Annotated in this window: 50 protein-coding genes and 3 pseudogenes (1 of these 53 only partly in view); 28 read left to right on the top strand and 25 right to left on the bottom strand. The window is 71.4% G+C overall.

The features are described from left to right. The 3 genes from ACWD5Q_RS18820 to ACWD5Q_RS18810 all read left to right on the top strand — a co-directional run. Positions 1-622, top strand: partial view of an alpha/beta fold hydrolase gene (locus ACWD5Q_RS18820; protein WP_451428126.1) — the 3' portion only. The gene continues 101 nt to the left of window position 1, outside the view; only the last 622 of its 723 coding nucleotides appear in the window; the start codon falls outside the window, past its left edge; the stop codon is at positions 620-622. Positions 623-1,070: 448 nt separating this feature from the next. Further along, the gene (locus ACWD5Q_RS18815) at positions 1,071-1,913 is read left to right on the top strand and encodes an alpha/beta fold hydrolase (protein ID WP_451428125.1); all 843 of its coding nucleotides are present in this window, start codon (positions 1,071-1,073) and stop codon (positions 1,911-1,913) included. A 164-nt stretch (positions 1,914-2,077) separates the two neighbouring features. Further along, on the top strand, positions 2,078-2,770 hold the full coding sequence (locus tag ACWD5Q_RS18810) for a TetR/AcrR family transcriptional regulator (RefSeq protein ID WP_451428124.1): 693 nt from the start codon (positions 2,078-2,080) through the stop codon (positions 2,768-2,770). Between the two features lie 379 nt (positions 2,771-3,149). Here the strand turns inward: ACWD5Q_RS18810 and ACWD5Q_RS18805 are convergent, their stop codons facing one another. Then, positions 3,150-3,515 carry a hypothetical protein gene (locus ACWD5Q_RS18805; RefSeq protein ID WP_451428123.1) on the bottom strand — a complete coding sequence of 122 codons (366 nt, stop codon included), beginning with the start codon at positions 3,513-3,515 and terminating at the stop codon, positions 3,150-3,152. A 75-nt stretch (positions 3,516-3,590) separates the two neighbouring features. Between ACWD5Q_RS18805 and ACWD5Q_RS18800 the strand changes: the two are divergent. The 4 genes and pseudogenes from ACWD5Q_RS18800 to ACWD5Q_RS18785 form a co-directional block, all read left to right on the top strand. Next, positions 3,591-3,728, top strand: a pseudogene (locus ACWD5Q_RS18800) (epoxide hydrolase); the annotation flags it as partial. Positions 3,729-4,092: 364 nt separating this feature from the next. Then, entirely contained in the window at positions 4,093-4,887 is a 795-nt protein-coding gene (locus tag ACWD5Q_RS18795; protein ID WP_451428122.1) for a nucleotidyltransferase domain-containing protein, read from the top strand. Positions 4,888-5,163: 276 nt separating this feature from the next. Continuing rightward, positions 5,164-6,390, top strand: coding sequence for a sensor histidine kinase (locus ACWD5Q_RS18790; protein WP_451428162.1), 1,227 nt, complete (start codon positions 5,164-5,166; stop codon positions 6,388-6,390). Further along, complete coding sequence (locus ACWD5Q_RS18785; protein WP_451428121.1) at positions 6,387-7,052, top strand: response regulator; 666 nt, start codon at positions 6,387-6,389, stop codon at positions 7,050-7,052. The genes ACWD5Q_RS18790 and ACWD5Q_RS18785 overlap by 4 nt, the downstream gene beginning before the upstream one ends. Here the strand turns inward: ACWD5Q_RS18785 and ACWD5Q_RS18780 are convergent. Further along, complete coding sequence (locus ACWD5Q_RS18780) at positions 7,013-7,120, bottom strand: DUF6332 family protein (protein WP_451428120.1); 108 nt, start codon at positions 7,118-7,120, stop codon at positions 7,013-7,015. The genes ACWD5Q_RS18785 and ACWD5Q_RS18780 overlap by 40 nt on opposite strands. 59 nt (positions 7,121-7,179) lie before the next feature. After that, positions 7,180-8,661: an MFS transporter gene (locus ACWD5Q_RS18775; RefSeq protein ID WP_451428119.1), complete on the bottom strand. Its 1,482-nt coding sequence runs from the start codon at positions 8,659-8,661 to the stop codon at positions 7,180-7,182. An 86-nt stretch (positions 8,662-8,747) separates the two neighbouring features. Here ACWD5Q_RS18775 and ACWD5Q_RS18770 point away from each other — a divergent pair, with 86 nt between their 5' ends. Then, positions 8,748-9,143 (top strand): MarR family winged helix-turn-helix transcriptional regulator, encoded by a 396-nt coding sequence (locus ACWD5Q_RS18770; protein WP_451428118.1) that lies wholly within the window; start codon positions 8,748-8,750, stop codon positions 9,141-9,143. Positions 9,144-9,210: 67 nt separating this feature from the next. On the opposite strand, the gene ACWD5Q_RS18765 is transcribed toward ACWD5Q_RS18770, so the two are convergent. The 3 genes from ACWD5Q_RS18765 to ACWD5Q_RS18755 all read right to left on the bottom strand — a co-directional run bounded on the left by ACWD5Q_RS18765 (position 9,211) and on the right by ACWD5Q_RS18755 (position 12,901). Next, complete coding sequence (locus tag ACWD5Q_RS18765) at positions 9,211-9,960, bottom strand: maleylpyruvate isomerase family mycothiol-dependent enzyme (RefSeq protein WP_451428117.1); 750 nt, start codon at positions 9,958-9,960, stop codon at positions 9,211-9,213. An 87-nt stretch (positions 9,961-10,047) separates the two neighbouring features. Then, complete coding sequence (locus ACWD5Q_RS18760; RefSeq protein ID WP_451428116.1) at positions 10,048-11,883, bottom strand: glycoside hydrolase family 15 protein; 1,836 nt, start codon at positions 11,881-11,883, stop codon at positions 10,048-10,050. A 238-nt stretch (positions 11,884-12,121) separates the two neighbouring features. Next, positions 12,122-12,901 carry a DeoR/GlpR family DNA-binding transcription regulator gene (locus ACWD5Q_RS18755; RefSeq protein WP_451428115.1) on the bottom strand — a complete coding sequence of 260 codons (780 nt, stop codon included), beginning with the start codon at positions 12,899-12,901 and terminating at the stop codon, positions 12,122-12,124. Between the two features lie 139 nt (positions 12,902-13,040). Between ACWD5Q_RS18755 and ACWD5Q_RS18750 the strand changes: the two genes are divergently transcribed. The 5 genes from ACWD5Q_RS18750 (at position 13,041) to ACWD5Q_RS18730 (ending at position 18,393) form a co-directional block, all read left to right on the top strand. Continuing rightward, positions 13,041-14,039 (top strand): SIS domain-containing protein, encoded by a 999-nt coding sequence (locus tag ACWD5Q_RS18750; protein WP_451428114.1) that lies wholly within the window; start codon positions 13,041-13,043, stop codon positions 14,037-14,039. A 12-nt stretch (positions 14,040-14,051) separates the two neighbouring features. Continuing rightward, positions 14,052-14,933: a class II fructose-bisphosphate aldolase gene (locus tag ACWD5Q_RS18745; RefSeq protein WP_451428113.1), complete on the top strand. Its 882-nt coding sequence runs from the start codon at positions 14,052-14,054 to the stop codon at positions 14,931-14,933. Positions 14,934-15,001: 68 nt separating this feature from the next. Continuing rightward, positions 15,002-15,487 carry a site-specific integrase gene (locus ACWD5Q_RS18740; RefSeq protein WP_451428112.1) on the top strand — a complete coding sequence of 162 codons (486 nt, stop codon included), beginning with the start codon at positions 15,002-15,004 and terminating at the stop codon, positions 15,485-15,487. Positions 15,488-15,898: 411 nt separating this feature from the next. Next, positions 15,899-16,984 (top strand): hypothetical protein, encoded by a 1,086-nt coding sequence (locus tag ACWD5Q_RS18735; RefSeq protein ID WP_451428111.1) that lies wholly within the window; start codon positions 15,899-15,901, stop codon positions 16,982-16,984. Further along, positions 16,981-18,393, top strand: coding sequence for a hypothetical protein (locus ACWD5Q_RS18730; protein WP_451428110.1), 1,413 nt, complete (start codon positions 16,981-16,983; stop codon positions 18,391-18,393). The genes ACWD5Q_RS18735 and ACWD5Q_RS18730 overlap by 4 nt, the downstream gene beginning before the upstream one ends. Before the next feature lie 949 nt (positions 18,394-19,342). On the opposite strand, the gene ACWD5Q_RS18725 is transcribed toward ACWD5Q_RS18730, so the two are convergent. The 3 genes from ACWD5Q_RS18725 to ACWD5Q_RS18715 all read right to left on the bottom strand — a co-directional run bounded on the left by ACWD5Q_RS18725 (position 19,343) and on the right by ACWD5Q_RS18715 (position 22,978). Next, positions 19,343-19,579 carry a hypothetical protein gene (locus tag ACWD5Q_RS18725; RefSeq protein WP_451428109.1) on the bottom strand — a complete coding sequence of 79 codons (237 nt, stop codon included), beginning with the start codon at positions 19,577-19,579 and terminating at the stop codon, positions 19,343-19,345. Positions 19,580-19,790: 211 nt separating this feature from the next. After that, a complete protein-coding gene (locus tag ACWD5Q_RS18720) occupies positions 19,791-22,247 on the bottom strand; it encodes an FtsX-like permease family protein (protein WP_451428108.1) in 2,457 nt (818 codons plus the stop codon). Further along, positions 22,241-22,978, bottom strand: coding sequence for an ABC transporter ATP-binding protein (locus ACWD5Q_RS18715; RefSeq protein ID WP_451428161.1), 738 nt, complete (start codon positions 22,976-22,978; stop codon positions 22,241-22,243). The genes ACWD5Q_RS18720 and ACWD5Q_RS18715 overlap by 7 nt, the downstream gene beginning before the upstream one ends. Positions 22,979-23,177: 199 nt before the next feature. Here ACWD5Q_RS18715 and ACWD5Q_RS18710 point away from each other — a divergent pair, with 199 nt between their 5' ends. Then, on the top strand, positions 23,178-24,449 hold the full coding sequence (locus ACWD5Q_RS18710) for a sensor histidine kinase (protein WP_451428160.1): 1,272 nt from the start codon (positions 23,178-23,180) through the stop codon (positions 24,447-24,449). Then, positions 24,449-25,081 carry a response regulator transcription factor gene (locus ACWD5Q_RS18705; RefSeq protein WP_345203355.1) on the top strand — a complete coding sequence of 211 codons (633 nt, stop codon included), beginning with the start codon at positions 24,449-24,451 and terminating at the stop codon, positions 25,079-25,081. Before ACWD5Q_RS18710 ends, ACWD5Q_RS18705 begins: the two co-directional genes overlap by 1 nt. A gap of 301 nt (positions 25,082-25,382) precedes the next feature. On the opposite strand, the gene ACWD5Q_RS18700 is transcribed toward ACWD5Q_RS18705, so the two are convergent. Then, positions 25,383-26,531 (bottom strand): methyltransferase, encoded by a 1,149-nt coding sequence (locus ACWD5Q_RS18700; RefSeq protein WP_451428107.1) that lies wholly within the window; start codon positions 26,529-26,531, stop codon positions 25,383-25,385. A gap of 130 nt (positions 26,532-26,661) precedes the next feature. Between ACWD5Q_RS18700 and ACWD5Q_RS18695 the strand changes: the two genes are divergently transcribed. After that, positions 26,662-27,357, top strand: coding sequence for an alpha-ketoglutarate-dependent dioxygenase AlkB (locus ACWD5Q_RS18695; RefSeq protein ID WP_451428106.1), 696 nt, complete (start codon positions 26,662-26,664; stop codon positions 27,355-27,357). Continuing rightward, a complete protein-coding gene (locus ACWD5Q_RS18690; RefSeq protein ID WP_451428105.1) occupies positions 27,354-28,598 on the top strand; it encodes an ROK family protein in 1,245 nt (414 codons plus the stop codon). Before ACWD5Q_RS18695 ends, ACWD5Q_RS18690 begins: the two co-directional genes overlap by 4 nt. A gap of 221 nt (positions 28,599-28,819) precedes the next feature. Here the strand turns inward: ACWD5Q_RS18690 and ACWD5Q_RS18685 are convergent, their stop codons facing one another. After that, the gene (locus ACWD5Q_RS18685; RefSeq protein ID WP_451428104.1) at positions 28,820-29,320 is read right to left on the bottom strand and encodes a YfbM family protein; all 501 of its coding nucleotides are present in this window, start codon (positions 29,318-29,320) and stop codon (positions 28,820-28,822) included. Positions 29,321-29,797: 477 nt separating this feature from the next. Here ACWD5Q_RS18685 and ACWD5Q_RS18680 point away from each other — a divergent pair, with 477 nt between their 5' ends. Further along, positions 29,798-30,085, top strand: coding sequence for an SHOCT domain-containing protein (locus ACWD5Q_RS18680; protein WP_451428159.1), 288 nt, complete (start codon positions 29,798-29,800; stop codon positions 30,083-30,085). A gap of 60 nt (positions 30,086-30,145) precedes the next feature. Here ACWD5Q_RS18680 and ACWD5Q_RS18675 read toward each other — a convergent pair whose 3' ends face one another. Together ACWD5Q_RS18675 and ACWD5Q_RS18670 are read right to left on the bottom strand one after the other, a co-directional pair. Beyond that, a complete protein-coding gene (locus ACWD5Q_RS18675) occupies positions 30,146-30,670 on the bottom strand; it encodes an ATP-binding protein (RefSeq protein WP_451428103.1) in 525 nt (174 codons plus the stop codon). A 240-nt stretch (positions 30,671-30,910) separates the two neighbouring features. Next, on the bottom strand, positions 30,911-31,234 hold the full coding sequence (locus ACWD5Q_RS18670) for a hypothetical protein (RefSeq protein WP_451428102.1): 324 nt from the start codon (positions 31,232-31,234) through the stop codon (positions 30,911-30,913). A gap of 404 nt (positions 31,235-31,638) precedes the next feature. Here ACWD5Q_RS18670 and ACWD5Q_RS18665 point away from each other — a divergent pair, with 404 nt between their 5' ends. Then, positions 31,639-32,763, top strand: a complete 1,125-nt coding sequence (locus ACWD5Q_RS18665) for a PLP-dependent cysteine synthase family protein (protein WP_451428101.1) — start codon at positions 31,639-31,641, stop codon at positions 32,761-32,763. On the opposite strand, the gene ACWD5Q_RS18660 is transcribed toward ACWD5Q_RS18665, so the two are convergent. Both ACWD5Q_RS18660 and ACWD5Q_RS18655 read right to left on the bottom strand, forming a co-directional pair. Next, positions 32,731-33,249 (bottom strand): SRPBCC family protein, encoded by a 519-nt coding sequence (locus ACWD5Q_RS18660; RefSeq protein ID WP_451428100.1) that lies wholly within the window; start codon positions 33,247-33,249, stop codon positions 32,731-32,733. The two genes, ACWD5Q_RS18665 and ACWD5Q_RS18660, sit on opposite strands and share 33 nt — an antisense overlap. 80 nt (positions 33,250-33,329) lie before the next feature. Next, positions 33,330-34,157, bottom strand: a complete 828-nt coding sequence (locus ACWD5Q_RS18655; RefSeq protein WP_451428099.1) for a DeoR/GlpR family DNA-binding transcription regulator — start codon at positions 34,155-34,157, stop codon at positions 33,330-33,332. A gap of 284 nt (positions 34,158-34,441) precedes the next feature. Here ACWD5Q_RS18655 and ACWD5Q_RS18650 point away from each other — a divergent pair, with 284 nt between their 5' ends. Continuing rightward, complete coding sequence (locus tag ACWD5Q_RS18650) at positions 34,442-36,934, top strand: hypothetical protein (RefSeq protein WP_451428098.1); 2,493 nt, start codon at positions 34,442-34,444, stop codon at positions 36,932-36,934. Here ACWD5Q_RS18650 and ACWD5Q_RS18645 read toward each other — a convergent pair. The 4 genes from ACWD5Q_RS18645 to ACWD5Q_RS18630 all read right to left on the bottom strand — a co-directional run bounded on the left by ACWD5Q_RS18645 (position 36,904) and on the right by ACWD5Q_RS18630 (position 41,790). Next, entirely contained in the window at positions 36,904-39,345 is a 2,442-nt protein-coding gene (locus tag ACWD5Q_RS18645; RefSeq protein ID WP_451428097.1) for a right-handed parallel beta-helix repeat-containing protein, read from the bottom strand. The genes ACWD5Q_RS18650 and ACWD5Q_RS18645 overlap by 31 nt on opposite strands. Positions 39,346-39,467: 122 nt before the next feature. Beyond that, positions 39,468-40,073 carry an Rv1733c family protein gene (locus ACWD5Q_RS18640; protein ID WP_451428096.1) on the bottom strand — a complete coding sequence of 202 codons (606 nt, stop codon included), beginning with the start codon at positions 40,071-40,073 and terminating at the stop codon, positions 39,468-39,470. 400 nt (positions 40,074-40,473) lie between these two features. Continuing rightward, positions 40,474-41,298 (bottom strand): MOSC domain-containing protein, encoded by an 825-nt coding sequence (locus tag ACWD5Q_RS18635; RefSeq protein WP_451428095.1) that lies wholly within the window; start codon positions 41,296-41,298, stop codon positions 40,474-40,476. A gap of 48 nt (positions 41,299-41,346) precedes the next feature. Beyond that, entirely contained in the window at positions 41,347-41,790 is a 444-nt protein-coding gene (locus tag ACWD5Q_RS18630) for a DUF6643 family protein (RefSeq protein WP_451428094.1), read from the bottom strand. 296 nt (positions 41,791-42,086) lie between these two features. Here ACWD5Q_RS18630 and ACWD5Q_RS18625 point away from each other — a divergent pair, with 296 nt between their 5' ends. Then, positions 42,087-43,397, top strand: a complete 1,311-nt coding sequence (locus ACWD5Q_RS18625; protein WP_451428158.1) for a TerD family protein — start codon at positions 42,087-42,089, stop codon at positions 43,395-43,397. Positions 43,398-43,427: 30 nt separating this feature from the next. Here the strand turns inward: ACWD5Q_RS18625 and ACWD5Q_RS18620 are convergent, their stop codons facing one another. Next, positions 43,428-44,603, bottom strand: a complete 1,176-nt coding sequence (locus tag ACWD5Q_RS18620) for a glycosyltransferase (RefSeq protein WP_451428093.1) — start codon at positions 44,601-44,603, stop codon at positions 43,428-43,430. Between the two features lie 57 nt (positions 44,604-44,660). On the opposite strand from ACWD5Q_RS18620, the gene ACWD5Q_RS18615 reads away from it, so the two are divergent. Beyond that, complete coding sequence (locus ACWD5Q_RS18615; RefSeq protein WP_451428092.1) at positions 44,661-45,446, top strand: glutamate racemase; 786 nt, start codon at positions 44,661-44,663, stop codon at positions 45,444-45,446. A gap of 88 nt (positions 45,447-45,534) precedes the next feature. Further along, entirely contained in the window at positions 45,535-46,080 is a 546-nt protein-coding gene (locus tag ACWD5Q_RS18610) for a hypothetical protein (RefSeq protein WP_451428091.1), read from the top strand. 110 nt (positions 46,081-46,190) lie between these two features. Here ACWD5Q_RS18610 and ACWD5Q_RS18605 read toward each other — a convergent pair whose 3' ends face one another. Next, positions 46,191-47,195, bottom strand: a complete 1,005-nt coding sequence (locus tag ACWD5Q_RS18605; protein ID WP_451428090.1) for an O-antigen ligase family protein — start codon at positions 47,193-47,195, stop codon at positions 46,191-46,193. A gap of 297 nt (positions 47,196-47,492) precedes the next feature. Here ACWD5Q_RS18605 and lnt point away from each other — a divergent pair, with 297 nt between their 5' ends. The 4 genes from lnt to ACWD5Q_RS18585 all read left to right on the top strand — a co-directional run bounded on the left by lnt (position 47,493) and on the right by ACWD5Q_RS18585 (position 52,492). Next, the gene (gene lnt, locus ACWD5Q_RS18600) at positions 47,493-49,154 is read left to right on the top strand and encodes an apolipoprotein N-acyltransferase (protein ID WP_451428089.1); all 1,662 of its coding nucleotides are present in this window, start codon (positions 47,493-47,495) and stop codon (positions 49,152-49,154) included. A gap of 9 nt (positions 49,155-49,163) precedes the next feature. Beyond that, complete coding sequence (locus ACWD5Q_RS18595; RefSeq protein ID WP_451428088.1) at positions 49,164-49,643, top strand: NUDIX hydrolase; 480 nt, start codon at positions 49,164-49,166, stop codon at positions 49,641-49,643. Between the two features lie 54 nt (positions 49,644-49,697). After that, complete coding sequence (locus tag ACWD5Q_RS18590; RefSeq protein WP_451428087.1) at positions 49,698-50,498, top strand: 3-hydroxybutyrate dehydrogenase; 801 nt, start codon at positions 49,698-49,700, stop codon at positions 50,496-50,498. A 68-nt stretch (positions 50,499-50,566) separates the two neighbouring features. Further along, positions 50,567-52,492 (top strand): helix-turn-helix domain-containing protein, encoded by a 1,926-nt coding sequence (locus ACWD5Q_RS18585; RefSeq protein ID WP_451428086.1) that lies wholly within the window; start codon positions 50,567-50,569, stop codon positions 52,490-52,492. A 143-nt stretch (positions 52,493-52,635) separates the two neighbouring features. On the opposite strand, the gene ACWD5Q_RS18580 is transcribed toward ACWD5Q_RS18585, so the two are convergent. From ACWD5Q_RS18580 to ACWD5Q_RS18565, 4 genes and pseudogenes are all read right to left on the bottom strand, one after another. After that, positions 52,636-54,021: an MFS transporter gene (locus ACWD5Q_RS18580; RefSeq protein ID WP_451428085.1), complete on the bottom strand. Its 1,386-nt coding sequence runs from the start codon at positions 54,019-54,021 to the stop codon at positions 52,636-52,638. Between the two features lie 533 nt (positions 54,022-54,554). After that, on the bottom strand, positions 54,555-54,968 hold the full coding sequence (locus ACWD5Q_RS18575) for a hypothetical protein (RefSeq protein WP_451428084.1): 414 nt from the start codon (positions 54,966-54,968) through the stop codon (positions 54,555-54,557). A gap of 19 nt (positions 54,969-54,987) precedes the next feature. Then, the gene (locus ACWD5Q_RS18570) at positions 54,988-55,233 is read right to left on the bottom strand and encodes a hypothetical protein (RefSeq protein ID WP_451428083.1); all 246 of its coding nucleotides are present in this window, start codon (positions 55,231-55,233) and stop codon (positions 54,988-54,990) included. 164 nt (positions 55,234-55,397) lie between these two features. Next, a pseudogene (locus ACWD5Q_RS18565) lies at positions 55,398-55,697 on the bottom strand (TROVE domain-containing protein); the annotation flags it as partial. Positions 55,698-55,702: 5 nt separating this feature from the next. On the opposite strand from ACWD5Q_RS18565, the pseudogene ACWD5Q_RS18560 reads away from it, so the two are divergent. Beyond that, positions 55,703-55,807 (top strand): annotated as a pseudogene (locus ACWD5Q_RS18560) (transposase); the annotation flags it as partial. Positions 55,808-56,133: the final 326 nt, after the last annotated feature.

Here is a 56,133-nt window from a genome sequence, read left to right as displayed (position 1 = left end):
GGTGCTCGCTCCGGCCGTACCCAATCGCAGTCTGACCGGCGACGCCGCCTACATCGCCTCGGTCGTCCGGCAGATCCCGGGTCCGGTCATCCTGGTGGGCCACTCCTACGGTGGTGCCGTCATCACGGTCGCGGGCGCCGAGGAGAACGTGCAGGCCCTCGTGTACCTGGCCGGCTACGCCCTGGAGGAAGGCGAGAGCCTGGGTGAACTGCAGGGCCGGTTCCCCGACTCCGACCTGGCTTCCGCCCTGGTGTACACGCCGTTCCCGATCGAGGGTTCGGCCGAGCCCGGCACCGACGTGACCGTCGAGATCGACAAGTTCCCGGCCATCTTCGCCCACGATGTGGACCCGGATCTCGCCAAGGTGCTGGCCGTCTCCCAGCGGCCTCTGGCCGGCGCCGCCTTCGCCGAGGCGGCCCCGGTCGCGGCATGGAAGAACAAGCCCTCCTGGGGTCTGGTGTCGTCCTCGGACCACACCATCAACCCCGACGTGGAGCGCTTCGGCTACGAGCGTGCCGGCATGACCACCATCGAGGTGGACTCGTCCCACCTGGTCATGCTCGCGCACCCGAAGAAGGCCGCGGACCTGATCCGCGAGGCCGTCCGCAACACCACCAACTGATCGGCCGTTCCCCAGAGCCCCGGCTGTCGGCGTGAGCCGTCGGCGGCCGGGAGGCACGGGGGACCGCAGCGCCCTGGCAGCTCAACGGCGCGGCACCCGCACACAAGCCGCTCCGCGGTCGACTCGTGTGCCGCCTGCCGCAGTCGTACGTCACCTCAGACCTCGCCGGGGCCAGGCGCCGGAGATGAGCGCCCGGATCCGCCTCCATGTGCACTCAGCCGAGAACCCGGTCGGTGCCCGCTCGTCCGTGAAGGCACCGCGGCACTCGCGCATGCCTCACTCACCCCCTTTCTCTGCTGTCACTCCGCACGCCGGACCGTGAAGTGCGCGGTACCGGACGGACTCGCAGCAGATGCGCGCGCATTCCCGCGCACTGTGCAGAACCCTCATTGTCATAAGGAGATGCACCATGAAGAGAATCCCTCTTCCGAGAACGAAAAGGACGCGCGTGCTTGCCGCGTCCTGTGTCCTGGCCGCTGCCGCCACCGTGTTCGCCTCGACCACGCAGGTGACCGCAGCGCCGTCGGCTGCGGCCGCCGAGACGAGCAGCGCCGAGAAGCCGACGATCGTGCTGGTCCACGGGGCGTGGGCCGACGCGTCGAGCTGGAACGCGGTCATGGGCCGCCTCCAGCGCGCCGGCTACACCGTCTACGCTCCGCCGAACCCGCTGCGCGGTGTCTCCTACGACGCCCAGACCCTGGCCTCGTTCGTGTCGACCATCCCCGGCCCGGTGGTCCTGGTGGGCCACTCCTACGGCGGCATGGTCATCACCAACGCGGCGGCGAAGAGCCCCAACGTGAAGGCTCTCGTGTACGACGACGCCTACATCCCCGATGAGGGCGAGACGGTCTTCCAGATCAACGGGGCGAAGCCGGGCTCCTGCGTCACGGCGGAACCGACGTCGTTCCTGAACCTGGTTCCGTACCCGGGAGCGCCCTCCGGCGATGTCGACGCGTACCTCAAGTGGGCTCCCAACGGCACCTACAAGGGCTTCCGCGACTGCTTCGCCAACGGTGTGCCCGCTGCCCAGGCGCGGCTCATCGCTGCGGGTCAGCGGCCCTTCGCAGTGAGCGCGGGCTCGGAGCCCTCCGGCGCTCCCGCGTGGAAGTCCCTCCCGTCGTGGGCCGTCGTCGGCACGGCCGACCACGTCATCCCCCCGGCCGAGCAGCTGTCCATGGCCGAGCGGGCGAACGCCCACGTCACCGAGGTGAACGCCGGCCACCTGTCGCTGGTCACGCACCCTGAGGTCGTCACCCGCGTGATCACCTCTGCTGCCAACTCGGTCGGCTGATCGGGTTCCCAGCCCAGCGCGTCGGGCGGGCCCGGCAGCACTCCGTGCTGCCGGGCCCGCCCTTCCGGTTTAGGTGCGCCGCTCTCGCTCCAGTGCGGTGCTCTTGATTGGGTGCGCCGCTCTCGGTTGTGTGCAGTGCTCCGGAAACGTGACAGACTGCGCACATGAGCACCCCTCAAGGAGCCCGCGCCCGCGCCCGGATCGAGGTCACCGCAGCCATCAAGGACGAGGCCCGCAGGCAGCTCGCCGCGGAAGGTGCGGCCAGGCTCTCCCTGCGCGCCGTCGCCCGGGAGCTGGGCATGGTCTCCTCCGCGCTCTACCGCTACTTCCCCAGCCGGGACGATCTGCTCACCGCGCTCATCATCGACGCCTACGACGCCCTGGGGGAGTCGGCCGAGGCCGCGGCCGCGCGGGCCGGCGACGTCGCCCCCGCGCGGCGTTGGGTCGCCGTGTGCGAGGCCGTGCGCGGATGGGCGCTCGCGCACCCGCACGAGTACGCACTGATCTACGGCACACCGGTGCCCGGTTACACCGCGCCCGAGACGACCATCCCGGCCGCCGCCCGTGTGGGACTCCTGCTGATCGGCATCGTGCGCGACGCCTACCGGGAGCGCGGCGTGGCCCGTACTCCGGTGCCCGCCGAACTCGAGCCGGAGGCCCGCCGTATGGCCGCCGACCTGGCGCCCGATCTGCCGCCCGAAGTGGTCACGGCCCTGGTCGCCTCCTGGGCGCAACTGTACGGGCTGGTCGGATTCGAGCTGTTCGGGCAGTTCAACAAGGTCGTGGAGGACCGCGAGGCGTTCTTCCGGCACGCGGCGGCCCAACTGGCGCACGGCGTGGGTCTGGTCTTCCCGTAGCCCGGAACATCCGCTGCCCCCCGGCAAGGCCATCGAGAACAGCGGCATGGAAGACACCGGACCCACCGTCGCCCACGGCGATGCCGCCGCCCCGGGCGACGAGGACGACGACACCACCATCCAAGAAGAGCGTGGCGCGGCGGGGGCGACGGTGATCTCGCTGCACACCCGACGCCTGCCGCCCGATCTCCGCACCGCGTTGCCAGAGATGAGCAAGTACTCCTGTCGCTCATGCCGTCTTCGCGACCGGGTGGGGTGCCGTCTTGGCAGAGCGCCCGGATGTCGCCAAGGGGCGGTCCACCCCGGTGATGCACAAGGAGCTGGGGCGCGGGCCCGCCTGGCTACTGCTTCTGCTCGACATCGCCGCGGATGGCGCGCATCACCGGGCCGACGTCGGCGGCGGTGAGACGCCGGGGTGCGGCCCAGCGCCTCGTGCACCTGACCGACCGTGGTAGCAGGCCACCGCCAGCGTCAGCCAGCGCTCAAGCTCCCGCGGAGTCAGTACAGCCTTGTTGTCGCTGTCGTAGGTACCGCGCTCGGCGGTGCTGGAGAACGTGGTGCCCGGCAGCCCGTGCACCATCTGCATCATCGTGCTGATCAGCCGCTCGACGATCCCGCCGAAGTACGGTAGGCCCGACGGCCGGTAGCGCAGACGGATGCCGTGCCGGCAACAGCCTCGGCGTAGGGCCTCGCTCTTGGACTCCGCACCGTTGTCCACATACGGCTCGCCCGGCTTGCCGCTCATCGGCCAGGCCGCCTCCACCCCCAGCCGCTCCAGCCAGGGCCGCTTGTCACTGGCCGCATGCGCCAGGCAGAGCCCGACCGAGGTCGCCGACGGCGCCTCCAGACCGCCGACGTCCGCGCCCGCATCATCGAGCTGGACCACCGCTCGGCGTCCCACCTCGCCGTGCACATGCTCGACGGCGCCACCCTGGCCCACGGGCTGAGCGACCCACCGTGCCCTTCTCAGCAAGTGGCCCGATCACCTCGGCCTGCCGCACCGCGGCATCCCACACCTCGTCCTGCGTGGTCAGCACCCCACGCTCGACCACCGCTGCATCGCCCATCCGGTAGCCCTCCGTCGCGCACACGACCATGGCCAAATCGACCGTAGTGCAGGCGACTTCGGGGTGTCCGAAGAGTCCGGACTTCCCTGCACTCGGCGATGAGCGCCCAGCTCGTCCGTGCACGCGAGTACGGACATCCACAACTGTCGAGTGATCTTGCTCGGGCAAAGGACCGTTGGTGAGAAATTCGGGTTGCGATTCCCGCCCGGCTGAGTGTTACGTTGATCTGCTTTGCTCCGATCGGAAGGAAAGCAGATGGACATCCCCTCCTTGCACAGCCGGTTCCTCAGCGACGTGCTACCCCGGATCCGGCAGGATGCGCGCGTGGTCGGCGTGGCGATCACGGGGTCGTTCGTGGGAGGCCGCCCCGATGTCTACTCGGACGTGGACCTGATCCTGGTCATCGATGACGGGGCCTACGACGCGGTCATGCGGGAGCGGCTCGTGCTGATCGGCTCCTGGGCCTCCCTGGTGGCCGGATTCACCGGGGAGCATGTCGGCGAGCCGCGCGTGATCATCACGCTCGTCGGGCCGCCCCTCCTGCACGTCGACTTCAAGTTCGTCCGGGCCTCCGACTTCGCCGAGCGGGGCGAGGACCCGGAGATCCTGTGGGACCGGGACGGCCTCCTGGCCGGCGCCCTCGCCCAGCGGCCGCCGGTCACTCCGGCGTTCGACCTCCAGTGGATCGAGGACCGGTTCTGGATCTGGGTGCACTACGGCGCGGCGAAGCTCGGCCGCGGGGAACTGTTCGAGACCATCGGCTTCCTCACCTACCTGCGCGAGACCGTGCTCGGGCCCCTGGCCGCCCGCCGGGCGGGCGCGATCCCCCGCGGTGTACGCCACCTGGAGACCATCGCGCCCGACGAGGCGCGCGCCCTTCAGGCAACGCTGTGCGGCTACGACCGCCACGAAGCCGGGCGGGCGCTCCTCGCCACTGTCGATCTCTACCGCCGATGGTCCGATGCCGGTGGAGCGACCGTTGAACGGCGCCACAACGCCGAGAAGCTCGCCGTGCAGTACCTCCACGACGTCATCGATCAAGGCTGCTGACTGAAGCGGGCCTGCACACAGCCGACTGGAGTACCTCGCCGCCCTTGTCGGCTCAGGTTCTCCATCCCGTCCCGGTACGCGCGGCGGACGGCACGGCCGGTGGGAGTTCATGTCACTTCGCGGCGGCTTTCCAGTACAGGGCCTACTCTGACGTACTCCCCGGGGAGTACCCGCGATCACCTCGCCCGGTTGACGCCGCCCCCGCTGGCTGCGTCTAGCGTGAACGTCATGGAGGAGCAGAGCGCGGCGGGGCATCGGCGGTGGTCCGCACCGCCGATGCCGCAGGGACGGCGGTGGCGGCCGGGACCGCCGTGGTGGAGCCGATGGGACGAGGAGCCTCGCGGCTCTCGCCTGCCCTGGCGCTCCACGCTCCTGCTCACCGCTCTGGTGGTCGTCGGCACGCAGTTCGCGGCCCGCGGCCAGCAGGACAGCCGCGCGCACCTGGACGTCTTCGCCTTGGTGCTGCTGCTGGTGGCCGCGGGCGCACTGCTGTGGCGCCGGCGGCATCCCGTGCCCGTCGTGTTCGTGACGTCCGCGGCCGCGACCGTGTATCTGGGCGCCGGGTACCCGTACGGCCCGGTGTTCCTCACCGTCGCCGTCGGCTGTTTCGGCGCGCTCGTCGCCGGGCATCGCAAGGCGGCGTGGACGGCCGTCGGGGTGTTCTGGGCCGGGCATGTCCTCGTGGCGCACTGGCTGTACCGGTGGCTGCCGCCGCCCGGGGACTCGGCCGCCTCCTGGGGACAGGAACTGATCATCGCCACCTGGGTGGTCGCGTTGGTGGCGGTCGCGGAGCTGGTGCGCGTCCGGCGCGAGCAGTGGGCGCGCGAGCGGGCCGAACGGGCACAGGCCGCGCGGCGCCGCGCCGACGAGGAGCGGCTGCGTATCGCCCGGGAACTCCACGACGTCCTCGCCCACAGCATCTCCGTGATCAACGTCCAGGCAGGCGTCGGCCTCGCGCTGCTGGACTTTGACCCGGAGCAGGCGCGTACGGCACTCACCACGATCAAGGCCGCCAGCAAGGAGGCGCTCGGAGAGGTGCGCCAGGTGCTCGACACCCTGCGGGCGCCCGGTGACGCGCCCCGCGCGCCCGCGCCCGGGCTCGGCCGGCTGCCGGAGCTGGTCGAGCAGGCCGCGAGCGCCGGTCTGGCGGTCACCGTCGAGGGCACGGTGCCCGGGCTCGCCCCCGGCACCGATCTCGCCGCCTTCCGCATCGTCCAGGAGGCGCTCACCAATGTCGTACGGCACTCGGGATCGCGCCGCGCGCGGGTGCGTGTCGACACCGGGGCGGGGGCGCTCCGCCTCCGTATCGACGACGACGGGCCCGCGACCGGCACCGACGCGGGCGGTAGCGGCAACGGGCTCGCCGGGATGCGGGAGCGGGCCGCCGCGCTCGGCGGCACGGTCGAGGCGGGCGCGCGGGCCGACGGTGGCTTCCGGGTGCGCGCCGTGCTGCCGCTGAGGGCGTCGTCCGAGGAGTCCGTCGAGCGCCGGGAGGACCGATGATCCGGGTACTGCTCGCCGACGACCAGTCGTTGGTCAGGGCCGGGTTCAAGGCGCTGCTGGACGCCCAGCCGGACATCGAGGTGGCGGGGGAGGCGGCCGACGGCGAGGAGGCGCTGCGCGGGGTGCGCGAACTGCGGCCCGACGTCGTGCTGATGGACATCCGTATGCCGCGGGTCGACGGGCTCGCGGCGACCCGCGGGATCACCGGGGACCCGGAGCTGCGGGCGGTGAAGGTGGTCATGCTCACCACCTTCGAACTCGACGAGTACGTCTTCGAGGCGATCCGCTCCGGAGCCTCCGGCTTCCTGGTCAAGGACACCGAGCCCGCGGAACTGCTCCGCGCCGTACGGGCGGTGGTCGAGGGCAACGCTCTGCTCTCACCGGGTGTGACACGGCGGCTGATCTCCGAGTTCGCCGCCCGTTCCAAACAGCCCGCGGCCGTCGCCTCGCTCGCCGCGCTCACCGAGCGGGAGCGGGAGGTGATGGCGTTGGTCGGGATCGGCCTGTCCAACGACGAGATCGCCCGCCGACTGGTCGTCAGCCCGCTCACGGCGAAGACCCACGTCAGCCGCACCATGGTGAAGCTGGGCGCCCGTGACCGGGCTCAACTGGTGGTCCTGGCCTACGAGTCGGGGCTGGTCCGGCCTGGTTGGCTGGGCTGACCCCCGGCGCCGCGCCCGAAGCGCACCAGCACGCTCACAAGCCGGGCGGCGAAGATGTGCCGAGTCAAACAGGCGTGCGCCCGGCGGAGCAAGGAAGCCCGCCGGGCGCACGCGCGGAGGTGATCCCCTAGTCGCGGACCGCCACGCGTTCCGCGTCCACCTCCTGGGGAAGGGCCCCGGCGACCACCAGTGACCGCTGCGGCCGGCGGGCGAGCAGTCCCGTGAGGGTGATGAGCAGGCCCACGAGGGCGATGCCGGTGACCACGATGAGACCGGGCCGGTAGCTGTCGAGCACGGCCTGCGGCGAGGGGTGCGCGGGCGTGTGGGCCGTCACCACCGCCGTCACCACGGCCAGGAAGATGGCGCCGCCCACCTGGACCGAGGTGTTGAGCAGACCGGAGACCATGCCCTGCTCGTGGTCCTCGACGCCGCTCGTGGCCTGGATGTTGAGCGACGGGAAGACCAGGGCACAGGCCGCGCCGATCAGCAGCATGCTCGGCAGGACGGCAGCCGCGTACACGGGGTCGAGGCCGACCCGCAGGAACAGCGCATAGCCGACGACCATGAGCGCGAAGCCCACCGCGATCAGCCGCTGGGTACCGAAGCGGTCGACGATCGCGCCCACCTTCGTCGACGAGAGGGCCACCAGGGCCCCCGCGGGCAGGAAGGCGAGCGCCGTGTGCAGCGCCGACCAGCCGAGCAGCGACTGCATGTACAGCGTGACCAGGAACTGGAAGCCGACGTACGACCCGAAGAAGGCCATCGCCCCGAGCTGTGCGCGGATCTGGGTGCCGGAGCGCAGCACGCCCAGCCGGATGAGCGGGCCGGCCGAGCGCCGCTCGACGGCGACGAACACGGTCAGGAGGACGGCGACGGCCAGGAAGGACAGCAGCGTCCGGGCGGATGTCCAGCCGGCCTGCGGGGCCTGGACGACGGTGAAGACGAGCAGCAGCATCGACGCGGTGCCGATGACGGCGCCGGGGACGTCGTAGCCGTTGTGGTCCTTCTCACGTTCGCTGCCGGGGAGCAGCTTGAGGCCCGCGAGCAGGGCGATCAGTGCGATCGGCGCCGGCAGCAGCATGGTCAGGCGCCAGCTCGCCTCGGTGAGCAGACCGGAGAGCACCAGGCCCATGGAGAAGCCGGTGGCCGCGCAGGTGGTGTAGATCGACAGAGCGCGGTTGCGCAGCGGGCCCTCGGCGAAGGTCGTGGTGATGATGGACAGTCCGGCGGGCGCCGTGAACGCGGCGCTCAGGCCCTTGATGAAGCGGCTGGCGATCAGCAGCGGACCCGAGTCGACGAGCCCGCCCAGCAGCGAGGCCACCGCGAAGATGCCCAGGGCCACCAGGAACACCTGGCGCCTGCCGAGCAGGTCCGCGGTGCGTCCGCCGAGGAGGAGCAGGCCGCCGTAGCCGAGGATGTAGCCGCTGACGACCCATTGCAGGGTCGACGTCGACAGATGGAGATCGGAACCGATGGACGGCAGGGCGACGCCGACCATCGACACGTCCAGGGCGTCCAGGAACATCGCGGCGCAGAGCACCAGCAGGGTGCCCCACAGCCGGGGGGTCCAGCGTCCCTCGGACGCGAAGGTCGGGAGCGGAGAGGTCATGCCACAGAGGCTTTCATGCGCATGCATTGAATGCAAGTACATTTAATTCGAGTGCAACAATGCGGGTTCTTTGCTACGGTCCGGTCATGGCGGCTGTGAGCGGGGCTGAGCGGGCACTCGTGCACCAGTGGCGCGGCATCCTGGCGCTGCACGCGCGCACCCAGTGCGAACTCGACCGCGCTCTGCACCCGCACGGCCTGTGCGCCAGCGACTTCGAGGTGCTCGACCTGTTGTCCGAGCACAACGCTCCGGACGGCCCGTGTGCCTACCGTGTCCAGGAGATCTCCGAGCGGGTCCATCTCAGCCAGAGCGCGCTGTCGCGGCTTGTCGCCCGCCTGGAGAAGGACGGGCTGGTCGAGCGGGCCATGTGCCCGGAGGACCGGCGCGGCGTGCGTGTCGCCCTCACGGTCAAGGGGAGCGACCTGCACCGCGAGGTGCGGCCGATCCACCGCGCGGTGCTGGCGCGGATGCTGGGACGCTGAGGCCTCGGCCCCCGCGATCCCCCGGCACTCGTCCCGCCTCGGATCGGCTTTAGGTGGCGCCCCGCGCTCAGCCCCAGGTGACGGCGGACCGCTCGCGCCACAGGGCGGCGACGGAGGCGTCACCGGTCACGTACGGGAACGGCAGCCGGTTCCACAACGACAGGTACAACTGCCCGGCGGGACCGGCCACTTCGCAGTCCGTGCCACCCGCGCCACCCGCCTCCTCCCGCTCGGCCACGGGCGGCTCCTCCGACAGCCGTACGCTCCACACGGCGTCGTCGGCGTCCGTCGCCCGGACCCGCAGCACCCGGGGCCGCTCGCTGCGGACCCTGCTCTTCGCGCGGGCGTGGAGGCCGCGCAGCAGCTCGTCGATGCCGTCGAGCGCGAAGTCCGTGCCGACCGCGGTGGGCGTCCCGCCGCGCGCCGACTCCGCGTCGAACCGGTGCACGGCCGTCTCGTGCGCCTGCCGCCGGGCCCAGAAGGCGAGCGGCGAGGGGGCCGGCAGGAAGTGCCAGCACCGCACGTCGGGCGCGGCGTGGGACAGGGTGTCGACGAGGTGCCGGTGCCCCTCGCGGAACCAGGTCAGGAGCGCCGCGCCCGCCAGATCCGGCAGCCCGCCGTCGGGGCGGTACGCGGTGTGCCCCTCGGCGACGAAGGCCGCCGCCCAGCGGTGCACCATGCCGGTGTGCCGCAGCAGATCCCGTACCAGCCACTCCGGGCAGGTCGGAACCTTCGCGCCGGTACCCGCCTCCTCCGCCGCGGCGGCCAGCAACCGCCCCTCCCGGTCCAGGACCTCAACGAACTCGGCAATCTCCATGGGGTCGAGTGTGCCGCACGGGTCCGGTCGAGGGATACGCCTGCCGCGATCGGTGCGTGAGCGAGGACATGGGCAGGGGCGGCAGGGTCAGCCCAGTGCCCGGTCCAGATTGAACGCCGCGCTGATCAGCGCGAAATGCGTGAACGCCTGTGGGAAGTTGCCCTGTTGCTCACCGGTGCGGCTGATCTCCTCGGCGTACAGGCCCAGATGGTTGGCGTAGGTCAGCATCTTCTCGAAGGCCAGCCGTGCCTCGTCGAGGCGGCCTGCTCGCACCAGCGCCTCGACGTACCAGAACGAGCAGATGGAGAACGTGCCCTCGTCGCCGCGCAGGCCGTCCGGGGTCGCCTGCGGGTCGTAGCGGTAGACCAGCGAGTCGGACACCAGGTCCTGGGTGAGGGCGTCCAGCGTCGACAGCCACTTGGGATCGGTGGGCGCGATGAACTTGGTCAGCGGCATCATCAGCAGCGCCGCGTCGAGTACGTCGCCGTCCTCGTACTGGACGAAGGCCCCGCGCTCGGCGGACCAGCCGTGTTGCATGATCCGCCGGTAGATCGCGTCCCGGCACCGCCGCCAGCGGAGCAGGTCGGCGGGCAGGCCGCGGCGGTTGGCGAGCCGGATGGCCCGCTCGATCGCCACCCAGCACATCAGCCGCGAGTACAGGAAGTTCTTGCGCCCGCCACGGGTCTCCCAGATGCCCTCGTCGGGCTGGTCCCAGTGGTCGTGGACCCAGTCCACCAGGGCGCAGACCTGGTCCCACTGGTCGCTGGAGATGGGCTGCGCCCACTTGTCGTAGAGATAGATGGAGTCGATGAGGGCCCCGTAGATGTCGAGCTGGAGCTGGGCGGCCGCGGCGTTGCCGATGCGTACGGGCGCGGATCCCCGGTGGCCCTCCAGATGGTCCAGTTCACGCTCGGGCAGGTCGGTGCGGCCGTCGATCCCGTACATGATCTGCAGCGGGCCGGACGGCCCGCCGTCACCGGGGATGACGTGCCGGGTCACGAAGCTCATGAACGCCTCGGCCTCACCGCTGAAGCCCAGCCGCAGCAGCGCGTAGACGCAGAAGGCCGCGTCCCGCACCCAGACATAGCGGTAGTCCCAGTTGCGTTCGCCGCCAAGCCGCTCGGGCAGGCTGGTGGTCGGGGCGGCGACGATCGCGCCGGTCGGAGCGTAGGTGAGCAGCTTCAGGGTGAGGGCGGAGCGGTGCACCATCTCCCGCCACCGGCCGCGGTAGCGCGAGGCGGACAGCCAGTGCCGCCAGTACGCCACCGTGGTGGCGAACTGGCGTTCCGCCTCCATACGGGCGCACATGCGCGGAGGGAGCGAGTCGCCGAGCTGGTCCAGCGCGAACACCGCCGACTCTCCCTCGGCGAGCTTGAAGTCCGCCCACACGTCCGAGTCGTCGCCCTCCAAGGGCATGGTGGCGGTCAGGGCCAGCGTCAGGTCGGTGGACTCGAAGACCGCCACGTCGCCGAGCAGGCGGAGGGTGTGCGACTGGGCCCCGTACCCGAAGCGCGGGGCCACCCGGGCCCGGAACGGGATGGAACCGCGCACACACAGCACCCGCCGGATCAGCCGGTGGCGGTCGGCCTCGACGCACCCCTCGCCGATGGGCATGAAGTCCTGGACCTCGCCGACCCCGTCCTCGGTGAAGAAGCGTGTGATCAGTACGTTGGTGTCGGGGAAGTAGAACTGCTTGGTGCGGGCCGGCACGGTCGCCGTCAGCTCGAAGGAACCGCCTCCGTCCGCGTCCAGGATCGACGCGAACACACTCGGGCGGTCGAAGGCCGGGCAGCAGTACCAGTCGATTGTGCCGTTGGTGCCCACCAGGGCGACGGTGCGGAGATCACCGATGAGTCCGTGGTCGGCGATCGGCAGGTACCGGGAACCTCCGGGTACATATGCATCGCACGGCGTCTCGGCCATCGCAGCCTCCCTGAGCACCCGGCACGCCCCACCGCAGGTCCCAGCTTAGGCGCGGGTGAAGGCGGGGGCACGGCGAGCGGAGCGGACGGGGTACGGGGAGCGGAGGCAAGGAGGGGTACGGGGAGCGGAGGCGAGGAGGGGTACGGGGACAAGGCGGGCGGGGGCGCGGGTCTGACCGTGTCGGGGTCGCGTTGACGGCCTGTTCAGGGCCGGGCGTCCGAACCGTTGGGGCCGTGCGTCAGACCGCGATCACCCGCACCCCCGCCTCCTCGAACCGTCGTACCGCGTCCGCCCCGGCCGCCGTGTCCGTGACCAACGTGTCCACCGACTCCACCCCGCAGATCCACGCGAACGCGCGCTGCCCCAGCTTGCTGGAGTCCGCCGCGACGACCACACGCTCGGCACGCTCGCACAGCAGACGGTTGATCGCCGCCTCCGCCTCGTCGTGCGCCGCCGCGCCATGGGTGACATCGAGGGCCACCACCCCGAGCACGGCCACGTCCAGGGTGACCCGGCCGAGCACCCCGTCCGCGAGCGGGCCGATCAGCTCGTACGACTGCGGGCGTGCGACCCCGCCCGTCACCACGATCTTGAACTGGGGGCGCACGGCGAGTTCGTTGGCGATGTTCAGCGCGTTGGTGACCACGGTCAGCGCGGGGGAGCCCGACGCCAGATCGCCGCTCACTGCCAGGGCGCGAGCCACCTCCGTCGTCGTCGTGCCGCCGGTGAGGCCCACCGCCTCACCGGGTGCGATCAGATCCGCCACCGCCTTGGCGATGCGCTGCTTCTCGGAGGCGCGACGGGCCGTCTTGTAGCGCAGCGGCAGCTCGTAGGAGACACCGTGCACCACGGCACCGCCCCGCGTGCGCACCAGCATCTGCTGCTCCGCGAGCTGGTCGAAGTCGCGCCGGATGGTCGCGGCCGACACTCGCAGTTCGGCCGCGGCCTCCTCGACATCGAGGCGGCCCCGCTCGACGAGCAGTTCCAGCAGCACCTTCCAGCGGGCGTCGCGCGACATCCGCATGTCTCCGTTCCCCGGCCTGCGTTCCTCGGCCGCTGCGGCGACCCTAGCGCACCCCACTCTCTCCCTCATGCTTGATTCTGCTTGAAAACTGCCTATATCTTGCAGGAAATCGCACGACTGGGAGGGGTGGGGCATGACCCATGTCGAGGATGAGCTGAGCAGCCAGCCCGAGTGCTGGAGCCGCGCCGCCACGGAGGCGACCGCGCACAAGAGGGCCCTTCCGCCGGCGGGGGAGCGGGTCGCGATCGTCGGATGCGGGACCTCGTGGTTCATGGCGCAGTCCGCCGCCGCGTTGCGGGAGCGGTCTGGGCAGGGTGAGACGGACGCCTTCGCCGCCTCCGAGTTCCCCCATGGACGCTCCTACGACCGGGTCGTCGCCCTCACCCGGTCCGGCACCACCACCGAGGTCCTCGACCTCCTCGGCCGGCTGCGGGGGCGGACCCGGACCACCGCGATCACCGCCGACCCGCGCACCCCTGTGGCGGAGAGCGCCGACGACCTGGTCGTGCTCGGCTTCGCCGACGAGCGGTCCGTCGTCCAGACCCGCTTCGCCACCACCGCGCTCACCCTGCTGCGGGCCCACCTCGGCCTGCACACGGACGCCGTGGTCGCCGACGGCCGTACCGCGCTGGAGACCCCGCTGCCCGCGGGCCTCGCCGACTGCACAGAGTTCACCTTCCTCGGCCGCGGCTGGACGGTCGGGCTCGCGAACGAGGCCGGCCTCAAGATGCGTGAGGCCGCACGGGCGTGGACGGAGGCCTATCCAGCGATGGAGTACCGGCACGGTCCCATCAGCATCACCACCCACGGCACCGCCACCTGGATGCTCGGCGAGGCACCCGAGGGGCTCGCCCGGCAGGTGCGGGACACGGGCGGGCTGTGGGTCGCCGGTGAACTCGACCCGCTCGCCGAACTCGTCCGCGTCCAGCGGCTCGCCGTCGCCGTCGCCGCCGCCCGGGGGCTCGACCCCGACCGGCCGCGCCATCTGACCCGCTCGGTGATCCTCACCCAGGGCGCGCATCCGAGCGTGAGCCCGGGCGTGGCTCCGAGTCCGGGCACGAACTCGAGCCCGGGCGCGAGCGCCGGCCCGCACCCGAACCCGCTCCCGAACTCCGATCCGCGTTCCCGGTGAGAAGGAGGAGTCATGCCCCTCGCAGCCACCGGTGAGCTGATCGCCGCTGCCGCCGCCGCGCGCCACGCCGTACCCGCGTTCAACGTCATCACCCTGGAGCACGTCGAGGCCGTCATCACAGGCGCGGAGCACGCGGGCGCCCCGGTCGTGCTCCAGGTCAGCGAGAACACGGTCAGGTTCCGCTACGGACGGCTGCTTCCCCTCGCCCGGGCCGCCGCCGAGGCCGCCGCGCGCGCCGCCGTGCCCGTCGCCCTCCACCTCGACCACATCCACAGCGACGGCCTGCTCCGGCAGGCGTCCGGTGCCGGGTTCAGCTCCGTGATGTACGACGCGGCCCGGCTGCCGTACGAGGAGAACCTCGCCGCCACCCGCGCCGCCGCCGACTGGGCGCATGCCCAAGGGCTCTGGATCGAGGCGGAGTTGGGGAAGGTCGGCGGCAAGAACGGCGAGCCCCCGCCGGACCCGCACGCCCCCGGCGCCCGGACCGATCCCCGGGAGGCCGCCGCGTTCGTGGCCGACTCCGGCGTCGACGCCCTCGCGGTCGCCGTCGGCAGTACGCACGCGATGACCACGCGCACGGCCGCGCTCGACCACGGTCTGCTCAAGCGGCTGAGTGCCGCGCTCGACGTACCCCTCGTCCTGCACGGCTCCTCCGGACTGCCGGACGAGGAGCTGACGGCGGCCGTCGCGGGCGGCATCGCGAAGGTCAACATAGGGACCGCGCTGAACATCGCGATGACCGGCGCGATCCGGGAGTACCTCGCCGCGCATCCCGAGGCGGCCGACTCACGCGGCTATCTCGGCGTGGGACGGGAGGCGATGGTCCGGACCGTGGCCCGTATGATCACCCTACTCCGGGTTGTCTCCGCAGAACGGTCGTGTCGCATTCATTGAAAACGGCAGGTGAGAAGCGCAGGAATGGGCTTTGTGCTGTGCCGTGTCTCTTACCTAGGTTCTGCCGGGTGTATCTGATCTTCTACTCAAGCAAGGGCTGGCGGACCTGGGGACTCGGCTCCAAGCCAGTGATTCCCGAGGGCATGCCTGTCCTCGTCGACGATGACCTGCTGTTCGAGGACGCGGGAGGACCGCGCGCCACGGTGGTGATCAATCGGTGGCTCCGTGAACTCCCGAGTGCCGGATGCCCGGCGCCGAAGTCGTGGGAGACCTACGCGCGGGTGCTGCGCGACTGGGCCTGCTTCTTGTCGGACCACGGCTGCGATGTGCTCGCCGGACGGCCACAGTTGAAGTCAGTGCTCAGTGCGTACGCTGCGCACCGGGCCAGCGGGCCGTTGAAGGTCCGTCTCGCGGCGTCGACGTGGAACCAGCACGTGAGCATCCTGTCCGGCTTCTACCAGTGGGCAGTTGGCGAGGGCTACGCGGTGGCGGAGCCGTTCACCTACCGGCAGGCACAGGTCGTGTTCGAGGATGTGGCCGGCCGCGACAGGTGAACCTGGCTCGCCGTCGGCGGCCGAAGCCGCACGTGTCGGTGAAGTACCTGGAGCCGGACTTCACCGATCTCTTCTTGAAGGGCCTGGCCGGGCTGACCCCTGACGGGGGTCCGGACCCGACCTACCGAGGCGCAGATTTCGGCACACCCGGTCGACCACACCGCTCGAACCGTACGGGGAGACCGAGTGGCTCGCCCTTCAGGACGCGGCCCGCAAGGAGATCGCAGTGGCCTGGACCACGCACCGGCGAGCTTGGAAGATCGCCGCTGAGGGTCAGGACCCGCGCCGGCACGGCTGGAGTCTGGAGAACCTCTACTGGTTCATTGCCGAGCACGGGCCGCTGCACGCACCGGAGTACGCCGGCTGCTCGGCTGGTCACCTCGTCACTGGGACTACCGCACCGGCCGGGGCATGCCGCACGGGGAGAGCGGCGGCGTCTCCCAAGTGCGCACAGCGCTGTTTCCCAGCACACCAACGGTGCTGGCCCACGTGCTGCTGTTCAGCACCTGCACCGGGATCGTGCCCGACGGCATCGCCGGGCTCGGCCTGAGCGACATCGACTGGGCAGGCGATGAGACCGTCCTGCTGGACTACCTCAAGGGCCGCACCGGACCGGAGAGCCTGACCCTGTCGAAGAAGGCCGTGAGGGTGCTGGAGCGCTGGCTGGAGCACTCCGCTCCCCTGCGCCGCTTCGCGCCCGTCCACCTGCGCAACGACCTCTGGGTCCGGTTCCAGGTCGGCGGCCGGAGCGGCTCGTGGATCAGCAATATCGCCGATCAGGCCACGCTGCAGCGGTGGGTCGGCAGCCGTGGGATCGTCGACGAGAGCGGTCGGACCCTCGACATCCACCGCCAGCGCATCCGCACCACCTTCGAAGCACGCAGGGAGAAGAGCGCCTGGTTCGGCAGTCGCCGGGCCACCATCGACCCCAACCACTCACCGCGCGTCGAGGGCGACCACTACCTTGCCGCGATCACCGCGGAGGAACGCGACGCCCGCGAGACGATCATCGAGTCAGCCCAGCGAGATCTCCTGCGCAAGGCCCAGCCACCCGTCGTGCTGTCGGCCGCCAGCGCCGCGGAGCTCGTCGACCACTTCCCGCAGATGGTCACGCGGCTGGGCCTGGAGAAAGACGACCTCGCCGAACTCGTCGGTGGGGAGCGCGACGTGTTCGTCGCTGCCTGTGGTGACCAGCTGTCGGGACTGCACGGTCCCAAGGGGCAGCCCTGTCCGGCACGGCCCTGGGTCTGCCTGCTCTGCCCGCTCGCGCTCTTCACCCCCGCTCACGGGGCGAACCTGCTGCGGCTGAAGGCCCACTTCTCCCGCCAGTGGCAGCAGATGACCGCCGACCACTTCATGGCCGTCTTCGGCCGCTACAGCCAGCGCATCGAGGAGATCCTCCGCGGCTTCGACCCGGCCGTCCTGCATGAGGCCGCACAGCGGGTCGCCGACACCGACGATGAACTGCCCCTGCTGACCGAGGAACGCACCAGATGACAGACATCCAACTGCCCGCCGTCGGCACCGCGCCGGCCTCCGTCTTCGTCGGCGCCGACCTGTGCTCCCTTGCCGGCTTCACCCTGCCCGACGGGCACTTTCCCCCACTCTTCGAGCAGGATCTGCGGAACTTCCGGCACGTCCTCGGCCTGCCCGCCTACCTCTCGGGATACCAGCGCGAACTCGACTTCCGCGGCATCCGAAACCCGCGCTGGCGCGTCCTCGCCAAGGAGTACATCGCGGCGCTCATGGCCCCGGACCATCCGGCTGTGAAGATCCTTCCGCAGGCCAACCGGACCGCGCTGGCGTTGCCGACCTGTCAAGGGCGCCTTCAGTACGTCACCGACTGGCTGAACTGGCTCACCGAGCAAGGCGTCACCCGGCTCGACCAGGTGACGGAACGGCACTGTCAGAGCTATTCGCAGCTGCGGAAGACCCGCTTCGACACGAAGAAGAACGTGCTCGTTGAGCAGAAGACCGGACACGCGCTCGCGCTCACGGCCGTCATCGGTCTCGCCCAGTACGGCGAGTTGTTCAGCACGGACCGCTACCTGCCGACGCTGCGGCCCTTCGGCGGTCGGAGCCCGGCGAAGGTGTCCGGCCGGAACAACGCCGGCGAGAACAAGACCCAGCCGGTCCCGGGCGATATCCTCCAGCCGCTGCTGAACGCTGCGCTGTTCTTCACCCAGTCTCTGGGCCCACGCATCCTCGCAGAGCGGGAGCGCGTCAACCGCCTGCAGTCGCCTGCCCCGCACCGGAAGCCGCAAGAGAACCGCAACAAGGCCATCGAACGCCTCCATCAGGTCCTCAAGCACCACCGTACGCATCGGATCCCTCTGTTCCTCGGACCACCGTCCAGCCCCGGGAGGAAGCGGTTGGGCATGCGTGGCCCAGAGGATCCGCTGCGGGTCGTCTCGCTGAAGGACATTGCTCGGCAAGCGGGCTACCGCACCTTCGACGCGCGATGGCTGCCAGCGATCAGGCCCGATCTGGAAGCCACCCTCGCGGACGTCGGAGTTCAGGAACCCTATGGCCGTGGGGCCGACCTGGTCGACCGCGCCGACGGGCAGGGTCCCGTGCCCTGGACCGAGCCGATTAGCGCCGTTGCGCTGAGGGACGCGGTCTACTTCACGAGAACCGCCACGATCATCGTGATCGCCGCGATCTCCGGCATGCGCACCTCAGAACTGTGCGAGCTCGCCGTCGGCTGCTGCCTCCCGCCCGCCGAACAGGCCCCCGGCCTGTTCCGCTACCGCCTCGCCAGCAACGTGATCAAGGGCAAGCCGCTCGGCGGCGAGGACGACCTCTGGATCATCTCGCGCGAGGCCTACGACGCCGCCCAGCTCGCCGAGCGCCTGCTGGGCCCCAAGGCCAGCGAGGTGACCTGCTGTTCCACACCGTCTCCCTGAAGAACCAGTACGAGGCCTTCCGCCGGTGGGTCAACGGGCCGCACGGCCGTCGGCTCGGCCTGGCCCCGATTCCTGAAGGCAACGTCAACGTGCGGATGCTCCGCCGGACGCTGGCCATGGAGATCGCCTACCGCCCCGGCGGACTGCTCGCGGGAAAATTGCAGCTCAAGCACATCTCCGTGCTGACCACCGAGGGCTACGCCTCTCGGCCAGGCGGAGCCCAGGCCCGCCTCCTGGCCGAGATCAACGAGCACGAGCAGCAGCACAAGGAGGATCTCCTCCTCGCTGAGTACCGCAACTACCAGCACGGTGTCATGCCGTCCGGACCAGGAGCCCGCAACCTCGTCGAGTTCTTCACCAGCGTCGACGGTGAACTCGGCACCGTCGACACAGCACCATCGGTATGGGGCAGCGACGAGGAGATCCGCGCCATGCTGTCCGCCCGCGCCAGAACCCTGCACCTCGGCACCGCGAACTACTGCTGGTTCACCGACCCGGGCAAGGCTCCGTCTCCAACTGGCCGGCACGCCAAAGGCCGACCGGCCTCTCGCCGGCCTCTGCGACTCCACCCGCTGCCCACAGGCCGCCCACCACCCCTGCCACAGGCCGGTCTGGGCCGAAACGCTCCGCACCAGCAGAGCCTTCATCGAGGGTCTGCCTCGCGCCCAGAAGACCGAACGCGCGCGACTCACCACAGCCGCCTCACGAGCGGAACGCGTGATCGTCGAGATCGACGCCGCCGCAAGCGCCGACACCCACCACGGAGAACGAATCTAATGGGCCGCATCACCGAAGAGGACCGCCTCACAACGAACGCGCCATCCGCGCAGCCATGGACCGGGTGCTGTCCGGACAGCTCCAACCGCACCAGCGTTGCGACCTCAAAACCCTCGCCCAAGAGGCGGGAGTCGCCCGGACCGGGTTCTACCCCAGAAAGAACGCAGACGGGTCAGCCCGCCCCGGCCCCTACCAGCACCTCGCCCGAGAGTTCCAGCGCCGCCTGGCCGCTCTGCAGCAGGCCGGAACCCTCGCTGACCCGCGCGCCGCTCAGGCCGAACGACTCAAGCATGAGGTCAAGAAACTGAGAGCGCGTCTCGCCCGCCAGGAGTCCGTGATCAACCAACTCACCGAGTTCAAACAGCGAGCGATCAGCCAACTTGCAGCGCAGTACGCCGAGATGGAGCACCTGCGGTCCACCTCCGATAGTCCCACGGCCACTATCTGCTCCCTGCCAACCCAGCATTGACAACGCTCGTTGAACGGACACCCGCCACTCCGAAGTAGGGCCGATCATGCTCACCGCTCCCCACACGCCTCAGCAGCGACGCTTGCTGGTGGGGGCGGAGGCCCGGTTGCTGGGGCACCGCGGCATCCGACAGGCCAGCGCCGGTCAGAGGTCACTCGCGTACGCCCGCCAGCTCCACCGCCCTGCGGCGCAGGGAGAGACCGGCCGGAGCGACCGCCGAGATCACGGCGAGCACCGCGCAGGCACCCAGGGCCCCCGCGAGCGTCGCCCACGGGATCTCGATGGACGTCCACACCGAGAGCAGGCCCAGCGCGCTCCACATGCCCACCAGGTTGAGCCCGGCGACCAGCGCTCCCAGCAGTCCGCCGACCATGACCACCATCAGCGCCTCGGCACCCACCAGCCGCAGCACCTGCCAACTGGTGGCGCCGGCCAGCCGCAGCACAGCCAGCTCGCGGACTCGGTCGGAGGTCGCCATGACCATCGTGTTGGCCAGTGAGATGCCGGTGTAGAGGAGGGCGATCCCGAGGACCAGGAAGAAGCCCATCCGGGTTGTCCGGTTGGTCTCGGGGTACGTCGCACGCACCCAGGCGTCCCTGGTGAGGACCTCCCCGCCCGACGTGCGCACCGCCTGACGCAGCCCGGCGGCCACTGCGTCCGCGTCGGCACCGTCCGCGAGGCGTACGTCGACCCGGTCGACGGGTGCCGCGGGGGCGTTGCGCGGGGTGACGTAGACGCCGTTGTTGCCGGTGCCGATGGTCATGACCGCGGCGATCTTCAGGGATTTCCTCGTGCCGTCACCGAGCCATACGTCCACCCGCTCGCCCACGGTGTGCTTCTCCCACTCCTCGTTGACGATGATCGAGTCGTCGTCCAGTTCGCTTACCTTCCCTGCGGCGAGCGGGAGACGGGCCGTTGCCGCGAGCGGTTCGGGCTCGACGGCCCTGGCATCGGACCTGATGAGCGCTACGCCGTCCTCCAGGACGTACACGGCGCTCGACGAACTCGCGGAGACCTCGGCACCGGACACGGCCCGAAGCCGCTGCAGCGTCGCCTCGTTGAAGTCGGCGTTGCCCGCCGGAGTGACCACGAAGTCGGCGGCCGTCTGCTCGCGTACCTCGGTGGCCTTCGCCTCGTTGAGGGTGGCGGTGGCGCCGAGCAGCGAGCCCGCCAGCGCGACCGTGACCAGCACGGGCGCCGCGACGGCGGCAGTGCGGCGGACCCCGGTGGCGGCGTTCTCCCGCACCAGCATCCCGCCGGCGCCCGGCAGTTGGGCCGGCAGCCAGGCGATCAGCCGGGCCAGTGGCCGCACCAGCACCGGCGAGAGCAGCGCGACCGCGGTGATCAGCAGCATCGGCCGGCTCACATAGGTCTTGCGCTGCAGCAGGTCGCCCGGGTTCGTCACCAGGGCCAGGGTCAGCGTCACCGCGGCGGTGATCAGCAGGGCCGCGCCGAACAGCCAGCGGCCCCAGGTCATCGGTCGAGTGTCAACGGACGCCTCGCGCAGTGCCTCGGTGGGACCGGTGCGCCCGGCCCGCCAGGACGCGGCCACCACGCCGCACAGGGCCACGAACAGGCCCGTCCAGAACGCCATGTGATAGGGCCAAGTGTAGTCGCCGATGATGAACCAGCGGGGCGCAAGGCTCTCGTTGACCGCCCACTCGGCGAGCTTCGGAGCCCCGTAGGAACCGAGAACACAGCCGGCGGCCGAGGCGAGCACACCGATCGCGAGCGCCTCGTAGACGACCATGCGGCGGATCTGGCCCGGGGTCGCCCCGGCGGTGCGCAGCAGCCCGAACTCGCGGCGCCGCTGGGCCACCGCGAACGCGAAGGTCGAGGCCACCACGAACACCGACACGAACCCGGTGACGCCGCCCGCCGTGCCGAACATGGCGTTCATCGCGGTGAGGGCCTCGCTGTCCCGGTCGGGGTCGGCGTCGGCATACCGGCGCGCGTTGCCGGTGAGGACCTGGACGCCCTCGCTGCCGCGCACAGCCTCGCGCACGGCCGCCGCATCGGCGTCGACCACGAGCTGGAGACTGCGCGGCGACAGTTCGGCGGCGCGGGCGTCGGTGTAGAACACAGCGTTCTCGAAGCCGAGCCCGGCCACGGTGCCGACGACGCGCACCGTGCCGCCGTCGGTTCGCACTCGGGTGCCCGGACGGGCCCAGTCACCGCTGACGACGACCTCGTCCGCGGCCTCGGGCGGGCGTCCCGCGTCGAGGTGGTACGGCGCGAAGGCCGCGGTGGACCAGGGGTGGCCCACCAGATCGGCTGGCCCGCTCTCGGCCCGCACGGCGAACGACCGGTCCTCGACGACGGTCCCGAGGTCCCGCAGCTTCGCGACCGCGTCGTCGGGCACGGCACGCGGCTGCGCGAGGTTCTGGGTGCGGTCGCCGATCGAGGTGGGCACCTCGAGGGTGTCCTGGCCCTTGACGACGACCGGCGCGGCGGCGAACCGCTCCGGCCCCCGGTCGGGAGCGTCCAGCGAGGACGCCAGGGCCAGCCCCATCACGGCGATCAGCGCCACGCCCAGGGAGAGGGCGACGAAACTGCCGACGAAGGTGACCCAGCGGGTACGCAGGGTGCGCAGCGTGGTGCTCAGCACGGCGCCGCCTCGAGCTTGGTCATGCGCGCCGCGATGTCCTCGGCGGAGGCGCCGATCAACTCACCGTTGACCCGGCCGTCGACGAGGAAGACGACGCGGTCGGCATAGGAAGCGGCGACGGGGTCGTGGGTGACCATGATGATCGTCTGGCCGTCCCGGTCGACCATGCCGCGCAGCAGGGTCAGCACCTCGCGGCTGGTCTGCGAGTCGAGCGCGCCGGTCGGCTCGTCGCCGAACAGCACTTCGGGGCGGGTGATCAGGGCGCGGGCCAGGGCAACTCGCTGCTGCTGGCCGCCGGACATCTCCGTCGGGCGGTGCCGCGACCGGTCGCCGAGTCCGACCTGTTCGAGCACCTCGCGCACCTGGGCCTTCTTCGGGCGGCGGCCGGCCAGCCGCAGCGGCAGGGCCACGTTCTGTTCGGCGGTCAGCGAGGGAAGCAGGTTGAAGGCCTGGAACACAAAGCCGATGCGCTCGCGGCGCAGCAGGGTCAGCTTGGTCTCGCTCAGGCCGGTCAGTTCGGTGTCGCCCACGGTGACTGAGCCCGACGTGGGCCGGTCCAGGCCTGCGGCGCACTGCAGCAGGGTCGACTTGCCGGACCCGGACGGGCCCATCACGACGGTGAAGGTCCCCCTAGGGAAGGCGAGCGATACTTCGTCGAGGGCGGTGACGAACGTGCCGCCCGAGCCGTACCGCCGGGTCACGGAGCGCAATCGGATCGCGTCGTTGCTCATATGTTCCCCCACCAGTACCTGCTCCTTGGCTCGTTGGTTCCTCCACGAAACCGCGGAAGCCCCGCGTGACGCAGTACGGCGCGAACGAGACTTGGGGTAGTGCCAGGCCTACCCCTGATACGCACCCTGGACCGATGGCACCGGACCGGTGGGGCCACTTACGGTCATGCACATGCACTCTCGGAACGTGTGGCAGGCCATGTCCCGGCCGGGCTTCCTGCTGTCGGCCTGGCCCTGGCGCGCCACCGCGTATCTGCTCACCGGCGCGATTGCCGGCACCGCCGCCCTGGTGGGGATCGTGACGGTGGCAGCGGTCTGCGGTGCGCTCGCTATCGTCTTGGTGGGGCTGCCGCTGCTCGTCGTGGTCGCCCTCAGCGGGATCCCAGTGGCCGGGGTGGAGCGACGCAGGCTGCGCCTGATCGACCGCAACCCGGTGTCCAGTCGGCACCAGGTGCCGGCCGCGCCGGGACTGTGGGCCTGGCTGACCACCCGGCTGCGCGAACAGGCGACCTGGCGGGAGCTCGGGTACGCGTTGCTGTTCGCCGGGCTGCTGTGGCCGGTCGATGCCCTGGCGATCACGGTCGTCCTGCTCTTCCCGCTGTCCATGGTCTCCACCCCGCTGCTGATGGCCACGGTCGGCGACGGCCACGAAGCGAAGGTGCTTAAGCAGTGGACGGTCACCACCTGGCCGACCGCCTTCGGCGTCGCCGTGCTGGGCCTGCTCCTGATGGTCCCGTGTGCTTACGTGCTCGGTGTCACAGCGGGCGCCCGCGCCGAGCTGGCCCGGCTGCTGATCGCCTCCCGCGAGGGCGAACTCGGCGCCAAGGTGGTCGAACTGGCCCGCTCCCGCGTCCGATTGGTCGAGGCCTTCGAGACCGAGCGGCGCCGTATCGAGCGCGATCTGCACGACGGCGCCCAACAGCGCCTCGTGGCTCTGACGATGGCCCTCGGGCTGGCCCGCCTCGACGCCCCTCCCGGCCCGCTCGCCGACCAGCTCACCAAGGCCCACGAGGAGGCGGGCAAGGCGCTCGCGGAACTGCGAGAGCTCATCCACGGCATCCACCCCAAGGTCCTCACGGACTACGGCCTTCAAGCCGCGGTCGCCGACGCCGCGGACCGCTGTGTGGTCCCCGTCGACATCGACCTCGAACTGCCGGGCCGGCCAACCCAGGCGGTCGAATCCGCTGCGTATTTCGTGGTCTGCGAGGCGCTGGCCAATGTCGCCAAACACAGCGGGGCCGACCGCGCGCAGGTGAGCGGCGGTCATCGCGACGGACGCCTGTTCCTCGAGGTGCGCGACGACGGCTGCGGCGGCGCGGACGCCTCGGCAGGCAGCGGCCTCACCGGTCTCGCGGACCGGGTATCGGTCCTGGATGGCAGACTTGCCCTGACTAGTCCGCCGGGTGGACCGACTCTGTTGCGTGTGGAGTTTCCTTGCGAGTTGACCAAGGCGGCCGATCACTCCGCGTAGTGCTGGCCGAAGACAGCGTGCTGCTGAGGGAAGGGCTCATCGGCCTGCTCAGCCGCTGCGGCCACGAGGTGGTGTCGGCCGTCGGGGACGCGCAGGCACTCGTCGCCGCGGTCGAGGAGCATGCCCCCGACATCGTGGTGACGGACGTACGCATGCCGCCCGGTTTCCAGGACGAGGGCCTGCACGCGGCAGTGCGGCTGCGCGCGAAGCGCCCCACACTGCCGGTCCTGGTCCTCAGCCAGTACGTGCAACGGACATACGCCGCAGAACTCCTGGACTCCGGCGACGGATCGGGTGTCGGCTATCTACTCAAGGACCGGGTGGGCCAGGTTGAGGAATTCGTGGAAGCGCTGCACAAGGTGGCGGACGGCGGGACGGTGGTCGACCCCGAGGTCGTGCGCCAATTGCTGCGCCGCCGCCGCGATCCGCTGGAGCAGCTCACCCCGCGCGAACGCGAGGTGCTTGCACTGATCGCCGAAGGCAAGTCCAACGGCGCGATCGCCAAGGAGCTGGTGGTTTCCGAAGCGGCGATCGGCAAGCACATCGGCAACATCCTCACCAAGCTAGACCTACCTCCGACGGACAAGACCCACCGCAGGGTCCTGGCCGTGCTCACTTACCTGCGGGCCTGACCCCGACCGGGCGCACCGTACGGCGTTCGTTGCGGCCTGCATGCCACGTCCGCTCTCGTGGATGGCGCGGACGGCCTCTCGGTCTGTGATCTCCATCACAAATCACGTGATGTGGAATCCGACACCGGACCCTTGGTCGACTGCGCGCAGACCGAGCCGTCCACCCCATCACTGAAGCGACACGCGAGATACGGGACAAGGAGTTCGCCACGACAAACCCCGACGGTGCCGCACCCACGCGTGAGTCCTCCTAGATCCGCAGCGACGGCTTCCCACCGCTGCGGGACCCGCGGATCCACCGCTACCGTTCCCTCTTGACGGCCCTCAGGACCACGAACTTCGCATCGCTCGCGACCACTTCACTGTTGCCGAACAGGCGGCGCAGCTTCAGGTGATAGCCCAGATGACGGTTGCCGATCACCCACAGCTCGCCGCCCGGCCGCAGGGCGCGCCGCGCCCCGGTGAACATGCGCCAGGCCGTGGCGTCCGTCATCGCCTGGTGGGAGTGGAACGGCGGGTTGTTGAGGACGAGGTCCACGCTCCCGGCGGGCACCCCGGACAGGCCGTCCCCCACCCGGAACTGGGCCGTCCCCTCCGCGTTGTCCCGGTACGTGGCCTCCGCCGAGGCCACCGCCTGGTACGACTCGTCGACGAACAGCACCTCCGCCCCAGGGGTGTTCAGCGAGGCCGTCACACCCACCACCCCGTTGCCGCAGCCGAGGTCCACGATGCGCTCGCCGCCCCGGCCGCGCGGCAGATGCCCGAGAAAGAACCGGGTGCCGATGTCGAGATGGCCGGCGCTGAAGACACCGGCGTGGTTGGTGACGGTCCGGCCCGACAGCGGGCCGATGCCGTCGGGGAGTCGATACCGGTACGGCCACGGGTTGGCGCCCGGCTCGAGCGCCGGGTCGGGGGTGCAGAAGATGAGCCGGGCCTTCTGCTCGGCGAGTGAGGTACGGGTCGGGCCGAGGATCCGCTCGAACAGCTTCAGGGTCGAGGTGTGGATCTCCTTGACCATCCCGGTGCCCACGACCACGGTGCCCTCGTGCACACCGGGCGCCAGCCGGTGCAGTTGGTCCTCCAGCAGCGCAAGGCTCTTCGGGACCCGCACGAGCAGGACGTCGATCCGGGGCGGCGGGGCGTCCCGCGTGGTCAGGAGCCGTACGGTGTCCGGGCCGACGCCGTTGCGGGCGAGATTCGCCCGGGTCGCCTCACGGGCCAGGAACGAGTCGCTGATCTGCGTCGGGCGGTGCGCCGCGAGCGCGGTGGTCAGCGCCCCCCACCGGTCGCCGACGACCACGACCGCACCGTCGAGCGGGGTACCGCTCGCCGCGAGGTGCCGCAGCAGATACGCGTCGGACGCGTCCCAGGCGCGCAGCCGGTCGCGGGGATCCTCGGGGAAACGGGTGAGCGCGTACGCGTCCCAGGGCGTGGTCATACGGTCGTTCATCGTGCGTCCAGGCTAGCCGAGGGGCAGCTCAGCCCCTCTCTCCGGCTGCTGCCGAGGGCGGCCGGGACCGCGGCCCGGCCCGCGCCCCGCGCGGCTCCGCGCGTCTGGCCGGATACGTGATGATGGGGCCATGGACGCCGAGCTGTTCCCGCGACGCCGCGCACAGATCGCACCTGGCGCCGTCCATGTGCCCGACTGGCTGGACGCGGACGGGCAGCACCGGCTGCTCGAAGCCTGCCGCGACTGGGCCCGGCCGCCCGCGGGACTGCGGACCGTGCGCACCCCCGGCGGCGGCATCATGACCTCCCGCCAGGTGTGCCTCGGCCTGCACTGGTATCCCTACGGCTACGCCCGCACGGCCGTCGACGGCGACGGCGCCCCCGTCAAGCCGCTCCCGCACTGGCTGGCGGCGCTGGCCCACGAGGCGGCCGAGGACGCCCTCGGCCCGGAGGCCGTGTCCCCGGAGCCGGAGCCCTACGACATCGCCCTGATCAACTACTACGACGCGGACGCCCGCATGGGCATGCACCGCGACAGCGACGAGAAGTCCGGCGCCCCCGTGGTGTCGCTGAGCCTCGGCGACACCTGCGTCTTCCGCTTCGGCAACACAGAGACCAGAGCGCGCCCCTACACGGACGTGGAGCTGCGCAGCGGAGACCTGTTCGCCTTCGGCGGCCCCGCGCGGCTCGCGTACCACGGAGTGCCGCGGGTGCGTCCGGGGACGGCGCCGCCTTCGCTCGGGCTCACGGGCCGGCTGAACATCACGCTGAGGGTCGGCGGCTTCCGGTCGGACCCGGAGCGGATCATGGGAGACTCGCCCTCATGACTGGCAAGGCGGCCCCCCGGACGGCGGGGGAAGCGAACACGCGGACGCGACTGGACCGGGGACGCGGCGCGCTCGGCCCCGCACTGGAGCTGGTGCACACCGGACGTGCGCCGACGCGTGCCGTGCTCACCGCGGAGCTGGGCGTCACCCGGGCCACCGCCGGAGCCGTGGCCGCCGAACTGGAGGCCCTGGGCCTGATCCGGGTCGACGCACATCCCGGCGCCGCCGCCGGTGCACAGGGCCGGCCCTCGCACCGGCTCGAGGTCGCCGAGGACGGGCCCGTGGCACTCGCCGCCCAGGTGCACGCGGACGGCTTCCGGGCCGCGCTCGTCGGGCTCGGCGGCCGGATCGTCGCGACCGCGCCCGGCTGCGAGACCGTCGACGCCGACCCCGCGAAGGTACTCGGCTCGGTGGTCGAGGCGGGCGCCGAGCTGCTGCGTGAGACCGGCCTGCGTTGCGTGGGCGCGGGGCTCGCCGTGCCGTCCGCGGTCGCCGAACCCGAGGGCCTCGCGCTCAACCCGCTCCATCTGGCGTGGCCGGCGGGCGCGCCGGTGCGGGAGATCTTCGCCGAGCAGGTGCGCGCCGTGGGCATCGCCGGGCCCGCCTTCGCCGCCAACGACATCAACCTCGCCGCGCTCGCCGAACACCGGCACGGCGCGGGACGCGGCTCCCGGGACCTGCTGTGTGTGGCCACCGGTCACCGGGGCGTAGGCGGTGCGCTGGTGCTCGACGGGCGGCTGCACACCGGAAGTTCGGGGCTCGCGCTGGAGGTGGGGCACCTCACCGTCAACCCCGAGGGCCGCCCCTGCCACTGCGGCAGCCGCGGCTGTCTGGACGTGGAGGCGGACCCGCTGGCCTTCCTGACGGCCGCCGGCCGCGACGCGGGCCCCGCGGTGTCGCAGCTCCAACAGGCCGACGATCTGATCCGTGACGGCTATCCCGCCGACCCGGCCGTGCGCACCGCCGTCGAGGTCCTGATCGACCGACTGGGCCTCGGCCTCGCCGGGCTGGTCAACATCCTCAACCCGGACCGGATCATCCTCGGCGGACTGCACCGCACGCTCCTCGACGCCGACCCCGAGCGGCTGCGCGCTGTCGTCGCCGACCGCAGCCTGTGGGGCCGTAGCGGCGGCGTCCCCATCCTCGCGTGCACGCTCGACCACAACAGTCTGGTGGGGGCGGCCGAGCTGGCCTGGCAGCCGGTCCTCGACGACCCGCCCGCGGCACTGGCCGGGATGTAGCCCTGTAGTACTGGAGCTACGGATCAGAGGGTTGCGGCCGTGGCCACGCACCACGGCCGCACCGCAAGCGCACCGGATCCAGCGGGGAACAGCGAGGAATCACGGTGAAAGCAGCCGACCCCGGTAAGGCTGCACCCCGGCCGTCCGCCCAGGTCAGCGCCCAAACCGTCCCCGAATGATCGCAGCTTCCCAAGCTGAGGTTCCGCTGCCGTCCTGGCCCATCAGTCCAGCCAGACGAGCATCGCGTCGCCCGCCGTGGCAGCGGCCTCGAAGAACCGGGCGAGGCCGTCGTACCAGTGACGACCCCACTCCAGTGCGCCGGGCTCGCTCCATCCGAGGGGGTACACCTCGGCACTGGCCAGTTCAGCGGGATCCACCCCGTTGATGAGCTGGGTATAGGTGGTGGCCCGTAGGGCTTCCGCCGCGAGCCGGACCCGCTCAGGCCGCAGGTACCTCGGAGGCCCGTACCCCCAATCCTCATCCTCAGCGAACGACTCTTCACCGTGGATCACGTTCACCGGGAACTCGACGCGCGCCAGCAGGAAGCGGAGCATGTCCCAGGTCTTGTACGTGCTGAAGTGACGCGCTTCGGCCGGCGCATGCTCAGACTCCTCCTCGGCGTCCTGAACCTCTTCAGCCAAGACCAACGCCCAGTCGGGATCTTGTATCGCTCGATCAAGCTCAGCAGCCGTGACACGCAGGTACTCTCCGATCATGCTCATGCCCGGAGACTAGGTGAGGCCACTGACAACGATCGCGGCGCCCGCACGACCAACTCCAGGACGTGGCACAGCCGCTTGACCGGGTAGGTCTCGCAGTGATCCTCAATGACCTGGAAGCGGCCTACCAGGCCATCTCCGAGGCGAAAAACTTCGTCGCCTTGCGCGGATGTCCCGTTCGATGGACAGCGTCGCGTTCTCCTCGCGTACGGCCTTCAGCTGCCCACGCAACGCTTCGACCCCTGCCACTCTCGTGCCAGGACGGACGGGGCTCACGGGGAACCAAGGTCTACAGGGGTGAATCCCGTCGGGCTCCGCCCAACCGGGGAGATCCGCAGGTCACACACCTGAAGGACGGACGTTCCCGTGCCTGTACTTCCGAGGGGGTACGCGCACTGCCGCCGGCCGTACGACGACCTGGCACCCGTCCCGGCGCGAGCCTTGAGTCATCACCGAGAACCCACCGAGGAGATGACCGAGATGCAGACCCTGGCTCATGGCGACGGCGGTCCCGGCCCCTGGATCCTGTTCGTTCCGCTGATCTGGGCGGCCGTGGTGTTCGGCGTCGTGACCGTCGTCCGCCGCACCGCCCGGCGCGGCCGCGGTGCCCCGTGGCGCGGGTTGGACAGCCGTCCGACGGGCGACTCACCGATCGCCGTGCTCGGCCGCCGTTTCGCCTCCGGCGAGATCGACGAGGACGAGTACTGGCGCCGACTCTCCGTCCTGGACGAGCAGTTCGGCCGCGCGGGCAAGGGGGTCGCGGCCTGAGTGCTGCGGTCGCCGGTCGCCGGGCGGGACCTCCGCTACGGGACAGGGGTCACCGCCCGGTCAGCCGGCAACGGCGGACCGGGCGGGAGCGTGTCGCGTCCTGCGCTCGTCGACCGCGAGCGCGCGGGGTGGAGCCTCGAGGGCCTTCTCGTACGGTGCGAGGCCGGGGACCGGGGCGGCCGGCGCCGGGGACGGCGCGGGGAGCGCGAACCAGACGACCTTGCCCGAGTCGCCGTCCGGGCGTACGCCCCAGCTGTCGGCGATCGCGGCGACGAGCGCCAGGCCGCGTCCGCTGGTGGCGGTGGGATCCGGCTCGCGCAGCTCCGGCAGGCGCGGGTCGTGGTCGTGCACCGAGACGGTGAGCCGGTCGAGCAGCAGTTCCATCTCCACGGTGCACGTCTTGTCGGGCTGCACGTGCAGGTGGACGTTGGTCAGCAGCTCCGTCACACCCAGGGACGCCCGGTCTATCAAGGGATCGAGGTGCCAGTAGCGCAACTGCGCCGATACGATTCTGCGGACCTGGCCGATCCGCGACGGCAGGGCTTGGAGCTCCACCGTGCAGTGCCTGCTTGGCTGGCTGATCACGGCTGCGACTCCCCGAATTGAGGTCCGGAAGAAGACGGAGATCGGATCCAGCAGGAGGGCTGGGTGTACCCGCCGCCTGCTGTGCGGCTGAGTACTCCGGCCGCTTGCTGCGGTACGGCTTCGTACGGGGCCGCCCGCTGTTGTACCGGCGGCTGGTTCTTCAGCGTGATCGCCGGTAAACCCAGAGTGATGTGAGACCAGCGTGACCCAAGGGGTGACGTACCGCAACTCGCGCTCCGCTCAGCCGCCCCGCCCGGCCGCCCGACGCACTGCCTCGATGAACCGCCGCGCCGACGGCGGCCCCGGCTGCCCCGGAGGGGGGTCGTCGGTGCCGAGCGTCAGCGAATAGCGGGTGCCGTTGAGGTCCGCCAAGGCACGGTCCTCCGGTGCGAACCAGGGCTTCGACGCCCGCACCGTCTGCACCGGCGCGCTGTCGATCTCGCTGCCGTAACTGGTCAGCAGACGCAGCCGGCCGTCACTGATCCGGACCTCCCCGGCCCGGGTGAGCGACCGCAGTCTCTTCCCGATCCGCACACCCGTGGCCGTGAACTCCGGCTCCGCCATGATGCCCCGCCCCCTCGCGCGTTCGCCTGTGTCCGTACCGGATCCTGTCCGGATCCCGCGCGGCGCGCGATCCGGATGGCGCTGATCGAGTCCGGTCATGACCGAGTAACCGATTCCGCGCAGGCCGATGTCCCGGTGACGCCAGGCTGCACCGACCGGCGTTCCTCGTCGTGCAGTCTGCCCGCACCCGGCGCCTCGCACCAGTGCACAATGCGGGGCGCACCGGGCAACCGGCGCACTCGCGCGGATGCGCCCCCACCGTCTTCCGTCGCTGCGCAAGGGACGCCTTTGAGCTGCTCAAAGATGCGTTTATGCAGGTGAGAAGCCGTGTGAAAGGTGTTTATGATGCGGGGCGTCCGAGCGTGTGAACCCGGCCTCGGAACACCCCGCTAAGGAGCCCCGCCGTGAGCACCTCCCAGATCACCCGCCCCGGCGAGACGCTCGACGTCGACCGCAGTGACGCCGAGTACCGCACGTGGCTCAAGGAGGCCGTCCGCAAGGTGCAGGCCGATGCCAACCGCTCGGCCGACACGCACCTGCTGCGCTTTCCGCTGCCCGAGCGCTGGGGCATCGACCTGTATCTGAAGGACGAGTCGACCCACCCCACCGGAAGCCTCAAGCACCGCCTCGCCCGCTCGCTGTTCCTGTACGGACTGTGCAACGGCTGGATCCGTCCGGGGCGCCCGGTGATCGAGGCGTCCAGCGGTTCGACGGCCGTCTCCGAGGCGTACTTCGCGGGGCTCATCGGCGTGCCCTTCATCGCGGTCATGCCCCGTACGACGAGCGCCGAGAAGTGCCGGCTCATCGAGTTCCACGGCGGGCAGTGCCACTTCGTGGACGACCCCCGGAAGATGTACGAGGCATCGGCCGCCCTCGCGGCGGAGACCGGCGGCCACTACATGGACCAGTTCACCTACGCGGAACGGGCCACCGACTGGCGCGGCAACAACAACATCGCCGAATCCATCTTCCGTCAGCTGGAACTGGAGCGGTTCCCGGAGCCCGCGTGGATCGTCGCCACGGCCGGCACCGGCGGCACCTCGGCGACCCTCGCGCGGTACGTGCACTACATGGGATACGACACCCGTATCTGCGTCGCCGATCCGGAGAACTCGTGTTTCTTCGCGGGGTGGACCACAGGCGATCCGGACGTCACCTGTGAGAGCGGCTCACGGATCGAGGGCATCGGCCGGCCCCGGATGGAACCCAGCTTCGTACCCGGCGCCATCGACCGGATGATGAAGGTCCCGGACGCCGCCGCCGTCGCCGCGGTACGGGCGCTGGAGGGGGCCATCGGCCGCAGGGCGGGCGGCTCGACCGGCACCGGGCTGTGGAGCGCGCTGAAGATCGTCGCGGAGATGGTGGCGGAGGAGCGCACGGGCAGTGTGGTGTCCCTGCTGTGTGACCCGGGCGACCGCTACCTCGACAAGTACTACTCGGACGAATGGCTCGCCAAGCAGCGGCTCGACATCGCGCCGTACTCGGCGGCGGTCACCTCACTTCTGGCGACCGGGGTGTGGCCGAGCTGATCCCGGCCCCGCGCCCTCGGCCGCCGGCCACCGCTCCGGGGCCGTCATCGCGCCCCGGAACGCGCGGCCGAGACCCCCGCGTCCCCGCTTGACCAGAAACAGGAGAACGTCCGAGCCGTCGGCCGCGAAGGTCCGCTGCACACGGGTGCCCGTGCCCGCCGGCGTCAGCCGCCACTCCTCCAGGAGCGCGCGGATCCCGGGCGCGTTGGTCTCGTCGACCCGGTACGCGTACACCTCGTGCGGCACGGTCGCGACGACCGTCTCCCGGAAGCGGGTGCCGCCCAGGAGGCGCACCTCGCGCCCGGCGACCCCGCCGACCGGGCGGGCCGAGGTCACCGCGGTGAACCACTCGCTCCAGCCGGGGACGTCCTCCACGAGGGCCCGGAAGACCCGCTCCTGGGACGCCACGACCTCCCGGGAGAACACCAGCCGCACGGGAGCGGTCCGCGTGAAGTCGAGCTCCACCGGGCGCAGACGGCGTGCCATGGACGACGACCTCCTCGTGGGGACACCGGTGCCCCGCACGCAGCGCGGTTGATGACGACGTCACCCTGGCTGTCAGGCCGTCAGATGCCTGTACCGTCCCCGGCCTCCCCGGCCACCAGCAACCGCAGGTGCTCCGAGATCTCCGCGCGCGCCTCGGCCGGCAGCCCCGCGTCGGTCACCAGCGTGTCGACCTGTTCCAGCGCCGCGAACGAACTCAGCCCCACCGTGCCCCACTTGGTGTGATCGGCGACCACCACGACGCGCCGCGCCGACTGCACGAGCCGCCGGTTGGTCTCGGCCTCCGCGAGGTTCGGCGTCGACAGACCCGCCTCCACCGATATGCCGTGCACCCCGAGGAAGAGCACATCGAAGTGGAGGGAAGCGATCGCCTGGTCGGCCACGGGCCCCACCAGCGAGTCGGACGGGGTGCGCACCCCTCCGGTCAGCACGACGGTGGCGGCACCCGGCCGCGGGCCCGAGGTGCGCTGCGCCGAGTGGAAGACGTCCGCGACCCGCACCGAGTTGGTGACCACGGTCAGCTCGGGCACGTCGAGGAGGTGGTGGGCCAGCGCGTACGTCGTCGTACCACCGGAGAGGGCGATCGCCGTGCCCGGCGTGACCAGCTCGGCCGCCGCGCGCGCGATGTCCTCCTTGGCCGTCAGCTCCAGGCCCGACTTGGCCTCGAACCCCGGCTCGTGCGTGCTCGCCTCCACCACCGGCACCGCACCGCCGTGCACCTTCTCGAGGACACCCTGCCGGGCGAGCGCGTCGAGGTCGCGGCGGACCGTCATGTCGGAGACACCGAGCTTGCGGGTCAGCTCGTTCACGCGGACGCCGCCGCGCCGTCGCACCTCGTCGAGGATCAGGGCACGGCGCTGCTCCGCGAGGAGGTTCTGATTCTCGCTCACGTCCGCTGCGTTCCCCTTCATCCCGAATTCACTCGAATTCCCGACAGATCGTCCGTACCGGCATCCACGAGGACATTCTCCCGTCACCGGCGCCGAGGAGGTCTCATCCTCGCACGGGTCGCCACCACCGGCGCCACCGCCCGCACCCCCGGACTTACCCGTCCACCGTGCTTCGGTGTCACACATATCGGGGAGATTCCGTGACAACGCGTGTGCACCGTCGCGCCGAAGGCGATCCTGTGCCTGCGACGACACACCGTACGCGGCACGGGGGATACGAAACAGTGGAACGTGCACGCACACACGAGGGAGACCGCGGCGCCGCCGGACAGGCGTCCGCGGAGGCCGCCGTGTCCCTGGAACTCCTGGTCCACGGCGTCGGCGGCACCACGCCCGAGGAGATGCTCGACGACACACGCACGGTCCGGATCACCGGCGACGACACGGCGGCCGTGTACCGGCGTGCAGACGACGTCGACGTGGAGCGCCACCCGGGGGACCGGTCCGGCCGTCCGGTGCCCGAGGCGTACGTCTGGTGCAACCTCACCTCGGGGAACGCCGCGCGTGCCCTGTGGCTGTTGCTGCTGCCGTTCATGGTGGTCAACCTGGCCCACTGGATGCGGCCCACGACGACGGACCGGCGGACGGCCGTCCGGCTCTACGGGCTGATCGTGCGGCTCATCGGACTCACCCTGACCGTGCTGCTGGTCGCCGCCGCCTGCGAAGTGGCCATGGACCTCGCGGCCTGGCAGTGCGCGGGCACCCACGCCTGCGCCCGGCGCCACGCCTGGCTCGGGTTCCTCTCCCCGGCCGGCCCCGAACCCGGCTGGTGGAGTCAGCCCGGCCGACGCCTGGCGCTGGCCGCTCTGGTGCCCACCGCCCTCACCGGCCTGCTCTGGTACCTGTCGCACCGCACATGGAGCGCCTACGAGTCCCAGGAGCCGATCCCCCGCCCGCCGGAGCCCGACGAGGAACCGCACCGCCCCGCGCTCGGCCGCCCGGGGTTCTGGTACGGACGCCGCCTCGTGGCCCGGCTCCGCGCCGCGCACACCGCCGCCAGCCTCCTCACCGTCGCCGCCGCGCTCACCGGCTCCGCCGTACACGAGGACCGCCGCCACGGCGCGACCGCGATGCACTCACTCGGTCTGCTGCTGGAGGCCACGCTGGCGACGGTCGCGGTGCTGGTCGTGGCGGTGGTGTGCCGACGGGGGCGCACCGAGAACCTGCTCGACCGGCAACTCGACCGCGCCGTCGTGCGCCTGCTGCCCGCGGGCGCGCTCGCGCTGGTCGTCGCGGCCATGGTCTACGCCGGCTGGTCGCGTCCCGGCCGGCGTTCGCAGGGGCGGCTACCGGGCGCCTCGACGTTCGGCGCGCTGACCCTGGCGCAATTGCTTCTCGTTCTCGCGCTCGGCGTCGTCTCACTCCTGCTGTACCGCGCCCACCCCGACTCGCGCACCGCGATGCGCGGACTGGCCGGACCCGCCGTCGCGCTGCTGGCCTGCGCGCTCGGCGGGGTGATGTCCGGCGGCGTGGCCCAGCGGGTCGCCGACTGGCTGGACGGCACGGGCCACTCGCTGGCCGGTCCGCCGGTCCTGCTCACCTGGCAGGCGTCCACCATCCCGCCGCTGCTGCTCGTCCTGCTGGTCCTGGCCGGGCGGCTGGCCCGGCACACCTGGCTGCTGCGGCGCGCCGAGGCGGCCGAGGTGGAACGCGATTACCCGGGTGAGCCCACGGACACGGCCCGCACCCTGCGCATCGCGGGCACCCGCGCGATGGCCACGCTCACCGACCGGGCCCCGCTCGTCGTCGGCGTCACGTCCGCCACGACGCTGCTGCTGGGCGCGGCCGCCCTGGTGGGTGCCTTCGCCACCGACGACACACCGGCAGGGGCCGTGCATGCCGCGCAGCCCGTCGTCCGGGGCGCGGCCGAGACCGCGCAGACGCTGGGCTCCTGGCTGATCGGTGTCGGCTTCCTCGTCTTCGTCACCTGGGGCCGCCGCGCCTACAAGGACGCCTCCGCACGCCGCACCATCGGCATCCTGTGGGACGTCGGCACCTTCTGGCCGCGCGCTGCCCACCCCTTCGCCCCGCCGTGCTACGCCGAACGCGCCGTACCCGACCTGACCTGGCGGATGGCCACCTGGACACGCCGCACGGGCGGACGGATCGTGCTCTCCGGCCACTCTCAGGGGAGCGTGCTGGCGGCGGCCGCGGCCTGGCAGCTGAAGCCCTCCGTGCGCAGTCGGGTGGGTCTGCTGACCTACGGCTCACCCCTTGAGCGGCTGTACGGGCGCTGGTTCCCGGCGTACTTCGGCCCGGCCGCGCTCAGCTCCCTGCACCGCGAGGTGGACTGCTGGCGCAATCTCCACCGTCTCACCGACCCGATCGGCGGGCCGATCCGGCTACCCGGCGACCGCGGTCCGCAGGTGGACCGGGCACCGCTCAAGGACCCGCTCGCCTACGGCCGCACGCCCCGTCATCCGCTGCCCGCACCGATTCTCGGACACGGGCACTACCAGGCGGACCCGGCGTTCGCCGAGGAGCGCGCCCGGCTGCTCGCACGGCTGCGGCCCAAACTGCCCGGACCACGCCCCGCGGGATCGCCGCCGGAGCCGGGCGGGGAACCCGGAAGTCCCCCGCCCGGGCCGGACGGACCCCCGGGCCCCGGCAAGCCGCCAGAGCCGGGCCGGGCCACACGTGGCGGCGGCGCTTCGGGTCCGGGCGACGAGGGCTTCGGGGGAACGGCTCAGGGAAGTTCCGGCAGGTCCTCCGGGTAGAGCAGGCTCAGGTCCTCCGTACTCGGCTCCGCCAACTGGGCGACCCGGCCCGCGTGCCGCTCCACCATCGCCTCGAAGGTCTGGCGTGCGGTACGCCCATTGCCGAACGTCGGTCCCTTGGGGAGCGCCGTGAAGTACTTCAGCAGCGCCTCCGCCGTTCCCGGGTCCAGCCGGTACTCGTGTTCCTCCGCCTGCTGCTCCACGATCCGCAGCAGCTCCTCCGGCCCGTAGTCGCCGAAGGTGATGGTGCGTGAGAAACGGGAGGCCACACCGGGGTTGACGGAGAGGAAGCGCTCCATCTCGGCCGTATAGCCCGCGACGATCACCACGACCGCCTCCCGGTGATCCTCCATCAGCTTCACCAGCGTGTCGATCGCCTCACGCCCGAAGTCGCGCCCGGAGTCCTCCGGGGACAACGCGTACGCCTCGTCGATGAACAGCACGCCGCCGCGCGCCCGGTCGAAGGCTTCCTGGGTACGGATGGCGGTGGAGCCGATGTGCTCGCCGACCAGGTTGACCCGGGACACCTCGACGAGATGGCCCTTCTCCAGCACACCGAGCGACGCCAAGATCTCGCCGTAGAGCCGGGCGACCGTCGTCTTGCCGGTACCCGGGGAGCCGGTGAACACCAGATGCCGCCGCGCAGAGGCCGCCTTGAGGCCCGCCTGCTGCCGGCGGCGCCCCACCTCGATCATGTCGGTGAGCGCGCGTACCTCGCGCTTGACGCTCTCCAGGCCCACCAGAGTGTCGAGTTCCCCGAGGACGTCCGTCGACGTACGCGCCGGCTTCTCGGGTTCCGGGGCGGCGGCGACGAAGGGCTCCTGTTCGGTGGTGCGCTGGCCGGGAATCGCGCCGAGCAGTCCGGCCGACTGGGTCATCGGCTGCACGGCGGCCTCCTGGGCCACCACCGGCCGCAGTCCGGCGCTCTCGTCGCTCGTGCAGTCCTCGACGATCGCGGCGCCGCCACCGGGCGCGCCGGGGCCGCCGTCCGCGAACTCGTAGCCTCCGCGCGCGCAGCGCTCTGTGCGGCACTTCCGCAGCGTCGCACGGCAGCCGTCGATCACATGGAAGCCATAGCCACCGCTGCCCGTGACCCGGCAGTTCAGGAAGCTGCCCCGGCCGCCCGCGGAGACGTAGAAGCCCGCCTCCGACGGCGAGGTCACCGTGCAGCGCTCGATGGTGGGATCGGCGCCCTTGGTGACGATCACGCCCGTCTGGACGCCGTCGACGGTGCAGTTCGACAGCGTGCCACCACTGCCGTGGTCCCGGAACCAGGCGCCCGTCGCGGCGTCCCGGATCCGGCAGTCGTCCAGCTGCGCGGTGGCCCCGTCGCTCACCGACACCGCGGTGTTGCGCACCTGAGTGAGGTCGCTGTCCACGACGTCCGCGCGTGAACCGCGGTCGAGGACGAACAGGGCGTCGGGCACGTCGTGCACCCGGCACGCCTCGAGGACCGCGGTGGCCCCGTCACTGACCCACACCGCCGGATAGTCGCCGGTGCTGTCGGAGATCTCGCACTGGTTGGCGTCCACGCGGGTGCCCGGGTCCCACACCGACAGGCCGTTGCGCCCGAACTGCCGCACCGTCGTGCGGGTGAGCGTGAGCACCGAACGGGACCGCAGGTCGACCGCGTTCTCCGGGATGTCGTGGATATGGCAGTCGGCGAGGGTGAGCACCGCGTCGGTGTCCAGCGTGATGCCGTCCGCGGTGGTCCGGTGCACATCGCAGTCCGTCAGGTACGCGGTGGCCCGCCCCGTGACCTGCACTCCGGAGCCCCGGACCTCGTACACCTCGCAACCGACCGCCTCCAGGGCGGAGTTCTCGCCGGTCGCCGACAGGCCGGCGCCCGAGGTGTGGTGCACCCGGCAGCGCTCCAGCCGCGGGTGGGCGCCGCCGCGGACCGCGACGCCGGACTGGCCGGCCGCCACGACCTCGCACTCCTCGAACACCCCGCCACCGCCGTCGACGACCGCGATGCCGATGCCGGCCGGGTTGTCGACCGTGCAGCGGCGGACCGTGGGGCGCGCGCCGCCGCGGACCTCTATGCCGGCCGCGGACCGCGTCATGATCCGCACGTCGACCAGCTCCGGGGCGCCGGCCTCCACGAGCAGGGCGGGCGCGGCCGCGTCCTGGCCCTCGACATGGAGGTCCTGGACCACGGCGGAGGCCCGCACGGTCAGCGGTACGCCGTCCACCGGCGCGATGCGCACGGAGCCGGGGGAACCCTCGGGGCCGCGCAGCGTCACCGCCCGCTGTACGACGAGGTTCTCCCGGTAGGTGCCGGGAGCGACGGTGAGGACGTCTCCGTCGCCCGCGGCCTCCAGGGCGGCGGCGAGCGATGCGTACTCACCCGTGCGGCGCCGCCACCGCGATGTGCCGGCGTGCGTCACCTGGACCGTGCCCTGTGCCATGGCGCTGTTGTGCCCCCACCTCTGCTCACGCGGGTTCTCGCGAGGATGCCGGACAGCCGAACAGTCCGGTCGCTCCACCGTAGCGTGCGTGGAGGCGGCTGGTTGACCGGAGTCCGGGGCCGTCAACTGCCCGTCCCGGTACGGCCCCAGTCCGGGCCCGCCTTGTCCCATGCCTGGTGCCAGCGGGCGTACCGGCGCAGGAGCATGCGCCGGACGATCAGGCGGCGGCCGACCTCTATCAGCCCCGCAGCCATCGCGGCCGCGCCTGTTCCGGCGAGCACGGCGTGGGCCGTCGCGGTGGCACCGTCCAGCGGGCGGGGCACTATTCGGCCGTGGTCGTCGGTCCAGAGGGCGAAGTGGTCGCCCGGGTGCGGGGAGTCGAGGTCGGTCAGGACCGTGCCGTGCCGCGCGGTGCCGTCGGGGGCGGTCCAGGCGGCGACTACACGGCTCTGTGTCCGCCCTGTCACGGGGGACTCCGGCTCCGGCTCCGCCGGGGGGCGGTTGAGCCGCCGGACGACGGTGGCCGCCACCTGGTGGTGGGTGCGCTGCTGCTCCCGCACGGACCGCTGCAGGGAGTTCTGGGCGATCGTCCCGATCACCGCTCCCGCCACCGGTGTGGCCACGAGGAGCAGTACCAGGGCGACCAGCGCCAGCCAGGCCTCGACCAGATCGGTCGTACGGCGCAGCGGATTGTGCCGCCAGCGCCACAGGCCGCCGATTGCTCGCACCGTCCCGGACCCCCTTTCGTCTCCGTCATAACCCCCGTGTCCGCCCGTTCGCGTGTGGAACCGGTGAAGAGAGAGCGAAATCACCTCTCTTCTGCCTCACAGGCCCCTCATGAACGTCTCACGCACACTCAACGACCGTGTCCGCTGCCCGGGTTCCCACCCACGGGACGCATGGTGAACCCCGCTCGGCCCCGTGAGACCGAAGGCCTCCCCACCGGTCCGGATCGGAATGCGGACCGGTGGGGGGCGGATGGCCGGGCGGGGGAGCGGCCGGGCGGAACCGGCGGTTGGGCGGGAAGAGCGGCCTTGGGGGAGGGCGGGGGAGCGGAGCCGGCAGGCCGCCCGGAGTCCCGCTCGCCCGAGGACCGTGGCGCGGCTCGCCCGGGGATTGTGGCGTGGCTCAGCCGAGGACCTCGACCGGATCGCCGACGCGGACCGTGCCGCGCGTCAGCGGCACCAGATTCTGACCGAAGACCAGCCCGCCGGCGATGCGCCGATGGCGGCCGAGGGTGCGCAAGGGCTCCTTGCCGCGCTCGGCGGTGGCCTGGTTTGTGGTGGTCACGACACAGCGCTCGCACATCTTGGCGACCCGGAACTCGACCTCGCCGATCGTGATCCGTTCCCAGTCGTCCTCGGCCCAGGGTGCCGTGCCGGACACGACGACATTCGGCCGGAACCGGTTCATCGGCAGCGGACCCTCGTCGGGGTGATCTCCCTGCGTGATCAGGGAGTTGAGGGCGTCCAGGGAGGCGAGCGTGGTGACCAGCAGCGGAAAGCCGTCGGCCAGGCTGACGGTGTCGCCCGGGCGCCCGTACGGGGGGCCGACGGGGCGGCGGTGCGCGGGGTCGTCGAGGTGGACGAGGGTTACCCGCTCACCGAGATACGCGCTGAACCACTCGCTCGCCCCGGGGGCGGCGGGAACCGTCTCGATCTTCTCTCCCGCCCGCTTCGCGGTCGTCGTGGCGACCGGTTCGGGCACGGGCACGCTCAGCGGCTCCCGGCCGGCGGCGGACACCCGGACACCGCCGTCGGGCAGGGGCTCGGCGGCGGCCAGCGCGAGGCGCGGCTGCTCGCGTTGGGTCACGACCTTGCCGGTCTCGTCGATGAGTGCCCAGCGCCGGTCCCCGCACAGTCCCCATGGCTCCACGACGGCCTCGTGGAGCCGTCGGCCCCGTAGTGCCTTGACCGGGTGGACGTGAATCGAGTGGAGGCCTGGTGTGGGCATGAGGCCATCGTGCCATCGCGCACCGACGGCCTCACGCCACGACGGGTATCAGTATCCGCGGTACTGCTGCCCGTCGTTGTACGGGTCCTGGTACGGCGCCGGGGCCGGGCGGGGCGCCGCGGGGCGCATCGCCTCGTAGCCGGCGGGGACGGCCATCGGGCGCGGCTGCTGCATCTGCTGGGGGCCCGGGTAGCCGCGCGGACCCGTCTGCTGCGGGATGTACGCGGTCGGGGCCTGCTGCACCGGCGCGGGCTGCGGAACCTGGGGGTAGCCGTAGGCCGGAGCCTGGTGGGACGGACCGGCCGGCAGCGCGGGAAGCGCCGACGGCAGGGCGGGCAGGTTGCTGCCCTGAGTCTCGTACGCGGAGGGGACCCGGATCGGGGCGATCTGCGGGGTGCCCCGCTCGGCGACGAGCCTGTCGTAGATCGGAGTGTCCGGGAAGGGCGACGCGGAATAGTAACCGCCGCCATAGGTGGAGCGGGGGGAGGTCATGACACATAACTTAAGCCCACGATGTACTGGTTGGGGAGACCGATAAGAGGGTTGTTTTCCGTGCCCGGGGTGACGCGGGATCCCCAATGCGAGCGAACTTGTCAAAAAAGGGCAGCGCTCGTGGTTTGGATCGGGTAAGGACCGAGTTCCGGGCGGGATACCGGTCGTTGACCATCGTTCTTCGGCGCCGGTGATGGGAGTTCGGAGCCCGGGAGAATAGGTTGGCCGCGACGGATGCCACGGACCGCCCGGATCCCTTCCGGGCGGAGCGACAGGTGATGGGGGCGGGCATGTCAATGCTGAAAGGATCCAACCTCCAGGTGCCGACGGCGGCCCTGCGCGTCGAATTGGGCTGGCGTTCCGGTCCGGGTGTCCCCGACGCGGACGCCTCGGCGCTGCTGCTGGTCTCCGGGAGGGTCCGGACCGACGGCGACTTCGTCTTCTACAACCAGCCGGCCCACGCCTCCGGCGCGGTGCGTCATGAGGGCAAGCGGGACCTGGGCGGCCAGGTGACGGACACTCTCCTCGTCGACCTCGCGCGCGTGGAGCCCGCGATCGAGACCGTGGTGCTCGCCGCCTCCGTCGACGGCGGGACGTTCGGGCAGGTGCCCGGCCTGTACATCCGGGTGCTCGACGCCCGGCAGGGCACGGAGGTCGCCCGCTTCGACCCCACGGCGAGCGTGGAAACCGCGTTCGTGCTCGGGGAGCTCTACCGTCGTCAGGGCGCCTGGAAGTTCCGTGCCGTCGGACAGGGCTACAGCAGCGGACTCGAGGGTCTGGCCACCGACTACGGGATCACGGTGGACGAGCCGCAGCACGCCGCGCCGCCCACCAGGCCCGCGCCCTCCGCGCCGCCGGTCACCGCGCCGATCCCGCCCGCGGCCCCGCCTTCCTTGCCGGAGACCGCCCCGGCTTCCGCGGACGCGTACGGCGCGCCGCTCCCGCCCCGTAACCCGTCGTCCGCGCCGGTCCGCCTCACCAAGGTCACGCTCACCAAACAAGCCCCGTCGGTCTCGCTGACCAAGCAGGGCGGCGTCTCCGGCGCCCTGCGGATGAACCTCAACTGGCAGAAGCGCGAACAGTTTTCGGGATGGGGCGGCAAGCGCGTCCGGGCGGCGGCCCTGCCGGAGGATCTCGACCTGGATCTGTGTGCCCTCTACGAGCTGTCCGACGGCAGCAAGGGGGTGGTCCAGGCCCTGGGCAACGCCTTCGGGTCGCTGCACCGGCCGCCGTACATCCAACTCGACGGCGACGACCGCACCGGGGCCGTGGAGAGCGGCGAGAACCTCACCGTCAACCTCGACCACAAACAGAGCTTCAGACGCATCCTCGTCTTCGTCACCATCTACGAGGGCGCCCGCTCCTTCGCCGGCCTGCACGCCACGGTCACGCTCCGGCCGCAGCACGGCGCACCCATCGAGTTCACCCTCGACGAGTGCACGGTGCCCTCGACCGTGTGCGCGCTCGCCCTCATCACCAACACCGGCGGTGACCTGGTCGTCCAGCGGGAGGTCCGCTACCTGGTCCCCGAGCGGGGGGTGAGCCCCCAGCGCACGATCGACCGCGCCTACGGGTGGGGCATGAACTGGACCCCCGGCAGGAAGTGACCGGCCCGCCCGCCCCGAGGAGCGGCCCGCTCACCCTTCGTCGAGCGCCGCGTCGGGGCGGGCGTAGGTGCGGCCCTTCCAGGCGGCACCGCGTCCCCGGTAGTGCTGCACCGCCGAATCGACTGTCATCAGGAGATACAGGAAGGCGGTGACCGGCAGCAGCACCGCGAGCCACAGCGGCTGTCGGTAGTAACGCAGCATCGGGATGTACGTCGCCGTCATCACCAGCTTCGCGAGCCCGCCGACGACCATCGCGGCCACATTCCCGCTGACGAGTCCCGCCACGATCGCCACGGACGGCATCAGGTAGACGACAGCGAGCCCGAGCACCGTGCCGAGGAGCAGCAGCGGACTGTGCCGCAGTTGCGCGTACGCACTGCGTGAGACCATCCGCCACAGGTCGTGCAGCCTCGGATACGGACGCACGCTGTCGACCCGGTCGGCCAGCCCCAGCCAGATGTGACCGCCGCCGGCCTTGACCGTCCGCGCGAGCGCCACGTCGTCGATCACCGCCTGCCGGATGGCGTCGGGGATCCGCGCCCGCTCGGCTGTCTCGGTGCGCAGCAGCACACAGCCGCCCGCGGCGGCCGCCGTCCGCGATCCCCTCGCCGCGATCCACCGGAAGGGGTACAACTGTGCGAAGAAATACACGAAGGCGGGTACGACGAGCCGCTCCCAGACGCTCTCCACCCGCAGCCGGGCCATCTGCGACACCAGATCGAAACCGCCGGTGCGCGCCGCCGCCACCAACTCCCGCAGGCTGTCGGGCGCATGGGCGATGTCGGCGTCCGTCAGGAGGAGGTACTCGGGCTCACGCGCGCGTGCGAGAGTGATTCCGTGCCGTACGGCCCACAGTTTTCCCGTCCAGCCCGCGGGAGGCTCACCGGGGGAACCGACCGTGAGCGGCAGTCCGCCGTGGCGCTCGGCCAGCGCCCGGGCCAGTTCTCCGGTGCCGTCCGAGCTGCCGTCATCGACGAGGAACACCTCGGCCCGCCCGGGGTAGTCCTGGGTGAGCAACGACGGAAGGCTGTGGGGCAGCACGGCGGCCTCGTCCCGCGCCGGTACGACGACACAGACCGACGGCCACGACTCCGGCTCCCGGCGCGGCGGCAACCGCAGATCCGTACGCCAGAAGAAACCCTGGCCGACCAGCAGCCACAACCAGGAGGCCAGTGACACGACGGCGATCCATACAAGGGCAGTCACCCGTCGCAGTCTGCCTCACGCGGCGGTCCGTCGCTGCTCATCGTCTATGGTTGCCGGGTGAAGATCGCGCTGATGGACTCCGGAATCGGACTGCTGCCCGCCGCCGCGGCGGTGCGGCGCCTGCGGCCTGACGCAGATCTCGTGCTCTCACTGGACCCCGACGGGATGCCCTGGGGGCCGCGCACTCCCGAGGACCTCACCCGGCGGGCCGTGGCCGTCGCCGAGGCCGCCGCCGCGCAGCGGCCCGACGCCCTGATCGTCGGCTGCAACACCGCGTCCGTGCACGCCCTGCCCGCCCTGCGAGCCCTCCTCGAACCCGGCCTGCCGGTCATCGGCACGGTCCCGGCGATCAAGCCGGCCGCGGCGGGCGGGGGACGGGTCGCCATCTGGGCGACTCCCGCCACCACCGGCAGCCCCTACCAGCGCGGCCTGATCCGGGAGTTCGCGGACGGAGTGGACGTCGCCGAGGTCGCGTGCCCCGGGCTCGCGGACGCCGTGGAGCAGGCGGACGACGCGGCGATCGACGCGGCCATCGCCTCGGCCGCGGCGCGCACACCGGCCGAGGTGACGACCCTGGTCCTGGGCTGCACCCACTACGAACTGGTCGCCGAGCGGATCCGCGCCGCCGTGCGGCGGCCCGGCCGGCCGCCGCTCGTCCTGCATGGTTCCGCCGGTGCCGTCGCCGCGCAGGCACTGCGCCGCCTCGATGCGGACGTGGCTCCGCAGGCCTCCGCGGGCGCCGGTGTGACGGTGCTGCTCAGCGGCCGCGAGGGTATCCTGCCGGCCGCGGCGCTGGCGTACGACGAGGGCAAGCTCCTGCAGCCGGTCAGCACGGCCGGCTGAGGAGGGGCCCCGTGCCCCAGCCGTCATCCGGACCGGTGACGTTGCGCAACACAATGCCCGCGCTCCGAAACATGGGTACTCTCGAGGCATGAGGGACCGCCTCGACCGTGACAGGACTCCGCAGTCCGAGATCTGGACCGGACGCGCGACGAACCGCGCCCAATGGCTCGCGGCGCTCGGCGGTGCCGCCTGTCTGGCGCTGGGTGTCGAGCTCGCCGTCGACTCCGCCTGGTCGTCCGGCATCGTCCCGCTGGTCATGTCCGTCGTGGGGTGTATCGCGGCCGGGCTGCTGGTCCTCTTCGGCACGCTCGCCTTCGTGCAGGTCGCGGTGAAGGTCGACAAGGAGAGTCTCGAGGTGCGCTGCGGCCACATCGGTCTGCCGCGTCGCCGCATTCCCCTCTCGCTCGTCGCCGGAGCCGAGTTCGCGCCCCGGGTCACTCCACGCCAGTGGGGCGGCTGGGGCTATCGCTGGCGGCCCGAGAAGGGCACGGCCGTCGTCGTACGGCGTGGTGAGGGCGTCGTTCTGCGTCTGTGGGACGGGCACACGTTCACGATCACTGTGGACAACGCCGAGTCCGCGGTACGGGCCATCCAGGACCGGCTGCACCCGAGCCTGCCGGGCGCCACCCACTGACCGGAGACCCTCACCCGCTCCCCTGACTCCCTGTGTACTGCGCCTGGCTCTCCTTGTGTACTGCGCCGACGCTGCGTGACCTGCACCACGCCGAGGTCGTGTGACGGCGGTCATCGCGACGGTGGTCCGCTCCCCTCGGCCGGCCGTTGGGCCCCTTCGCCGCCCGACAGCGGGTGGGCCGTCGCGATCCCGGCCAGCAGGCCCGCGCCCACCGTCACCATGGTGAAGCTCAGCGCGTCGCCGACCGACGCGATCACCGCCAGCGCCGTCAGGGTCGCGCCCGCCGTGAGGGCGATCGGCGTGGGCCTCCGTGTGCGCCAGAGGGCGTGGAGGAACCAGCAGAAGACCGCCGCGAGGAGTGCCAGCCCGATCAGGCCCTGTTCCGCGGCCTGCTGGAGGGGTGCGGAATGGGGCTTGCCGTTGGGCAGGAGCGACTGCGCGGACACGGGACTCAGCTCGCCGAAGCGTCCGGGCCCCGCACCGAGCGCCGGATGTTCCCGGACCAGGGTGAGCGCGTCGTGCCAGAGCAGGAGGCGGTGCTCGCCGAACTGGTCCTCGACGAGGGCCAGGGGGCCGCTCCGCGCGACGTTCTCGGTCATCGCCCAGTTCGCCGCGGTCACCAGGGTCACCACGAGGGCGAAGGCGGCCAGCACCCGGGCGCGGTGGCGTGTCCGGTCCGCGGCGAGCGAGTACAGCAGCACGCCGAGGGACGCCACCAGGCCCGTCGTCGAGCCCAGCGCCGCTGCGACCGCCGCGATCCCCGCGACCGCCAGACGGAGCGCGAACCGGGGCGCCGGGTCCCGGGCCGCCCAGGCCGCACAGCACACCGCTCCCGAGGAGAGCGTCAACAGTGCGGCGATCGCACCGGTGGAGCCGAGCGGGGCGAGGGACTGCGGGCCGGGTGTCGCGTGCGGTGCGGAGACCGCGAACCCGACGCCGCAGACGGCGCCGACGGTGGGTGCGGTGACCGGTAGCAGAGCCCCGAGGATGCGCCCCGAGGAGTAGCCGGCGGCGACCGCCAGCACCGCGAGCAGAGCGCCCTCGGGCCGCCCGTCGTGTGCGGCGGCCGTGATCAGCGACCAGGCCGCGCACGCCCCGAGCGCAAGGACGCCCAACGCATCCGAAACGTTCCGTCTCTCATCGTCCGCGTCCGCGGTCCCGGCCGCGGATTCCGTTCCCGTGGATCCCACCCCGCCGCCCCCCCTGAGCCGGGCCCCGCCGTCCCGGCCGTGTCCGTCCGCACGTCAGGCGCTCGCGCACACCGTAATGGGTGAAGCGCCACTTCGGGGACGAGCTACGCGGGAACATCGCCGCACAAGGGTGAAGCGAAACGTTTGAATCGCGGACAAAGTGACGATGTGTGGTGCGGGCCGCGCTGTCCGGGGCCTGGTCACGCCCCGTACACTCCCCGGGTGACCGTCACCGCAACTCCCGTGGGCGAGCCGGAACAGCTCGAACCCCAGGCCGCACCCGCACCCCGTGGTGCCCGCCGGGCACGGCGCCTCCTTCCGGCCGCCGCAGCGGCGCTTTCCGGAGTTCTGCTCTACGTCAGTTTTCCGCCCAGGAACCTGTGGTGGCTGGCCCTCGTGGCCTTCGCGTTCTTCGGCTGGACCCTGCGCGGCCGCACCTGGAAGGCGGGCCTCGGCCTCGGCTATCTGTTCGGCCTCGGCTTTCTGCTCCCGCTGTTGGTGTGGACCGGCGTGGAGGTCGGTTCCGGCCCCTGGCTCGCGCTCGTCGCGGTGGAGGCCGTCTTCGTCGCGCTCGTCGGGGCGGGCATCGCGCTCGTCTCCCGGCTGCCGGCCTGGCCGGTGTGGGCGGCCGCCGTGTGGATCGCGGGAGAGGCGGCACGCGCGCGTGCGCCCTTCGGCGGCTTCCCCTGGGGAAAGATCGCCTTCGGCCAGGCGGACGGCGTCTTCCTGCCGCTCGCGGCGGTGGGTGGCACCCCCGTGCTCGGTTTCGCCGTCGTGCTGTGCGGCTTCGGTCTCTGCGAGGTCGTGCGCGTCGTCGTGGAGGCACGGCGCAACGCGGGCGTCCTGCGGCGCGGCGCGACCGTCGCGGCCCTGCTGAGCATCGCGGCTCCCGTGGTGGGCGCCGTCGCCGCGCGCTCCCTGGTCAGCGACTCGGCCGAGAACGGCACCGCGACCGTCGCCGTCATCCAGGGCAATGTGCCGCGCGCGGGCCTTGAGTTCAACGCCCAGCGGCGCGCCGTTCTCGACTACCACGTGCGCGAGACCGAGCGCCTGGCCGAGAAGGTCAGGGCGGGCAAGGCCCCGCGGCCCGATCTGGTGCTGTGGCCGGAGAACTCCGCCGACATCGACCCCTTCGCCAACGCCGATGCCGCCGCCGTGATCAGCGGCGCCGCCCGCGCGATCGGCGCACCCATCTCGGTGGGCGGTGTCGTCGAACGGGCCGGCAAACTCTACAACGAGCAGATCCTGTGGGACCCGGACAAGGGTCCCGTGGACACCTACGACAAGCGGCAGATCCAGCCGTTCGGCGAGTACCTCCCGCTGCGCCCGCTGGTCGGCGCCATCAACAAGACCTGGACGTCGATGGTGCGCCAGGACATCAGCAGGGGACACAAGCCGGGTGTGTTCACCATGGCGGGCACCAAGGTCGGGCTCGTCACCTGCTACGAGGCCGCCTTCGACTGGACGGTGCGCTCCACCGTCACGGACGGCGCCCAGCTGATCTCGGTGCCCAGCAACAACGCGACCTTCGACCGCAGCGAGATGACCTACCAGCAGCTCGCCATGTCCCGGGTGCGCGCGGTCGAGCACAGCCGGACCGTCACCGTGCCGGTGACCAGCGGTGTCAGCGCGATCATCATGCCGGACGGGAAGATCACCCAGCGGACCGGGATGTTCGTGGCCGACTCGCTCGTCCAGAAGGTGCCGCTGCGTTCCTCCGAGACCCCCGCCACACGGCTCGGCTCCCTGCCCGAGGTGCTGCTCGTGCTCGTCGCGGTCGGCGGGCTCGGCTGGGCGGCGGCGTCGGCGGTGCGTGGTCGCCGCAACCGCGCTGTCCAGGACGTCCCTCTCGGGGACCCGGAGGTCTCCGAACAGGCCCGATAGGGTCGCTCCATGGCTACTCCCGACTTCATCAGAACCATCCGCGCTTCCGCGGGTCATCAGCTGCTCTGGCTCCCCGGTGTGGCCGCCGTGGTCTTCGACGACGACGGCAGGGTGCTGCTGGGGCGCCGGGCCGACAACGGACAGTGGTCGGTGATCGGAGGCATACCGGAGCCGGGGGAGCAGCCCGCTGCCTGCGCCGTGCGCGAGGTGTACGAGGAGACGGCCGTGCGGTGCGTGGCCGAGCAGGTCGTCCTCGTCCAGGCGCTGGCACCGGTGACGTACGCGAACGGCGACCGGTGCCAGTACATGGACATCACGTTCCGCTGCCGTGCCATCGGCGGCGAGGCGCGTGTCCACGACGGCGAACTGCGGGAGGTGGGCTGGTACGCGATGGACGCGCTGCCCGAGCTGAAAGAGTTCGCGCTGCTGCGGATCAAGCAGGCACTGTCGGATGCACCCACATGGTTCGACCCTACTAATCCGCTATAAAGTGTGGGCGTTGACCATATGCGGCGGGGGTGGGGCGCAGCCTAGGGTCGACATATGACCGAGCCCCGCCCCCTGTCGGCTCCCCACGCGTCCTCACTCGATCTCGGCGGACGCACCGCCCTCGTCACCGGTGCCGCCGGCGGCATCGGCCGCGCCTGTGCGCTGCGGCTGGCGGCCGCCGGGGCCAAGGTGAGAGCGGTCGACCGGGACGCCGCCGGTCTCGACGCCCTCGCCGGCGCGGCCGACGGCCTCCTGGGCGGCGTCGAGCCGTACGTCCTCGACCTCACCGACCTGGACGCGGCCGAACTCGCCGCCGTCGGCACCGATGTTCTGGTCAACAACGCCGGGCTCCAACTGGTGCGGCCCCTGGAGGAGTTCCCGCCCGATGTCTTCCACACCGTCCTCACGGTGATGCTCGAAGCGCCGTTCCGGCTCATCCGCGGGGCGCTGCCCCACATGTACGGCCAGGGCTGGGGCCGCATCGTCAACGTGTCGTCGGTCCACGGGCTGCGCGCCTCCGCCTTCAAGTCGGCCTACGTCGCCGCCAAACACGGCCTCGAGGGGCTCTCCAAGACCGCGGCTCTGGAAGGCGCCCCCCACGGCGTCACGTCGAACTGCGTCAACCCCGCCTATGTACGCACGCCCCTCGTGGAGAAGCAGATCGTGGACCAGGCGAGGGCGCACGGAATCCCCGAGGAGCGCGTCCTGACCGAGGTGCTCCTCCAGGACACGGCCGTCAAACGGCTCATCGAACCGGCGGAGGTCGCCGAGGCGGTGGCCTATCTCTGCAGCCCAGAGGCCTCCTTCATCACCGGTACGTCGCTGGTCCTCGACGGCGGCTGGACGGCGCACTGAGCGGGAACATGCCAGAAGTTGTCCACAGGGCCGGTGGCCCCGGCCCGGCGGTGGGCCATCCTGGGGGCATGTCACGCGATCACGCACAGTCCACGGCCCCCCTCGGCACCCATGCCGAGGCCCCGTTCCTGGAGCTCCTGGCCCGGCGCGCGTCGGCCGACGCCTACGAGCAGCCGGTGCTGCTCGCCCGCGCCGAGGGCCTGCCGCCCGAGCACATCGACGCCCTCGACCGGGCGAAGCGGCTCGCGCTGCGCGTGCGTGCGGAGATGGAGGGCAGACGCCGCCGGGAGGCGGAGCTGTCCGCGCTCTTCGAGACCGCCCACGACCTGGCGGGGCTGCGTGACCTCGACGCCGTCCTCCCGGCGATCGTCCAGCGCGCCAGGTCGCTACTGAGCACCGACGTCGCATATCTGACCCTGCACGACGAGGCCGCCGGCGACACCTATATGCGGGTCACCGAGGGCTCGGTCGCCGCGCGGTTCCAGCAGCTGCGCCTCGGCATGGGCGAGGGCCTCGGTGGGCTCGTCGCCCAGACCGCCCGCCCCTATGTGACGCCGGACTATTTCCACGACGGCCGCTTCCAGCACACACGGACGATCGACACCGGCGTCCGCGACGAGGGGCTCGTGGCGATCCTCGGCGTGCCCCTGATGATCGGCCCCCAGGTCATCGGGGTGCTGTTCGCCGCGGACCGGCGTGCCCGGGTCTTCGAGCGGGAGGAGATCGCCCTCCTCGGCTCGTTCGCCGCGCTGGCCGCCGCCGCCATCGACACCGCGAACCTGCTTACCGAGACCCGCTCGGCCCTCGACCGGCTGGCGAGTGCCAACGAGATCATCCGTGACCGCAGCGCGGTCATCGAGCGGGCCTCGGACGTGCACGACCGGCTCGCCGAACTCGTGCTGCGTGGCGGGGGTGTCCATGACGTGGCCGCGGCGGTCTCCCAGGTCCTCGACGGCACGGTCGAGTTCGCCGAGGCCGACGCCGCCCCCGCCGCGGCGCTGGAAGCCTCCCGCGCCGAGGGCCATGCCGTGCGGCACGAGGACGGCTGGGTGGCCGCCGTGGCGGCCGGCGGCGAACTGCTCGGCGCGCTGGTGCTGCGCGGCCATCCGCGGCTCGACCCCGTCGACCAGCGCACCCTGGAGCGCGCCGCGATGGTGACCTCCCTGCTGCTGCTCGCCCGCCGTTCGGCGGCGGAGGCCGAACAACGCGTCCGCGGCGAGCTGTTGGACGATCTCCTCGATGCCCGTGACCGCGACCCGCGCGTCCTGCGCGAGCGGGCCGCGCGGCTGCGCGCCGATCTCGACGCCACCCATGTGGTGCTCGTCGCCCGCCTCGACGGCACGGCGGCCGACGCCGATCGGGAGGCGGCCGCCCGCCGCCGCCTCGGGTCCGCCGCGTCCCACCTCGCGGCCACCCGTCACGGGCTCGCCGCCGCCCGCGACGGCGGTACGGTCCTGCTGCTGCCCCTGGAACGCGGCGGCACCGCGACGCACCTCGCCCGCCGCACCGCCCGGCAACTGGGCACCGCCGTCCACGAGGCGGTCACCGTCGGCGCCTCCGCCCCCTTCGAGGACCTCGCCGCCCGCCCGGACAGAGTGGCCGCGGCCTACACGGAGGCGCAGCGCTGCCTGGAGGCCCTGCGCCTGCTGGGACGGGCGGGCGACGGTGCCGCGGGCGAGGACTTCGGCTTCCTGGGGCTGCTGCTCGCCGGGGACAGGGACATCTTCGGCTACGTCGAGCGCACGATCGGCCAGGTCGTCGCCTACGACGACCGCCGCGGCACCGATCTCGTCCGCACCCTCGACGCCTACTTCGACTCCGGGATGAGCCCGGCCCGCACCAAGGACCGACTGCACGTCCATGTGAACACGGTGGCACAGCGCCTGGAGCGGGTCAGCCGGCTCCTCGGCGACGACTGGCAGAGCCCGGCCCGTGCCCTGGAGATACAACTGGCCCTGCGGCTGCACCGGTTGTCATCGATGCCCCGCCGCTGACCCCGAGCCGCAGCCGCGGCCCGGGACGGCGGACCGGCACGGCGGACGGGACAGCGAACCGGACATGCGAACCGGCCGAAGGGAGACGGACGCACACCGGTCCGGGCGCCAGGACGCCCGGGACCGGCAGGAGGGACCGGGGGTCAGGCGGTGCGGGTATCCGCCGGCCGGGTTTCCGTGGACCCGGTGCCCGCCGGAGCGTCCACACGGGCCAGATCGCGGTGGCGTGTCTCCTTCGCGAAACCCACCGCGATCAGGGTCAGCACGGACGCCGCGATCACGTACAGGGCGATCGGCGTCGAACTGCCGTAGTCCGACAGCAGTGCGGTGGCGATGAGCGGGGCCGGGGCACCGGCCGCCACGGAGGCGAACTGGGCGCCGATGGACGCACCCGAGTACCGCATGCGGGTGGCGAACATCTCGGAGAAGAACGCCGCCTGGGGCGCGTACATCGCCCCGTGCAGCACCAGGCCCACGGTGACCGCGAGGACGAGGTTGCCGAAGCCGCCCGTGTCGATGAGCGAGAAGAACGGGAACATCCACAGGCCGACTCCGGCCGCACCCAGCAGATAGACGGGCCTGCGGCCGATCCTGTCCGACAGCGCGCCCCAGGCCGGGATGACGGCGAAGTGCACGGCGGAGGCGATGAGCACGGCGTCCAGAGCCGTCTGCTTGGACACGCCAGCCGACGTGGTGGCGTAGACGAGGATGAAGGCGGTGATCACGTAGTAGCTGATGTTCTCCGCCATCCGCGCGCCCATCGCGACCAGCACGTCGCGCCAGTGGTGACGCAGGACGGACACCAGTGGCAGCTTCTCCGCGTCGGTGTCGCTGGCCGCCTTGCGGGCCTCGGCCTGCGCCAACGCCTGCTGGAAGACGGGTGATTCATCGACAGACAGACGAATCCACAAACCGATGAGCACCAGCACGCCGGACAGGAGGAAGGGTATACGCCATCCCCAGGACCCGAACGCGTCGTCGGAGAGCAGGGCGGTCAGCAGGGACAGCACGCCCGTGGCGAGGAGCTGCCCGGCCGGCGCACCGGTCTGCGGCCAGGAGGCCCAGAAGCCACGCCGTCGCGCGTCGCCGTGCTCCGACACGAGCAGTACGGCCCCGCCCCACTCGCCGCCGAGCGCGAACCCCTGCACCAGCCGCAACGTGGTGAGCAGCACGGGGGCGCCGGCGCCGATCGTCGCGTGCGTCGGCAGCAGACCGATGGCAAAGGTGGCCCCGCCCATCAACAGCAGGCTCAGCACCAGAAGTTTCTTGCGCCCGAGCCGGTCACCGTAGTGGCCGAAGACCAGAGCACCGAGCGGACGGGCGGCGAACCCCACCGCATACGTCAGGAACGACAGAAGGGTGCCGACCAGCGGGTCGGAGTCCGGGAAGAACAGCTTGTTGAAGACGAGCGCGGCGGCGGACCCGTACAGGAAGAAGTCGTACCACTCGATGGTGGTGCCGATGAGGCTCGCGGCGACGATGCGCTTGAGGCTGGCGGGGGCTGGTGGAGCGGTCGCGGGGGAGGACATCGGCACCACTTCCTGGCAGTCGACGGGGGACGTTTGTGTGTCGCCACACCGTAGGAACGTGCAGGTCAGGGGCGTATGTGGTGGGACACCATAGTTCGAGGCGTCGGAGTGCGCGTGGTCACCATGGAGGTGGTGCCGGAGCCCCTGCGAGGGCCTCGGTGAGGCCGCCTTCCTGCGTCGTGCCCATGCCTTCCTGATGCAATTCCGCCCAGGGCTTCGAGGGGCGTTGCGATGGATAAGCTCAAGCACATCGGCGCTGAGCTACATCAACCTGAGCATCCCGCCACCGCCGCAGGTTGAACCCCCGGAGAATTGGTGTTCCGCCGCTCGTAGCCGCTGTGCACGCGCTCGGACCAGGTCCCGCAGCCCGGACACTCCGCTCCTGGCATCCGGCGGCCCCGGGCACGCGAACTGGGGCAACAGGACAGCCAAGAGATCAGCGACAGACACCCAACGTGATCGCCGACCGTCAAGATCTGTGGGCGGCTTTTCACGGAACTCGTGCCACAGCCACTTTCTTCCCCCTGTTCCTCTCAGCAGGTGACCGTCTCCAGCGGTACGGGATGCGGCATCGACGGGCCCAGGGCCACCCGGTAGCAGACGACGACGGACGCCCCCCAGCCGTTGCCCGGCGTCGAGTAGTGCTCGTTCCCCTGGAAGTCGACCACGGTGCTGGTCGCGGCGGGTATCGCGCTCACCATGCCGAGACGTCCGCCGCCCACCGTCTTGGCGAGCGCGCGGAAGTCCGACTCGTCGTGGCTGCCCTGCGCATAGGACTCGGCCAGCGCGTCCGCGTACCGACGGGCGCGCCGGTCGAGATCCTTGCGTGCGGAGTGCTGGTGGGAGCTGCTTATAAGGCTGCCGATTCCCAGCAGGGCCAGGACGATGGCCAGCGGTACCGCCACCGCGGCAGTGACACAGCCGAGACCGCGTTCCGGCCGGGCCATCGCCCCACCCTCCGATCTGCTAGCTGTGGTTCGCCGCTGCTCTGGCGTCCTCGAACGCCAGAGCGTAGCGGACGGTCTCGGCGTTGTTCGGGTGGTAACTCTCCATGCTGACGCAGGCGCCGGTCACCTGGCAGGGGAAGTCGCCCGGCCCGGCCTGTGCGGCGACCAGCCCGTTGATGCCGTTGCCGGAGTCGCAGATGCGGTACCCCTCGAACCGGTCGTCCGGGGAGAAGAACACCGCGTTCGCGTCGTTGAGGACGGTCACTGCGGACAGTGGCGCTTGTCGGCACCGTTCACCAAAGAGTCGGTACCAACGGTGAGATCTCGAACATCTGCACAGCACTGCTCAACAGTGCCCGGCGTCTGCACACGCACGCTCCTGGGGCGCCAACGGGGGGCGCCGATGACGTTCACGCGGGCCAGGTCGCCTCAGGCCGGCTCAGCGGTCCACGGCCAAGAGGCGTCGCGGCTGGCCTCGATGAGGCTGACCATTTGGAACGCGGCGTCCGTGAGGCCGCCGAACGTGTGCCGGTGGGGGCCCGTGGGGCCGTGGGCGGGCTGGTACCCCGCCAGGTTCCACGTGTAGACAGGGATGTCGGCCGGGACCGGTTCGGCCGGCCCGCCGGGGCCGTAGGGGGCGGACTGCTCGTCGGTGACGATCACGACCCGGTCGTGTTGCCGGTAATGGGTCCGCACCGCCTTCGTGGTGTGGGTGCCTCCGCGGAAACCACGTCATCCACAACCTCCACGCACACGTGGTGTCTGTCACCACATACCGGCGTGACGTCTTCAACGGCGAGATGCTGACACGCTGCGAGGAGATCATGCGCGACGTGTGCGAGCAGATCTTGGAGACGCGTGGGGTGTAACGAGGCAGCGAATTCCCCCGGATTCAAAGGATTGGACGGCCCCAGCCAAAAGGTCTGAACTCGACATGGGAACCCGGGTGAATGCCAGCCCGGAAGAGAGCGACGGCGCGTGTTATACGGACGCCGGCAACGTCGGCCCTGAAGCGCAGGCCAACCGCCGGGTACTCGGTGACGCACTGACCGCTGCGGGCCTGGTGAACTGGGTCTTCGAATTTAGTGGGGGTGTGCCTCCCGTCGACTCCGCCGGGTGGTTGCGCAGCGTGAGCGGAGTCGCTGGTTCTTGCGGTTGCGGAAGC

Source organism: Streptomyces sp. NPDC002513 (assembly GCF_053595355.1).
This window is presented reverse-complemented; position numbering and strand designations above follow the sequence as displayed.

Excerpts from the sequence above, each read along its gene's own strand:
- ACWD5Q_RS18810 (WP_451428124.1), top strand. The coding sequence starts at position 2,078 with ATGAGCACCCCTCAAGGAGCCCGCGCCCGCGCCCGGATCGAGGTCACC.
- ACWD5Q_RS18805 (WP_451428123.1), bottom strand. The coding sequence starts at position 3,515 with ATGAGCGGCAAGCCGGGCGAGCCGTATGTGGACAACGGTGCGGAGTCC.
- ACWD5Q_RS18795 (WP_451428122.1), top strand. The coding sequence starts at position 4,093 with ATGGACATCCCCTCCTTGCACAGCCGGTTCCTCAGCGACGTGCTACCC.
- ACWD5Q_RS18790 (WP_451428162.1), top strand. The coding sequence starts at position 5,164 with ATGCCGCAGGGACGGCGGTGGCGGCCGGGACCGCCGTGGTGGAGCCGA.
- ACWD5Q_RS18785 (WP_451428121.1), top strand. The coding sequence starts at position 6,387 with ATGATCCGGGTACTGCTCGCCGACGACCAGTCGTTGGTCAGGGCCGGG.
- ACWD5Q_RS18775 (WP_451428119.1), bottom strand. The coding sequence starts at position 8,661 with ATGACCTCTCCGCTCCCGACCTTCGCGTCCGAGGGACGCTGGACCCCC.
- ACWD5Q_RS18770 (WP_451428118.1), top strand. The coding sequence starts at position 8,748 with ATGGCGGCTGTGAGCGGGGCTGAGCGGGCACTCGTGCACCAGTGGCGC.
- ACWD5Q_RS18765 (WP_451428117.1), bottom strand. The coding sequence starts at position 9,960 with ATGGAGATTGCCGAGTTCGTTGAGGTCCTGGACCGGGAGGGGCGGTTG.
- ACWD5Q_RS18760 (WP_451428116.1), bottom strand. The coding sequence starts at position 11,883 with ATGGCCGAGACGCCGTGCGATGCATATGTACCCGGAGGTTCCCGGTAC.
- ACWD5Q_RS18755 (WP_451428115.1), bottom strand. The coding sequence starts at position 12,901 with ATGTCGCGCGACGCCCGCTGGAAGGTGCTGCTGGAACTGCTCGTCGAG.
- ACWD5Q_RS18750 (WP_451428114.1), top strand. The coding sequence starts at position 13,041 with ATGACCCATGTCGAGGATGAGCTGAGCAGCCAGCCCGAGTGCTGGAGC.
- ACWD5Q_RS18745 (WP_451428113.1), top strand. The coding sequence starts at position 14,052 with ATGCCCCTCGCAGCCACCGGTGAGCTGATCGCCGCTGCCGCCGCCGCG.
- ACWD5Q_RS18735 (WP_451428111.1), top strand. The coding sequence starts at position 15,899 with ATGCCGCACGGGGAGAGCGGCGGCGTCTCCCAAGTGCGCACAGCGCTG.
- ACWD5Q_RS18730 (WP_451428110.1), top strand. The coding sequence starts at position 16,981 with ATGACAGACATCCAACTGCCCGCCGTCGGCACCGCGCCGGCCTCCGTC.
- ACWD5Q_RS18715 (WP_451428161.1), bottom strand. The coding sequence starts at position 22,978 with ATGAGCAACGACGCGATCCGATTGCGCTCCGTGACCCGGCGGTACGGC.
- ACWD5Q_RS18710 (WP_451428160.1), top strand. The coding sequence starts at position 23,178 with ATGTCCCGGCCGGGCTTCCTGCTGTCGGCCTGGCCCTGGCGCGCCACC.
- ACWD5Q_RS18700 (WP_451428107.1), bottom strand. The coding sequence starts at position 26,531 with ATGAACGACCGTATGACCACGCCCTGGGACGCGTACGCGCTCACCCGT.
- ACWD5Q_RS18695 (WP_451428106.1), top strand. The coding sequence starts at position 26,662 with ATGGACGCCGAGCTGTTCCCGCGACGCCGCGCACAGATCGCACCTGGC.
- ACWD5Q_RS18690 (WP_451428105.1), top strand. The coding sequence starts at position 27,354 with ATGACTGGCAAGGCGGCCCCCCGGACGGCGGGGGAAGCGAACACGCGG.
- ACWD5Q_RS18685 (WP_451428104.1), bottom strand. The coding sequence starts at position 29,320 with ATGAGCATGATCGGAGAGTACCTGCGTGTCACGGCTGCTGAGCTTGAT.
- ACWD5Q_RS18680 (WP_451428159.1), top strand. The coding sequence starts at position 29,798 with ATGCAGACCCTGGCTCATGGCGACGGCGGTCCCGGCCCCTGGATCCTG.
- ACWD5Q_RS18670 (WP_451428102.1), bottom strand. The coding sequence starts at position 31,234 with ATGGCGGAGCCGGAGTTCACGGCCACGGGTGTGCGGATCGGGAAGAGA.
- ACWD5Q_RS18660 (WP_451428100.1), bottom strand. The coding sequence starts at position 33,249 with ATGGCACGCCGTCTGCGCCCGGTGGAGCTCGACTTCACGCGGACCGCT.
- ACWD5Q_RS18645 (WP_451428097.1), bottom strand. The coding sequence starts at position 39,345 with ATGGCACAGGGCACGGTCCAGGTGACGCACGCCGGCACATCGCGGTGG.
- ACWD5Q_RS18635 (WP_451428095.1), bottom strand. The coding sequence starts at position 41,298 with ATGCCCACACCAGGCCTCCACTCGATTCACGTCCACCCGGTCAAGGCA.
- ACWD5Q_RS18630 (WP_451428094.1), bottom strand. The coding sequence starts at position 41,790 with ATGACCTCCCCCCGCTCCACCTATGGCGGCGGTTACTATTCCGCGTCG.
- ACWD5Q_RS18625 (WP_451428158.1), top strand. The coding sequence starts at position 42,087 with ATGCTGAAAGGATCCAACCTCCAGGTGCCGACGGCGGCCCTGCGCGTC.
- ACWD5Q_RS18610 (WP_451428091.1), top strand. The coding sequence starts at position 45,535 with ATGAGGGACCGCCTCGACCGTGACAGGACTCCGCAGTCCGAGATCTGG.
- ACWD5Q_RS18595 (WP_451428088.1), top strand. The coding sequence starts at position 49,164 with ATGGCTACTCCCGACTTCATCAGAACCATCCGCGCTTCCGCGGGTCAT.
- ACWD5Q_RS18590 (WP_451428087.1), top strand. The coding sequence starts at position 49,698 with ATGACCGAGCCCCGCCCCCTGTCGGCTCCCCACGCGTCCTCACTCGAT.
- ACWD5Q_RS18585 (WP_451428086.1), top strand. The coding sequence starts at position 50,567 with ATGTCACGCGATCACGCACAGTCCACGGCCCCCCTCGGCACCCATGCC.
- ACWD5Q_RS18580 (WP_451428085.1), bottom strand. The coding sequence starts at position 54,021 with ATGTCCTCCCCCGCGACCGCTCCACCAGCCCCCGCCAGCCTCAAGCGC.
- ACWD5Q_RS18575 (WP_451428084.1), bottom strand. The coding sequence starts at position 54,968 with ATGGCCCGGCCGGAACGCGGTCTCGGCTGTGTCACTGCCGCGGTGGCG.